This window comes from Dolichospermum heterosporum TAC447, assembly GCF_024584745.1.
GTDB lineage: Bacteria > Cyanobacteriota > Cyanobacteriia > Cyanobacteriales > Nostocaceae > Dolichospermum > Dolichospermum heterosporum.
The window spans coordinates 3,260,756-3,318,426 of record NZ_CP099464.1 but is presented as its reverse complement, the minus strand read 5'-3'; the positions used below and the strand labels follow the sequence as shown (position 1 = coordinate 3,318,426).

The window sequence follows — 57,671 nt, the reverse complement described above, 5'->3', positions numbered from 1 at the left end:
TTAATTTCTGTACCTGAAATTGAAAAATTTCCAGCGATTGATATTGAGATGAAACTTGATAAACAACACAAGGAATTGGCGGAAATTGACTTTCATCTACAGCCAAAAAAGTCTGATACAATCTCCCCTTACTAATCTGTTTAATTAAACGATAACCTTCATTAATCAACACAATTTAGCTCCTAAATTCCTCTCTGCGCCTCTGCGCCTCTGCGCCTCTGCGTGAAAATAAATTCTTTACCATTGATTACCTATTTTGTCAATTCGTAATTTCTATTATTTACAAAAATTAAGATTTTCATTACATTACTTTCCATAAGACATAAGTTCATCATAAACATTTTTAACTGATGTCTTTACAAAGACTAGTAAACACATAACTTTGGAGATTCCGACTGTGGCTTTAACTATCCAGTCTGCTCAAACTATTTTTTCTAATACTCAAGTTCCTAGTCCTATTCCCGCAACCATAGCGTTATTTGATCAACTTAACGTTGATGATCAATTAGCCTATCTTTGGTATGCTTACACCGAAATGGGTAAAACTATTACCCCCGCAGCACCTGGAGTAGCACGCTTGCAACTAGCTGAAAGTTTGCTTACCCAAATTAAGCAAATGTCTCGTGAAGAGCAAACAAAAGTAATGCGAGATTTAGCCAGCCGTGCTGATACTCCTATTAGCCGTTCCTATGGTTTTTTCAGCGTTAATACCAAACTGGCTTTCTGGTTCGAGTTAGGAGAATTGATGAAACAAGGAATCATCGCTCCTATCCCCGTTGGTTATCAAATGTCTCCCGGTGTAAAATTTGTATTAGAAGCTACACAAAAACTTGATCAAGGTCAGCAAATTACCGTATTGCGGAATACCGTAGTAGATATGGGATTTGATACTTCTGATCTTGGCCCTAGCAGTTATCCTAAAGCAGCTACAGAACCTGCTTTCCAACGGACAAGTCCAGTTATTTCCTCCGTTAAAATTGACGGTATTACAGAACCTGCGGTTTTAGGCTACATTGAAGCCATGAATGCAGATAAATTTGATGATGCGATCGCACTATTCACTACCGACGGTGCGCTACAACCACCATTCCAAAAGCCAATTATTGGCCGGGAAGCGATCGCTAAATATATGCGCGAAGAAGCACAAGGACTAAACATGATGCCACAACAAGGTATCTGCGAAGTTCAACCAGACGGTTCTAAACAACTGAAAGTCACAGGAGTAGTACAAACTCCTTGGTTTGGTGTCACAGTTGGAATGAACATTTCCTGGCGGTTTTTAATCAATCCCGATGGAAAAATCTTCTTCGTAGCCATTGATATGCTTGCATCTCCTCAAGAACTTATGAACCTACGTCGAGTGTAATCAAATCATGAGGCTGTCGAAAATCAAATTCACTTGTAATTTCCACAGCCTCGCAATAATAGAGTCAAAGCTATTGACACCGACCAAAAAATTTGTTATCATGAAACCGATGAGGAAGAACTATCTCAGTTGTATAAGCGCAACTAATCAAGTCTTAGGCTAAGTCAGCAAATAATGAAAACAGCTATTGAGATCAACAAATTATATGAGTCTAATTACTCACAATGGCTAGATGAGACAATTAAAAACCTCAAATCTCGTCAATTGGGAGATATTGACTATGATCACTTAATAGAAGAGTTAGAAGAATTGGCGAAAACCGAAAAAAGACGAGTGAGAAGTTTATTAGAACAGATTATTAGACACTTATTACTTTATCAAAATTGGCATATAGAAAAGCCCAGAAATGCTAACCATTGGGCAGCGGAAATTATTAGTTTTCGTAATCAAATTAACGAAGAATTAGCCACTAACTTACGCAATCATTTAGCGGAAAATATCAATATCATTTACAGCAATGCCTTAGATTATGTTAAAGCCAAAACCAAACTAACCAACTTACCAGAAATTTGTCCTTACACCTTAGATCAGATTTTAGATAAAAACTGGTTGCCTTCATCTTGAAATCTTACCTTTGCGCCTTTGCGCCTTTGCGTGAGATAAACTCAATTCTGCCCCAAACTAGTAGATTGTTCATAAACCCGTTTTAAAGTATTTACATCTCTGACAGAAATCAACGGCGGTTTGCGAACTTGAGAAAAATACATAGTATCAGTATTTAGAAGACTATGACCCCAAATGCCCAAAGCATGACCAAGTTCATGACGGGCTGCTGATAGTACATATTCACCAGTTTGACTAGGACTCAGCAGAATTGTAAACCGGTGAGATAAAATATTATTTTCAGTATATAAATTATAAGTAGTTAAAGCCGAACGCGATCGCAGTATCTTACCATTAGGTTCACGTTGCAAAGGTGGTGATTTTCGGGAGATTGTAATATCAGCAATAGCCGATTTTTCCACTATTTGTAAAGGTAAATAAATACTCCATTCTTGCACTGCTTGAGAAACACTATTAACCCATATTTGCGATTGCTTTTCATTAAGATCAGTTGGTGTTTCTATCTTCACTTTCACCGGAAACCGTGACCAAATTAAATAACCAACTTTCGTAGATTTAATTTGATCAAAATAATCTCCACTATTCATTTTATCTTGCCATTGTGCCAGAGTCGGTGGTAAAGGATGGGTTTTTTGGATAAATTGGGAGTTTCTTCCCTGTTCCCTCACACCAGCATTTACTTGAAAGTTAGTCAAAACAACCAGCAGTCCTGTACTTATTGCTAAAGTCAGAACTGCTGCTTGTAGTGAGCGAAGTCGAACTATTAATCTTCGCCAAAAGTTTTGATTTTGGGTGATTTTTCCCATTTTCAGTTTCAATTATTTGGGCAACCAATTAGCACTTAAAACCACAGTTAAACCCATAAAAACTACAACTAATGCCCAAGTAACTCGATTTAAAGTATTTTCGGCACTTTTGGTACTGCTAAATAATTGTGCTTGTCCACCAATAGCCCCAATGCCATCACCTTTAGGACTATGTAACAAAACGAGAATAATCAAACTGAGTGCAGAAAATGCCCAAATGCCTTGAATAATGTTAGTAATTGCCATATTAGAAATGTTGGTTATCAAAAGTTATCAATTTTGTAGCTAAATTAGCGGTTATAAACCGCGTCTACACAGGCAAAACCCACCGTCGTGGGTTTCAAAATCTTGATTTTTCTTGAGTCCGCGCAGGCGGACTTTGATTGTGTAGCCGCGACTTCTAGTCGCCAGGACTTTACGATTTTACAACCCTACTTGTACAGGAGTACGAGTTAGTTGTAAATCATATTCTGCGGCTTTAAGTAATGATCGCCCTGTCATTTCTTGTGGTTGGGATATTTGTAAAATATCCAGAATAGTCGGGGCAATATCGGCTAATTTGCCATCATTTCTTAATTCCACATTTGTTCCATATCCGGGTATTTTGGCTTTTTCGCCTTCTACCAAAATTAAAGGAACTGGGTTAGTAGTATGGGCTGTCCAAGGATGACCGCCTTCATCTAGCATATACTCAGCATTGCCATGATCAGCAGTAATAATTGCTGTACCACCTGCTTTACCAATAGCATCAATGAGACGACCTAAACATTTATCTACTGCTTCAATAGCTGTGACTGTCGCTGGAATTTGTCCTGTATGCCCTACCATGTCTGGGTTAGCATAGTTCATTACAACTAGGGAATAGATACCCTTTCTGATGGCAGCGATCGCCACATCTGTCACAGCTTGTGCTGACATCGCCGGGGTTTGATCATAAGTATCCACCATTGGACTACTGACTAATTCCCGATCTTCCCCCTTACAGGGATCTTCTAGTCCCCCATTAAAGAAATAAGTAACATGAGCGTATTTTTCAGTTTCAGCCGTTCTAAACTGTTTTAACCCGCGATTAGCGATAACTTCACCCAGAATATTACTCAGATTTTGCGGTGCGAAAGCCACAGAAACTGGCAATTCTGGATCATACTGGGTAAAAGTTACAAAAGAAAGTGGTTGAATTGGCTGTCTTTCAAAACCGTTAAAAGTTTGACTAACAAAGGCTTGAGTTAGTTCTCTAGCGCGGTCGGGGCGGAAATTGAAAAATATCACCCCATCACCAGATTCTACCGCGCCCGGTTGCAACCGGACTGGGAGAACAAACTCATCGGTTACACCTTTCGCGTAAGCTGCTTGCAATACCTCTACAGCCGTGAGTCCATTGCCCGCATTATCTGTTGTTATTACATCGTAGGCGCGTTGGACTCGATCCCAACGGTTATCACGATCCATTGCATAAAAGCGACCACTAATAGTAGTGATTCCACCGATGCCAACATGATCTATATAGTCTTCCAACTGCTGGATGACTTGGATAGCATCTGTCGGTTTGGTGTCACGACCATCAGTAATGGCGTGAATACAAACTTGTGAAAGTTGCTGTTCCTTCGCTAAATCAAGTAATCCAAATAGATGAGTAATATGGGAATGCACCCCCCCATCAGAACAAAGCCCCACTAGATGTAACTTGCCATTAGCAGAACGGACTTCCTGGCAAATTTTGACAAGGGCTGGGTTTGCGGCTAAAGAACCGTCTTCTACAGCATCTGAGATCCGTACCAATTCTTGGGGTACGACTCGACCAGCGCCAATGTTCAAATGACCAACTTCCGAGTTGCCCATTTGACCTTCTGGCAACCCTACGGCTTTTCCTGATGTGCGAATGAGGGTGTGGGGATAGACTGCCCATAAACTGTCCATAATCGGAGTTTTGGCAGCGGCAATCGCGTTTCCTCGCGTTTCCTCACAGTAGCCCCATCCATCTAGAATGACTAGCACCACAGGAGCAACAGGTGCTTTGGTCATAGTAAAATCGCCCTTTACTTTTTGTAATACTCGAATGATACCATTGCTAACCAATTATGGAGTTTAAATTCAGCAGGAAAAAATCTTAAATTCCAAATTTTGTTGACCTACTGATACCAAATATTTGAGACAACGCTTGCGAAATGCCATTTAAGTTTTATAGTTTTAGCGATCGCTTGGGGTTTTCTCCGCCTCTGAATGGATTGTGTTAATATTGACAGAGGTAGCACTGAAATTAAGCTCTGCCTTCAGTCCCTGTGGTGCAACTTCTGAGAGTCAAGTATCCCGTGCAGCGGTACAAACTATGGGATTGGGGTCTTGTGTTAGTTGTTGACGAATATCGGGGTCTTAAGAAAAGATAAAATACCTCAAATACACACAAAAAGTTTGTACTTTTATAAAGTATAATTAAGAAAAAGATAAATAAATCTAGCTAAAATAGGCTTATTTCCGCACCTATTGCGCCTAGATCCGGTTAAAGTTTCTTTCTAAACTAAAAAGTACCATTTTCTTGTGCCAACAACTAAGTTAGCATTCAGGATCAAAGCGACGATGTAAAATTCCCTGTTGAAGAGGCAAATAAAGGCGTGGGTCAGTATCAATCTGATGAATTAAAGCAGTATAATCCAGAGGCACTGCCCTGGGCGAGCGGAGCGAACGCTCGTTACTTTCGTTACCGTCCTTGGTTAGTCTGGGGACGACTACTGAGAATAATCTGGTCTTTTGCCGGATTTATATTCAGTCTCAAATGGGACGACTGGCAAGACCAGGTGGAGGAAAATCAGGGGAAACGCGCTACCCAGTTGCGAACCCTACTCACCAATCTAGGTCCGACATTTATTAAAGTCGGTCAAGCCCTCTCGACTCGTCCCGACTTAATCCGCAAGGACTTCTTAGCAGAACTAATCAAGTTACAAGACCAGTTACCACCTTTTGATAATGATCTGGCATATCAGATTATTGAAACAGAATTAAATCGCTCAATTGGCGAAATCTTTCGGGAACTTTCCCCTCAACCCGTAGCAGCAGCTAGTTTGGGTCAAGTCTACCGGGGTCGGTTACTCAGTGGCGAGGAAGTGGCAGTTAAAGTACAACGCCCTAACCTCCGCCCATTACTGATAAAAGACCTATATCTCATGCGTTGGGTTGCCAGTTGGCTTGCTCCCTGGCTACCCCTGAATCTCGGTCACGATTTAACTTTAATTGTGGACGAGTTTGGCACAAAGCTATTTGAGGAAATTGATTATATCAATGAAGGTCGCAATGCGGAAAAATTTGCCCATAACTTCCGTGATGACCCCCAGGTAAAAATTCCCTGTATTTACTGGAATTATACCAGCACTCATGTTTTAACTCTAGAATGGATCAACGGTTTTAAACTCACAGATACTGAAAAGATTCAATCTGTTGGTTTAGACCCAGGAGCCATCATTCAAATAGGTGTAACTACTGGTTTACAACAACTATTAGAGCATGGGTTTTTTCATGCCGATCCTCATCCGGGAAATTTGTTCGCTATGCCCGATGGTCGCATGGCTTACATTGATTTTGGCATGATGGATCAATTGGAGGAAACCACTAAGGAAAGTTTAGTTGATGCTTTAGTACATTTGGTAAATAAGGATTACGTCGATTTAGCGGAAGATTTTGTCAAATTAGGCTTTTTGGCACCAAATACTAATATTACCCCTATTGTTCCCGCATTAGAAGCAGTATTAGGAAATGCTATTGGTAAAAATGTCCAAGATTTCAACTTCAAAACCATTACCGATGAGTTCTCGGAATTGATGTATGAATATCCTTTCCGTGTGCCAGCAAAGTTTGCTTTGATTATTCGTTCTTTGGTGACACAAGAAGGGATTGCCCTCAGTCTTAACCCTAATTTCAAAATTGTGGAAGTGGGTTATCCCTATATCGCTCGGCGGTTATTAAATGGGGAATCTCCCGCATTACGGCGACGGCTATTGAATGTGTTGTTTAAAGATGGTAAATTTCAATGGCAAAGGTTAGAAAATCTGATTAAGATTGCTCGCACCGATAGCCATTTTGATGTTTTACCAACGGCGAAAATGGGGTTGGAATTCATCCTTTCCGAAGAGGGTAAATTTCTCCGTCGTCAGTTGGTCTTAGCTATCACTGAAGATGACCGTTTGCACACAGAAGAAGTCCAACGTCTGTGGGATTTGGTCAAGGATGATTTACCACCAAATCGTTTACTTAATGTCGCCATTAGCCTGTTGACCGAGTTCTCAAAAGAAGGTGTAGCAGCTATTTTAGCTAAATAATCTGTTACCAAATAAAAACGAATTTTAATAACAACCAGGAGTTTGAATGTACTATTACCCTCTGCAACCGCCTTACTTTTTACTATTAGTTGGTTTTTTCACGGCTTTAACTTCTGGGTTAGCTTTGTCTGGGACATTAAAGGTAATTGTCCAGCAATGGCCACAAGATAAATCTCCTAAGGAAAAGACTAATACCCGTTCTTTTTATAAACAATTGTTAGTGCCATTTATTGGTATTACTGGTGGTTCTTGCTTATTTCTTTGTTCTGGTTTCGAGATATTTGGTTTTCCTACGGGCATGGCTTTAAGTATAGGTTTACCACTGAGTCTGTTAACTTGCTTCTTTGTTTGGCGGCAGTTGGGAGGTTTACTCGATTATGTTAAGAGGGAAGGAATGCAATCTTTAGATTTAGATTCTTGGTCTTAGCCATATCATTAGGGCGCAGACCCTGCGCCCCTACATTAATTAAATATATTGTCTGAATTAGGATTAACAGGATGAAGAAATAAATTGTCTGAATCAGGATGTCCAGGATTTAATGATTAACAGGATGAAAATAGATATCTTATTACCAATTACCAATTACCAATTACCAATTACCAATCATAATTTTTATAGGGAGAAAAGCTAATGCAAATCATTCGTTTGCCGGTACTTGCTGACAATTATATATTTTTACTGCATGATCCAGTGCGGAATATTGCGGCTGTTGTTGATCCGGCGGAAGCACAACCAGTTTTAGATGAATTGAGAAAAATTAATGCTCAGTTAGTGGCAATTTTTAATACCCATCATCATGGTGATCATGTGGGTGGGAATACACAATTAATGAAAGCATTTCCTGATGTGAAAGTTTATGGAGGTGCGGAAGACAGGGGGAGGATTCCGGGACAACAGGTATTTTTACAGGAAGGCGATCGCATCCAATTTAGCGATCGCACTGCTAATATATTCTTTGTACCTGGACATACTCGCGCTCACATTGCTTACTATTTCCCCCCAGCAAGTCCAGGAGAGCCTGGAGAATTGTTCTGTGGTGATACATTGTTTGCGGGGGGTTGCGGTCGTTTATTTGAAGGTACACCGGGGCAAATGGTAGATTCTTTAAGTAAACTCCGGTCCTTACCTGATCATACTCGCGTCTGGTGCGCCCATGAATACACTTTAAGTAATTTGCGATTTGCTGTAACTGTAGATGCTGAAAATGCAGATTTACAAAAACGCTACCAAGATGTTAAAGCTCAACGGGATAAATTAGAACCGACAGTTCCATCAATTTTAGGAGTTGAAAAACTCACCAATCCTTTTTTACGTTGGGAAGAACCATCTCTACAAGCAACAGCAAAGAGTGATAATGGAATCCAAACCTTTGCCCGAATTCGCGGAATGAAGGATAATTTTTAATTATTTTGATAATTTTTGTAGGGGTGGGTTTTCCCCCATCCTCGATTGTATTATATCCAAACGATAACTATATTAAAAATTAGCGATAGAATAAAGATAATTCTTATCAATATGTTAAAAAAGTCAAGTCAGCAGTAGATAAACTTTATGAATAAGACATCAGTAAAAAATCTCTACGATCAAGATTTTTATCTTTGGGTTGAGGATACCGTTAGTAAGTTAAAAGCAAGAGACAATGAGCATTTAGATTGGGATAATTTAATTGAAGAGGTGGAATCTTTGGGTAAAAGTCAGCGCAAAACAGTGCGGAGTTTTCTGGTGCGCTTATTAGAACATTTATTAAAGCGGTGTTATGTACCAATGTCCGACTGTTATCGGGGTTGGGAAATTGAAATCAGGAATTTTCGGCAACGGTTACAAATTGAATTAGAAGATTCACCGAGTTTGAAAGGTTTTGTTTTAGAAGTTCTGGACAAAAGCTATGAAATGGCTTTAGAAAATGTGAGAGATGGTTATCCTGATGTTTATTTTTCTGATATTTCTCCATTTCCTAGTAATATAGATGCTTTGTTAAATGAGAAGTTTTGGGGGTGATTTACATTGTAATATTGTAATTGTCATTTATCAATTTTCTTATAATTTACTTAGAAAAGTAAATTTATATTCATCTTATTAAGAGGTGTAAAAACATGACTGAAACTAAATCTCATAAAGTGGTACGTCGAGGCAGATTATTTCCTGAAATTCAGTGGACAGAAGACAGAATAAATCTATATAGAAGATACAGTACAATGTAAATAGCTTTACCCATGATTTCTATGACATTAACAGAAATTTTATCCTCACTACAAAAATTATCTCACCAAGAAAAAATCAAAGCCATTCAATTTTTAGCCACAGAATTAGCTCAAGAAGTGCAAAATTTAGCAACAGAATCACTTGAGTATGGTGAGATAGATACAGAATTAAATTTTCAGCGTCTTAGTCAAAAAGACATGATTGAAGAAAGCAAATCTGCTTTAGAAACCTACCGTCGTACAGGTTCAGGAGTCAAACATGAACAAGTCCAAAAATGGGCAAATAGTTTAACAATTCATAACAATAATGTCTGAGATAGTTTGGACGGAAACTGCTACGAATGACTTAAATCGTCATTATGATTTTATAGCACTTAGTAATGCTGATGCAGCAGTCCGCGCAGTACAAGCAATTGTTTCTTCAGGGGAAGTCTACAACAAAATCCTCGTCGCGGTGGGATTGTAGATGAAATAGTAGGATTGCGAAAGCTTGTAGTTGCTTTTGGTAAGTATGGATTTATAATTCACTACGTTATTCTTGAGGATGATGTAATTATTTTACGTATATATCATGGACGAGAGAATAGACCTATTTAGTTAATTGCAAGATTGCAAGTGTTAGCTTACGCTTTCCTGTATCTGTGGAAAATATTGCTTTTTTTAAATTTCTAGCATTTAGAGTTGCGATCGCTCCCCAAATTTCGCTACAATGTCGAGGCTGTGGGTACGTTAAAAGTCGCTGAGGATCAAGCTACACTTTTATGAGCCACCCTGCGACACCCAAATAACTAAGATTTTACCAAGAAAAGCGAAAAACAATGGCGAAACGTGTGCAATTAGTTTTAACAAAAGACGTTACCAAGCTGGGAAAACTCGGCGATTTGGTAGAAGTAGCTCCCGGTTATGCTCGTAACTACCTCATTCCCCAGAGTTTAGCCGCTCGTGCTACACCTGGATTACTCAAACAAGTAGAACGCAGACGCGAGAAAGAATATCAAAGACAATTAGAACTCAAACAACAAGCAACTGAGCAAAAAACAGCTTTAGAAAATATTGCTGGTTTAAAAATTGCCAAGCAAGTTGGGGAAAATGAAGCTATTTTCGGTACTGTTACTACTCAAGATGTAGCAGATGCTATTAAAGCCGCAGCTAGTCTAGAAATAGATCGTCGTGGTATTACCATTCCCGATATCAGCCAATTGGGTACTTACAAAGCTGAAATCAAACTCCATGCTGAAGTAACAGCAGAAATTAACATTGAAGTCGTCTCTAACTAATACAATTTTGGATTTTAGATTTTAGATTTTAGATTGACTTGAGCAACTCAGCCAACAGCCTGTCAGTTTTGGATTTTAGATTTTAGATTAGCAACTAAGCCAAGACCTTGTAAATTTTGGATTTTAGACGTATCCTCAAATAAACTTGGCGGATGCGAACATTTTTGGATTTTCAATCTTTAATCCAAAATCCAAAATTTAAAATCTAAAATTCGGATGCGGACATTTTTGAATTTTCAATCTTTAATCCAAAATTTAAAATCTAAAATTCGGATATTGGTTTTGGATGATGAAATAAAAATCCAAAATCGCCAACATTTAAAATTTTATGGCTGAAGAACTAAGTTTTCAGGGTGACGGTAGTAATCGTTTACCACCTCAAAACATCGAAGCAGAAGAAGCGATTTTAGGGGGTATTCTCCTAGATCCAGAGGCAATTGGTCGAGTGAGCGATCGCCTAGTTCCCGAAGCATTTTATCTTAGCGCCCATACAACCATCTATCAAGCCGCCCTCCGTCTCCATACCCAGCAAAAACCCACAGACCTACTTTCCATCACCAGTTGGTTAACAGACAACGATCAATTAACCCAAATTGGCGGCAGAAACAAACTAGCAACATTAGTAGACCGCACAGTTTCCGCAGTCAACATTGATGCCTTAGCAGGGTTAGTCATGGAAAAATACCTGCGTCGGCAATTAATCAAAGCTGGGAATGAAATTGTCCATCTTGGTTTTGAAACAGAAACAGAATTACCAATTGTTCTGGACAATGCCGAACAAAAAGTTTTTAACGTCACCCAACAAAAAACCCAATCAGGATTAGTTCATATTGGCGACACTTTAATTAATACTTTTCAAGATATTGAAACTCGTCATCAAGGTATTGCATTACCGGGGATACCTTGTGGTTTTTATGATTTAGATGCCATGACTAGCGGTTTTCAGCGTTCTGATTTAATTATCGTCGCTGGGAGGCCGTCAATGGGAAAATGTCTCAGTTATGATTCAGAAATCGTTTTAGCAGATGGACAAATTGCCACAATTGAAGAATTATATCAGCAACGGCAAGGTTCATTATTAACATTAAATGATGATTGGAAATTTACCTTTACCCAACCATCTGCATTTGTAGATGATGGAATTAAACCAGTTTTCCGCATCACAACTCGCTTAGGTCGGGCAATTGAAACCACAATTACTCACCCATTTTTAACTATTAAAGGTTGGCAAAGATTAGAAAATTTACAAGTAGGAAATAAGATTGCCATCCCTCGTAAAATAGATGTGTTTGGAACAGAAACTATCCGCGAGTGTGAAGTCAAATTATTAGCTGATTCTCTTGAAAAGAGTGATACTAAAACCGTCCCAAACATTGTCTTTAAATTAGAAAAATTACAATTATCATTGTTTCTAAATCGTCTATTTGCCACTGATGGTTGGGCTACAGTACTTAATAGTGGTCAATCACAATTAGGTTATTGTACAGTCAGCGAAAAATTAGCAAGACAAATTCAACATCTGTTGTTAAGATTTGGTATTATTGCTGCTTTGAAAAAGCGGTCTGTGAAATATAATAATACCCGTAGACCAGCATGGCAATTAGATATTACTGATGCTTTATCTATCAAAAACTTCATTGCAGAAATTGGCATTTTTGGCAAAGAAGCAGCATTAGCAAAAGTTACAGCAGCAATATCTCAAAAAAGATATAAAACTAATCGTGACTTAATACCTGTAGAAATTTGGGAACAGATAGCAGCCGCTAAAGGTAGCGAAACTTGGAGTAGTTTAGCTAAACGGGCTGGAATTAAAAGTTATACAAATATTCATGTCGGTAAAAGGGCATTAACACGAGAAAGATTATGGATTTTGTCCACTACCTTAGACAACTTACCACTTCAGCAATTAGCCAATAGTGATGTATATTGGGATGAAATTATTTCTATTGAATCAGTTGGTAATAAACAAGTTTATGATTTGACAATACCTAAAACACACAATTTTGTTGCTAATGATATTTGTGTTCACAATACCGCCTTTTGTCTTAACCTAGCTCATAACATTGCAGCCGGTTATCAATTAGCAGTTGCAGTTTTTAGTTTAGAAATGTCCAAAGAACAACTAGTACAAAGACTATTAGCTAGTGAAGCCGGAATTGAAAGTAGTTATCTAAGAAGTGGCCGGATTAGTCAAACCCAATGGGAACCTTTAAGCCGTGCCATTGATAAACTCTCAGACACGCCAATTTTTATTGATGATACGGCAAATATTACAGTCACACAAATGCGAAGTCAAGCGCGACGATTGCAAGCCGAACAAACTAAAGACTTAGGATTAATAGTAATTGATTACTTGCAATTAATGGAAGGTAGTAGTGATAATCGTGTCCAAGAATTATCGAGAATTACCCGTTCTTTAAAAGGTTTAGCGAGAGAATTATCTGTACCCATAATTGCCTTATCACAATTAAGTCGCGGAGTAGAAGCAAGAACCAATAAACGCCCAATGTTATCTGATTTGAGAGAATCGGGTTCAATTGAACAAGATGCGGATATAGTAATGATGTTATACCGTGATGAATATTATTCACCAGATACCCCAGATAGAGGAATTGCCGAAGTAATAATCGCTAAACATCGGAACGGACCAACAGGAACAATTAAACTATTATTTGATCCACAATTTACAAAGTTTAAAAATCTAGCTAAACCAAGTTGGTAATATGTCAAAAAAGAATTATTTCAGCTTGATATTACTATTTGTTTCTATTAATATTGGTAGTATTCAAAAAATAGCTAAGGCACAAACACCAGTTCCAGAAGTTACGAATATAAAATCAATTTGTCCTGCTCAATTATCATCTGCTATTAATACTATTATCAATCATCCTCAATTTAGTCGAGTCCGTTGGGGGATTTTAATTAAACCATTATCATCAGAAAAGATTCTTTATAGTCAAGATAGCCAAAAATATTTTATTCCTGCTTCTAATATGAAGCTATTTACTACAGCAGCAGCATTACAACAATTAGGGGCAGATTTTCGGATTCGTACTTCTATTTATGATGATGGTAATGGTGTTTTGCGTGTCGTGGGAAGGGGAGATCCTAGTTTCAAAAATGCTCAATTAACAATATTATCGAAACAACTATATAAGCAGGGAATTAGGCAAATTAATCAGTTAATTGCTGATGATAGTTATTGGCAAGGTGAAGTAGTTAATCCTAGTTGGGAATGGGAAGACATTCAAGCTGATTATGGCGCACCAATTAACAGTTTTATTCTTAATGAAAATGCTACTGTATTAACTTTTTTACCACAAACTATTGGAGAACCATTAAAATTAAAATGGACAGAACCAACAGAAGCATATCGGTGGAAAATCGAAAATAATTCCGTCACTACTGAAGCCGATAAACCCAGTTTTATAGAAGTAAATCGTGACTTAAAAGGACAAATTCTGCGAATCAAAGGACAATTGGCTATAAATTCCCAGCCAGAGATTACAGGTTTAGCCGTATTTGATCCAGTTGCTAATTTTATCAGACAATTTCGCCAAAATTTATCTAGACAGGGAATCACTGTTAAAGAAACTGTCAGTAATAATCTTAGTCAAAATCAACAAGAAAAAGAAATAGCCGCAGTAGAATCTCCACCTTTATCGGAATTATTACTAGAGACAAATATGAATAGTAATAATTTATATGCTGAGGCTTTACTCAGAAGTTTAGCTATTAAGAAACCAGCAGAAAAAAATCAAAATACGGCTGATGTCGGATTACAAGTTGTCAGAGAAACTTTAACTCAATTAGAAGTTGCACCAGCAGGTTATGTCATTGTAGATGGTTCTGGTTTATCTCGGAAAAATTTAACGACTCCAGCAGCATTGGTACAACTTTTACAAGGAATTGGTAAATCACCTCAAGCAGCAGTTTTTCGGGCTTCTTTACCTATTTCTGGTGTCAAAGGTAGTCTAAAAAATCGGTTTCTTAATACTGCGGCTGCGGGAATAGTGCAAGCAAAAACAGGTTCAATGACAGGAATTTCTACTCTATCTGGATATATGAACGCACCCAATTATGAACCCTTGGTTTTTAGTATTATGGTAAATCAATCTGAACAACCGGGGAAAGTCATGAGAACAGCAATAGATGAAATTGTAGTTTTATTATCTGAATTAAAGCGGTGTTAAAATAATTGAGTTGAGTAAATGACAGGACTTACGCAAAATATCTCTCAAACCCGCATTTCTCTGTGTTCTCTGTGCCTCTGTGGTTCGTTATTCCATGACTTACTTATATCTATACTTTCGCACAAAATGACCAAAAAGATAAACTCCATTTACAACCTGAGTTTAGGCAATACTGCCGCGTTTTCTTGCTTCTTTGTTGGAAATCCCGACATTTTTGATCCCAGCTTTAATCATTTGTCGTTCTAAAAGGGCAAAGAACCGGGTTCTATCACCACCCCTGACTACAGCCTGATTATGCGCTTCGGCGATCGCCACAGGATAACCATACCCCTTATGTACCTGTGCCAACATTAGCCCTAGTGCTTGATCAAACATGATGGAATTTTCTGCAACCCAAGCAGGAACTTCAATCCGGGCAATTTCCGTCCCGACATGGACGTAACAAAAATAAATAATTTGCTCGTCATACAATTCTAAAATTCGGGCATTACTCCGCCATAATGGTCCTCTTTGTCCAGGTTGAAGTTGGGTGGTCATGATGGTTGTATCGCGCAAAGTATCAAATTTTTTGCAAGGTACGTATTCTAGTTGATTGGGACAATGGGTAATACAATCAGGGACAGGGTGAGGACAAGCTAAAAAGCGTAAAAAGTTGGTGGCTTCGGTGCTACGAGAGGCACTAAGATAGCCCATGAGGGGAATTTTAGCTTGTTGGAGTTGTTGCCAAGCTGTTAAAACAGGAGGTAAAATCATATCCCGTGCATCCATCGGTAACTGATCTAAAAACCAGTATATTAACGAACCATCTATCATTGCTAAAGTGGGAGATTCTGTCTTTACACTGCAAGCCAGTTCCGCTAATACTGTAGCCTCGGAAGCGGTACGCCGATAACCCATCCATTCATCAGTTCTAATGCCCCACTGACGCGATATATATAAATCTTCAGGGCGATAAAATACCTCCGGTAAACTATCGAGAATCGGGTGAAGATTTTGACCATAGTGCAAAACCACTCTCCCAATATTTAGTAAGTAACAATACGCAATTTCGTGATGATTTGGGGAAATTTGCGAACCATCTGTAGAAATAACAGTATGAACTTTGGGGGGAACAGGAATAGTAATGCAGGTTTCGAGAGGTTCAATGGGTGTAGCATTCGCAAAAATAATCCGATTTCGCCATTCTTCTTGACGTTTAACTAACTGTTCTTGACACTCAAAAGCTTTTTTTAAATATTGTTGTGCTAACTCCAACCGCTGATGACTTGCAGCCACCTCTGAAGTTAAATGTTGACTGAAACCTTGCATTTGTCTCGATATTTTTGTTAAATCAAGCATATTCGTTGGGTGTATTTGTGTTGATGTAAATCAATGCTATATAATTACAGCACTTCCCGATGTTATGAGGTACAAGAACCCCACCCCCAACCCCCTCCAGTATCAAAAGCTTATCCTTTTCTTCCCCCCGCTGCGGGGGGATTTAGGGGGGTGCGATGAGGGGGCTAAGATATAACTCATATAATTGGAAACTGCTGTAACAACTGTATGCTAATAATTGGGAAAATAGCGTCATGAAAAAATGGAAATTAACAATTACAACTCTCATATTAGGAACTATATTATATAGTCAAAAAGTGAGTGCTAGGAATTTAGCGAATATTTCCGATTTTAGAATAAAATCATCCCTGTTAGCACAATCTGATCTGAAAGAGGCAATAGTATATTTCCATCAGGGAATTAACCGTCATACATTTGGAGACATAAAAGGGGCTATTGAAGAATATAATAAGGCTTTACGGTTACATCCTAATTTTCCTGAAGTTTATTATAAACGAGGAATATCTCGCTATAAGTTGGGAGATTTAAAAGGGGCAATTGCAGATTATAACAAAGCAATTAGTCTTAATTCTAACTATCCTGGTATTTACAATCATCGAGGATTTACTCTTCATGATTTGGGAGATTTAAAAGGGGCAATTGCAGATTATAACAAAGCATTAAGTCTTAATCCTAATTTTCCTGAAGCTTACCAAAATCGAGGAATTTCTCGTAATAAGTTAGGTGATAAGCAGGGGGCAATTACTGATTTGAAAACAGCAGCTAATTTATTTCAACAACAAAAAAGAATTTCTAATTACCAAGAAGTAATTGATCTGATTGAGAAAATAGAAAATAGATCCCCGACTTCTCTAAGAGGATGTTTGAAAAGTTTTTAATGTATAAAGAAACCCCTCTCCAAACCTCTCCCCGAAGCGGGGAGAGGCTTTGAAACCCCCCTTCCAGCTAAAAAAAGCTTTTCTGCTTCCCTCTTTTTAGGAGAGGGCTAGGGAGAGGTAAGGAAGGGGGAAAGGGGGGTTAGGTTTCTGGAGATTATCGGTTTCATCTAATACTTTTCAAAGTAACTGTTCGCACTCCCCCCTATCTTTAACGAGAGATCAAGGGTTTCGATAATTTTAGAGGGGGGGAGTGAGTAACTGAGTAACTACCTTTCAAATACCTTCTAAGAAGTCGGGGATCTAGGTAATACATAGATTATAACCAAGTGGAAAAATCGTGATTAAAATGAGAAAGTGATATTAAATGAATACGGGAATCATTTTTCCCTGCTTCCCGTTCCGATTGAGTGTTATAACCCCAATCTGCGAGAAAAAGTTGGACATGATTTAAGTCTGATTGCTGTTGGACTAATTGTAATGTTTTTAGTCTATCTTCCACAAACCACAAACTTGCAGATTGGATATTTGCTTTCTTGATTAATTCGCGCAAGGTTTCATATTTTGGGCGTTTTATTTCTTTACCAAAAATATTTTCTGGTGGTAAATTAACTCCTTCTTGTTGTAATAATTGCTTGACAAATCGCCCTTCTTTGGTAGTGACAATATATAACTGTATTTCACTTTTAAGAGTTATTTTGAGTCTTTCTATCACACCCGGATAGAATCTATGCAGACTTAACCAACCATCTAAATCTGTCTGAATCCATTCATCTCGTAGATGATCCAATTTTGTCGAAACTGCTTTTGCTTCTAGATTGTCTGCTGCTAAGATTTGGGGAGTGATGTTTGTCCATGATTGGAGAATTTGATCATCAGAAAACCCCTCAATTAAGGCTTTAATTAAAACGGGCATTTCCCAACCTGTTTCAATTACAGGACGTAAGCGATAGAATCTCAAAGCTAAATCATCCGGTGGTGTGTCGTTAACCGGCGACCAAATTTGACAGTAGGTACGCCATGCTACCTCAAAATATTCAATTAGTCCATCGCAAACCACTCCATCAAAGTCTAAAGCCAAAATCGTCGGACTATTTGCTGTCATTGTTCTGAGGGTAAAAACTGCTTTTGTTAGCTTACCGCATCTTAATCTCTGGATATGTAGCGATTAATCTATGAAATAGGGAATAAAAAATAAAGTTTTTTTAAGGTTTTTTCGGTATTTTTATGGAAATAGGGGAAAATATTGATGTATTAATAGTATCAATTGACTCAAACCGAGTCAGACCATCAGATATTAAGGTGTAAATAGGAGCATCAAAACCATGCAAATCAAGCTGATTTCTGAAAATAAACTGACAGAGGAGCAGGAAGAACAGGTTTTTACCCTGCCGGTAGCTATCGGACGAGATATAACTCAACTTCCTGCCGTCCTCAATGGTGAAACGGTGTCTCCTGTAGTTTTATTGGACTCTAATAAGCAAATTTCTCGGTTTCATGCTCAAATTACCTTAGAAAACAATCAGCTTTATGTAGAAGACAAGAGCGCCAATGGGACTGAAGTTAACGGTGAAAAGCTACTTAAACAACGTCGGACTTTAAACAGTAGGGATAGACTGGCAATAGGTAATCATACCATTACCGTTATTCTCATTCGATCTGAGGATGAGAATGCTACCGTTGTACTGGAAAATAATTCCACAATTTTTAACCCCCAATCTGAGATTATTCCTGTATCTAGGGTGCGGAAATTACCAGATTCTCAATCATCCATCATTTTTAACCCTTATACGGATGCTTTAGAACAGCAAACTCCCGACGCTGTACTTACTCAACCTGCGGGTTTTCCCTATAATCTCAACTTTTGGAATGCAGAAAAGGTTTCCCCGGAAGCTATTCGTCGCAGTGGTATTTTAGTCAGAGAAACAGAATATGTTGCCTGTGGAGGAGGAATGGGTAGTTTTGTTTGGGTGGATATGTTGAGAATTGCGGGAGTTAAACCAGAAAATATTAAAGTTTTGAGTGTTCAAGATAAACCTTATAAACGCTATGAAAGCTTACTAAAAAATTGTCAAATTCCCCGACATAAACGAATTCGTTCGGGTTCAGATTCCTGTCCTGATAATATTTGGGGGTGGCCAGGATATGCTTTAAGAGATGCTTGGAGAGCCTTCTTTTCTGGACAAGTTGGTGCAGCTTTAGGATTTTTGTGGCAAGTTTTTGCTGAACCTGTTTATGCAGATACCTACACCCCTCGTGGCAAAGATGTATTTGAGTCAATGGACCGGGAGAGCGATCGCATTGGTTGGGGTAAAATGTTAGAATATGGCAGTATTCGTAGTCTACGACAAACAGAAGATGGGCGTTATTGTATTGCCTATTCTACTTCCAACCAAGAAGACGGAAATCACCAATTTTTATTAGCTAAATATGTCCATCTCTGCACAGGTTATCCAGCAATTAAATTACTAGAAGACCTAGAACAATATCGTCAACAATATCCTGAAGAAACAGGAAATAAGAGAACTGTAGTTCAAGGTTATGAACCCCATGATCATATTTACCAACAATTAGAAAAAAAGGGCGGTACTATTGTCCTTCGAGGGTCGGGAATTGTGGCTTCACAAATATTAGAAAGGCTGTATGAAGCCCGGAAAATGCAAGGGAATATTCAGGTAATTCATTTAAACCGAGAACCGCGCAAAGGTAATCAATTTGAGCAAGCTAAACGCTATGTAGAAAATGATTGGGAATTTCAACCTTTTAACTGGCCAAAAGGAACTTGGGGGGGTGATATGCGGACAATGTTAGAAGCTGCTGACCCGTTAAGACGAAGGGAATTATTACAGGGTTGGGGGGGAACAACCACAGCCAGTCGCAAAAAATGGCGCGACATTATTCGTCAAGGAATAGCCCAGAAATGGTATGAAATTCGTTATGGTGTAGTCACCAAACTAGAACGTAATTCCCAAGGTCAAGTTATTACTCATGTAGTCACTAACAAAGGTCAAAAAACCCTAACTGCTGATTTTGTTATTGACTGTACAGGATTGATTTCCAATCCTTTAGAAAGTCCATTTTTAAAAGACCTAATACTGCATTACGATTTAGAACTAAACCCACAAGGACGTTTTCATGTAGAAAACAACTTTGAAATCAAAAAACTGCGAAATAATCGTTCTCGCATATATGGGGCAGGAATTATCACATTAGGCGGTCCCTACGCCCCCGTAGACACATTTTTAGGACTACAATATGCTGCCCATCGTTCTATGGAAGCATTGGCGGCTGCAAAAGCTCCAGGAGTCCGCTATATTCAGGGAATTTATTCCCTTTGGCAATGGCTAAAATGGGCATTGAATCAAAAGCCTTAATTTAGAGGATGTTTTAAAAGTATTAGATGAAACCGATAATCTCCAAAAACCTAACCCCCCTGCCCCCTTCCCTACGTTAGCGCAGCGTGCCGAAGGCTGGGAAGGGGGTTTTCAAAGCCTCTCCCCGCTTCGGGGAGAGGTTTGGAGAGGGGTCTGTTTATACATTAAAAACTTTTCAAACACCCTCTTACACATATTATAGGATAATAAAATCATCATGACTCCAACTTTATTCGGACGCTGGCAAACACGAATTTTTTTGTTAGCAACGGTGGGAATGTTAGTTTCTCTGCTTTTTTATGGGGGATATTTAGGCATTGCCTCTAACTTAGTTTACTTTTGGGTCGTCTTTTATGTGGGTTTATTTGGCATTGCCTGGGATATCCTATATGATTTTCTGCAAAAATATCTCTGGGACCATGACTGGCCTGGAGTATTTCAACTTTGTGCAGGAGTTATAGAAGGGGTATTTCTAGGTTTAATAATTGCCAATATCGGTTTACCGCATATTCCTAAAAGTGAATTTGATTTCATCAGATTTACTCAACATTATGGTTTAGTTTGGTTAGCCGTTTATTTATCTGCTTGGGTAGTCATGCGGTTATTATTTCCCCGGTGGCGTTTTCGCGGTGGAGAATGGATTGGTAAATGGCCGAGAATTTCTTAGGGATTTATTCTTGCCACTTTTCCATAATTCTATTTAACATCTGTTCAAAAAATTCCCTCTTGAGGAAACCGGAATTTACCCCCCTTAGTCCCCCCTTGCAAAGGGGGGAAACCGGAATCTAGTCCTCTCACCTTGATAATGGGGGAAACTGGAATTTAGTCCCCTCCCAATACTGTTCGGTTAAGACTAAAAAACAAAAATACGTAGGTTGGGTTGAGGAACGAAACCCAACATTTTCAATGATTTTTTGGTTTTATACAATAGGTTGTTTACGTGGAAATTTTCGTTAACCGAACAGTATTGAGTCCCCTCCCCTTTGCAAGGGGAGGGTTAGGGTGGGGTAAGAACCTGATATTGTCCTAAAACAAATAAACATTTTTATGAATCACCAGAACTTTCTCGCTTTCATCACATCCTCAATATTCATAGTAGGATTAGCTTCAGGTTGTAGTGCTGATTCTACCAACGCAACCCTAACTTCCAGCCTTAAACCCGCTGCCAATGGTAATTTCGATTCAAATGCTATTCAAGGGCAAAATACCCCGGTTAATACCCCTTTAAAGCTGGCTGGTAAGGTGTTTAATGTCCAAGACTCTTTTGTTTTAAAAGGTTTTGATGCTGTAGCCTATTTTCAACAAGGAAAGGCCATTGCGGGTAATGATAATTTCACCTATAAATGGCAGAATGTAAATTGGCGATTTTCTACAGCCGAAAACCGCAACTTATTTATTAAAAATCCTGAAAAATACGCTCCTCAATATGGAGGATTTTGTGCTTGGGCTGTCAGTAGAGGATATACTGCACCTATTGACCCTAATGCGTGGAAAATTGTCAACGGTAAGTTGTACTTAAATGTTAATTTGGACACTCAAAAACGCTGGGAAAAGGACATTCCTGGAAATATTCAAAAAGCTGATCAAAATTGGCCTGGTATAGCCAAAAAAATTCGCCGTTAATGAGTACAAGTAGGTCGGGTTAAGCGACAGCGCAACCCGACGTTCATGTTGGGTTTCATGCTTCAACCCAACCATTCAGCTTTATCTATTTTTTGTAGGTCGGGTTAAGCGACAGCGTAACCCGACGTTTATCTTGGGTTTCGTACCTCAACCCAACCTTGTATCTTAGAGGTATGTTAGAAGAAGTGGTAGACCGTCCCAACCTGGGTCAGAAAAGACCGCTTTGTAGCAAGGATCACCACAACAATCTCCATGACAGAACTCGAACAGTCGCCTGGGGTAAAAACTATGAACAAAGACATAGATAATATAGCCCGTATCGTGCAAGGATGAGTGAAATCAAGGGGATGAATAAAAACAAAACAAATTAAAAAGAAGTAATTGAAATTGGAGAGTTAAAAATGGATTATATCTCCCAATGGGTAGGCATTGACGTAAGTAAAGCAACACTTGATGTTTATATCCGTCCAATGGGTAAAGCATTTCAATTTGCTAATACTGAAACAGAAATAGCTAATCTAGTTAAGCAACTTCAATCTAACGATTTAAACCTAATCGTACTGGAAGCAACAGGAGGACTAGAAACAGAATTAATCATTCAATTGCAAGCGGCTCTTTTACCAGTAGCATTAATCAATCCTCGTCAGGGAAGAGACTTTGCTAAAGCTACAGGTAAGTTAGCCAAAACCGATGCCATTGATGCACAGATTTTGGCGCATTTCGGTGAAGCAATGAAACCGGAGGTGTTAGCAATCGAAAGTGAAATGTCACGTCAATTAGGCGAATTAATTAGTCGCCGAAGACAATTAGTAGAAATGTCTACAGCGGAAAAGAATCGCCGTGACCGCGCTCGTGGTAAAGCTTTGACAGATATTGAATCCCATATTGATTATCTTGAGCAACATCTTCAACAACTCAATCAAGAAATTGAGACGTTGACCCAAAATAATCAATAATGGATTGATAAAGTCAATCTACTCAAAACTACTCCTGGCATTGGTCAAGTAATTTCTACCACTTTAGTTTCTGACTTACCAGAATTAGGTCAATTAACTGCCAAACAAATCTCTCGCTTAGTTGGTGTTGCACCAATTAATCATGATAGTGGTCAGCACAAAGGTAAGCGCATGATTAATGGTGGTCGCGCCCATGTTCGTGCCATTCTTTATATGGGTGCTGTTGTTGCCATGCGTCATAATCCTGTTATCAAAACTTTTTATGAGCGCTTGGTTGAACGTGGTAAACCCAAAAAATTGGCCATTACTGCTTGCGTTCATAAAATGTTAGTTATTTTAAATGCGATGATTCGAGATCATCTTCCTTGGTCTATTTCTCAAGACTCACAACCAATTTCTGCATAAAGTTCTACTGTCGTTTTTATACCTCCAATCTAGTTTGGTAATTTATGGCAACCTATAATTTACCTGTTTTGTTCTGTTCTGTTTTTCTCCTCTATTTTCTGACTTTTTTCCTAGACTTTAAATTTTTCCTTAACGATCGCTTGACAATCAAGACAGTCGCTACAAGCTATTAAATCCCCAAAGCCTAATAAATCGGTTGTTTATTTTTTGATAAGAAATACTTATAATCTTGTGTAACGCTTATGGGTTATAGTCTAGAGAAGAGAAAAGAGCGTCCCTCATCCTCCCCCCCCGGTACAAATAACCCATACCTAACCACCAATAACGCCGGCAGGTGTCCCGGTAGTGCATTCGTACTAAAGGTGTAACTATCGTAACTAAGCCATTCATTATTTTTTCTCCAACCAACGCGGGAGCCTAGCTTTTGAAAAGTATCCCAGTCAGGTTTTCCATCTAACTTACCACCCAACTCCAGCCAAATTTGCTTTTGTACAGAAAAGCCGAATTTGCCATTGCTATATTTTACCCATAATTGATCCATTTTTCGCAATTCCTGTCTGGGAAAATTTTTCACATCTTCAAGTCTTAACCATCCTTCCTGTTCTCGTTTAGTCAACTTTTTCATCAATTCCCAAGTTTCTAAATCTGCATCTTGCCATTTTCCTGCTTTTAACAATGATTCTAATTTCTGAAATATGACAGGTGTAGGTTTATTTGTAGGACTAGGATTATTAGGAGGGGTATTAGCTAATGTGACAGGTTTAGATTCAGTTCTAGGACTAGGATTATTACGAGGGGTATGAGCTTGGGTATTATTTTGAATATTATTTTGAATATTACTAATTAAATTGGGGAATTTTTCCGTCGGGATACCCTGAACTCCTACAATTTCAGTTCTTTGAACACCTTGAATTATAATAGACCGGGTTTCCGCCTTACCGTGAATAGCAATTAGAAGACCTTCTTCATTTAATACTGGACCTCCACTCATCCCCGGTAAAGCTGATCCATTATAGGATAATTCATACCCTTCTTGATTTTGACTCCTGCCTGTTATATCGGCTCGTATAAAACGATAATTACGCGGTTGATTTGCGGTTTCTGCCGGAAACCCTGCATAATATACCGTAGATCCTTCTTTAACTGTCCGAGAATCGGCAATTTTAGCAAGGGGATAATTTTTGGAACTGGTAAATCTGACTAAAGCTAAATCTAATTTTCCCAGAATTTGAGCTTTGTTTTCCATCGGGTATTTTTGCCCGTCATGGGTGATAATCTCATAAATGCCATATCCCGCTTTTTTCACCACATGATTGGCTGTTAGCACGGTGTAGGTATTACCATTTTTGGCAATAATTACTCCTGAACCTTTACCATCTAGTCCTCCAATCATGACGGTGATTGGTTTAGCGATATCATTAACTTGTACAGGAGTTAAGGCAGATACGGGTTGGTATTGTACTAAAGCTAGGGTTGTTGTCCCTAGAACTACGCCTAATCCCTGGGAAAATTTCATAGTCCTTTGTCTGTTATAATACTATTTTTTATAGTAGCCTTTCTTTGTACTTCACGCAAAGATGTAAGACAGACAGACAGCCAGGGAATAAATTCCCTGTCTGAAAGCTCAAGTCGGTTAAAACCGACTGGGGATTTGATTGGGTTTGCTCAATAGTAATGCACCATGATCAAGGATTATGGGTAAAATGAGGTATAAAGCGAGTCATTTATTCTTGTGCCTATATGGCTATTTAATCAATGATTCTCAGTAGGGTGTGTTAGCGACAGCGTAACGCACCATTATCAATGATTCTGTGCATTACGGATTTCATCCTAACGCACCCTACAATACTAAAACTTACAAATAGACTCTGGTTGCAGGGGACATTGTTTAGAGACAAGTGGATTTCCCTCAAGGGAAAGGATAGTCAATTTAGTCAGATTAGACAAAGGTTTGATATCGCTAATTTGATTTTCCCGAAGCCGAAGCCAAGTCAAATTAGTCAGATTAGACAAAGGTTTGATATCGCTAATTTGATTTCCCGTAAGGGAAAGGATAGTCAAATTAGTCAGATTAGTCAGATTAGACAAAGGTTTGATATCGCTAATTTGATTTCCATCAAGGGAAAGGGTAGTCAATTTAGTCAGATTAGACAAAAGATTAGACAAAGGTTTGATATCGCTAATTTGATTTTTATCAAGGTGAAGCCTAGTCAAATTAGTCAGATTAGACAAAGGTTTGATATCGCTAATTTGATTTTGCCTAAGGTAAAGGCTAGTCAATTTAGTCAGATTAGACAAAGGTTTGATATCGCTGATTTGATTTTTATCAAGGTGAAGCCTAGTCAAATTAGTCAGATTAGACAAAGGTTTGATATCGCTGATTTGATTTTTATCAAGGTGAAGCCTAGTCAAATTAGTCAGATTAGACAAAGGTTTGATATCGCTAATTTGATTTTCCACAAGGTAAAGGCTAGTCAATTTAGTCAGATTAGACAAAGGTTTGATATCGCTAATTTGATTTTTCTTAAGCCAAAGCTCAGTCAAATTAGTCAGATTAGACAAAGGTTTGATATCGCTAATTTGATTTCCCTCAAGGTAAAGCAAAGTCAAATTAGTCAGATTAGACAAAGGTTTGATATCGCTAATTTGATTTCCCTCAAGGTAAAGCAAAGTCAAATTAGTCAGATTAGACAAAAGATTAGACAAAGGTTTGATATCGCTAATTTGATTTACCGTAAGGGAAAGCAAAGTCAAATTAGTCAGATTAGACAAAGGTTTGATATCGCTAATTTGATTTTCCTCAAGGTAAAGCTCAGTCAAATTAGTCAGATTAGACAAAGGTTTGATATCGCTAATTTGATTTCCCTCAAGGGAAAGCAAAGTCAAATTAGTCAGATTAGACAAAGGTTTGATATCGCTAATTTGATTTTCCTCAAGGTAAAGCTCAGTCAAATTAGTCAGATTAGACAAAGGTTTGATATCGCTAATTTGATTTTCCTCAAGGTAAAGGCTAGTCAATTTAGTCAGCGTTTGATTAGCTTGACCACAATTTTGGGTTTTAGCAACTTGTAGTAATACTTCTACCGTTCTTCTTCTCTGTTGAGATAAATTGGCTTTTTGTTGACACCATTCTGTAAAAGTTTGAGCAATCAAATAACCTGGCCACTTTTCCGTCGGTATTCCCTGAACACCATCTCTTGCTAACGCTGATTCACTTCTGCCAAATTCAGCCTTACCATAAATACCAATTACTTCCCCCTGGTCGTTTAATATTGGTCCCCCACTCATCCCCGGTCTTGGACTCCCACTCAAAAATAAATCATATCCCAGATTTTCTCCCCTTCCTCTAGCTGTGATTTGGGATGTTAAAAAGAAGTAATTTCGCTGTTGACTATTAGAAATAGAAGGAATAGGAAATCCAGATTTATATACCGTTGCACCTTCTTTAACTGTGCGAGAATCAGCAATTTTAGCAAGGGGATAATTTTTAGAACTGGTAAATCTGACTAAGGCTAAATCTAATTTTCCCAGAATTTGAGCTTTGTTTTCCATCGGGTATTTTTGCCCGTCATGGGTGATAATCTCATAAACACCATATCCCGCTTTTTTCACCACATGATTAGCTGTTAGCACAGTGTAGGTATTACCATTTTTGTCAATAATTACTCCTGAACCCTTACCATCTAATCCTCCAATCATGACGGTGATTGGTTTAGCGATATCATTAACTTGTACAGGAGTTAAGGCAGATACGGGTTGGTATTGTACTAAAGCTAGGGTTGTTGTTCCTAGAATTACGCCTAATCCCTGGGAAAATTTCATAGTCCTTTGTCTGTTATAATACTATTTTTTATAGTAGCCTTTCTTTGTACTTCACGCAAAGATGTAAGACAGACAGACAGCCAGGGAATAAATTCCCTGTCTGAAAGCTCAAGTCGGTTAAAACCGACTGAGGATTTGATTGGGGATTTGATTGGGTTTGCTCAATAGTAATGCACCATGATCAAGGATTATGGGTAAAATGAGATTCATTTAGGTAGGGTGTGTTAGCGACAGCGTAACGCACCATTATCAATGATTATTATACATCTGAATATATCTAATAATTTATTCAAATCATTCTTCAGCAAAAAAGCACAAGTACCCTATATTCTCAATAATCTTGAGAATTTTCTCAATAAGCTAACGAAAAAAGTTAATTTCAGGGCTTGAAATTCTCAACTATTTTTTGTACAATTTTTTTAGATAAAATCTGCTTGGGCTTTTTTTTAAGAAAAGAAAAAACGTTAATTATTGTTAATGGGTTTTCAAGAAATATTATACTAGTATCCAGGACTTACGCACGCTCACTAATTTACCATGATATGAATGAAGGAAATTGCGTCGTTTTCGGCTTTGGGAATAACTTATTGAGTAGGGTGCGTCAGATAGAGGGAATCTGTTTTTTTGTCAAAATATCGTGTCTGACGCACCCTACAAGGGATAAAATTTACCTCACATATTTGGGGAATCTTGTCAATGCGTAAATCCTAGTATCTTCAAATCTGATCAAAGTTGTAGATGTAGTGGGTAATTTATGAATTACCCATAACCGATGAATTACTATTGTGCCGAAAATCTCGCTAATAACTGTCTCTACCTACGCCACTGCTCACTCCAGGCACCAGTCACCTTAAACCCACCGGGGGTAGGGGTGAATGTCAGAGAACCGTAACCGAAATTATTACAGCTTGGTCCAAAGCCATTTCCACATATATCTCCAGCGCCATACCCATTGTTTCCGCGAGTCCCCAAGTGAGAATAAGTATTCCCATTCCAATTCCCGTTCCCAAACCAGGTTGTATTTGCCTGACCAACTTTAAGCATACAGCGCAGACCTGCTCCGGGACGGCCACCACCCAAATCAGATACCCTGTATTGATCAAAATAGCCACCACAGGTTTGAGGACGGGGTAGGGGTCTATAACTAGTTGAGGAAACTGAACGCCACTCCTCATTCCAGGCACCAGTCACCTGAATCACTGTCCAGTCAGGTGTAGTTCCTCGGACTGTTAGATTACGTGGAAAATTGTTGTTGGTACACTCACCATTACCATGAAAATCCGACGCAGACCCAACCAGCATCCTACCTTCGTAAAATGCGTGTCCCAGATGGCGGTAGGTACACCCTCCCCAGGCTCCTTCCCCGTACCACGCCAGACGGGGAATACTAGCGCCGCCTGCTCCTCCTTCACTAAATTTGACGCAGCGAATCCCGGTTCCTGCCCGGTTATCTAGTGAGCGAACTACGTAAGTTTTTAGGTGGGGACCGCAAGTGAAGCTAGTAGCCTGAGTCAGATGGATAGGATTAGTATTAAATTGAGCCAGTGTAGAGGTGGTTGTTGCCAGCACACCTATAGTGCCTAAAGCAACAATCTTAACAGAGTGCATATTCATAAATTTCTCCGAAGATTTGGAAACTATTGTTTGCTTTCTATTTACGCTTTACATAGCAACGGAAAATTTTTGTCTAGTTGAACTTAGCCACCATCAGTAACCTTGGAACTTGCAAAAATTTATTATACTATACGGTATTTTTAGTCACAAATCAATGAATTATATGCCACATTCCGCACCCTGAACTGGCACAAATCAAAAAAGCCTACCAAGTCCGTAGGGTGTGTTAGCGATAGCGTAACGCACCATTATCAATGATGCGGTGCGTTACGGATTTCATCCTAACGCACCCTACAATACTACAATACTACTAGGTAGGGTGTGTTAGCGATAGCGTAACGCACTATTATCAATGATGCGGTGCGTTACGGATTTCATCCTAACGCACCCTACAATACTATATTTTTATATACAGCAGATTTGAGGTAAATGAGGTACACTATCAACAGGCAAGATGCCTGTGTTACAAGGATTTGATCATTAACATCTGTACCTCATAATCACGGAAACTGCTGTATTATATTTTTTGTTTCACCCAAAATTAGAAGCATCAAGGCTTACTTTTGGCAAACAATAATTGCTTGACTGTTTCTAAGGGAATACCCCAGCTATATTGACTTATTTGTTCTCGCTGTGCGTCCGTTGGGTAAGAACCATCTTCAAAAACATAAGGATCACCCCAAATTGGGTTAGCATGAAGTCCATTAATTCCCACTAATTCCCCCGCGCGATTCAATAGGGGTCCGCCACTCATCCCTTTTTCTACGTCATTGGTAGAGCCAATTCGGTATCCTCCCTCTAGGGCTTTATCCAATACCAATTCAATGTTACCGGGTTTAATCACAAACCCCCGATATTTGCTTTGGCTATTTTTGAGGGGAAAACCTGCGGCTATTACTCCATCTCCAATGGCGGCTTGTTGATTTGATTTGGTGGTAATCTTGTATTCTGAGTCAGCTACAAATTCTAATAAGGCTAAATCATGTCCCCTCAGTTGTTTTTTTTGCACTATAAGGTTAGCACGGTGTGTTTTTCCGTCGGGAGTTTGAATAAAATAGGGAGCTTCACCTGCTTGTAAAACATGATTATTGGTAATTACTCCATAGGTTGAGGTGAAGTGATTTTTATGATCTTTATAAAATAGTACACCAGAACCTAATGAGCGATCGCGCTTTTGTTTAGGGCTACTTAAAATCCTAACTGTGATTAAACGGGCTGCTTGTTCAAGTTGAATTTGTTCTTGGCCAGACCGCAAATTAACCATTGAAAAAGGGGGTTTTTGAACTGACGACACTGGAGTTGCCAAAGGCAAAACAGAACCAGTTAGTGCAAAAACAGCGACCATTCCTCTGCGCCAACTCATGATTTTCCCCCCATAATTTCCAATTTACCAGATCGGCTCACTCTTACTGTTAATCACTTGATTAATATCAACGCTGGCAGTGCCATCACGGTTGATTGTTGGTTTAATGTGTCCCGCTTGGTCGCCACTGAGGTAAACAGCCTCCCCACCTGCGGACACACGGGTATTCAATAGTTGTTCGAGAACCTGCTTGGGGTCACGATCCTTGGTCATGGTCAGTAAAACATTTTTGTTATTACAAGCTCCCTGATTAGTTCCTAAACCACAGATAACAGATTGACCGTTAACTGTTCCCGTTTTCAGGATTTTCAGTTCACCTTGATTGTGTAGTTTCTGGAAACGATCTGATACTTTTTGACAACGTTTTTGAGGTGTCCATGTGTCACCAATCAGACTTCCTGGTGTCCACACAATTAAGGACACACTACCTCTGGCTGGGTGACGAACTACGGTTACTGGATAGTTATCACTCAAACCACAACTAAATTGACGGCTTTGAGCTTGGCTGGGTTGATTACTGGCTAAAGTGACACTCAAGGCTAAAGCCAGGCCAGTTAAGGGTGCTGATAGGTTATTTTTCATAACTAAAGCCATAAGAAATCAGGTTATTAAGAGGGTTACAAAAAGCTTATAAGTTGAATCAATCCTACGTTAATATAACTAGTGTGCAAATGTCAACTGGCAAGGTATAAGTAGTGAGACAGAATTAATTACACAATGTCATTGCGTAAGCGAAGCGTGGCGTTAGCCATATGGAACGAAGTGAAATGAAGCAATCGCAAGGGTTGTGATTGCTTCCCTTCGCTCGCAATAACTGTAAATATTTTTGTCCAATTACTTATTACCCCGCTGGGACTTATAAAAATAAAGTAGACTGCAAACGAAAAGACTTAATCATGGTTTGTTCTACATCTTTAAGAAAGGGATCATAGAGTTTTTCTTCGGCTCGATAGGTCAGAATATAAACTTTTGAATTACTGATAGTCCAAATTTCCATGACTTTAAACCTGAAGTTACCGATTTGCTCTTGACCTCTATAAACTATTTGATATCCCTCTCGATTATCTATTTTTATTGGTTGTTGTTGGAGAATTTGTACGTCTTTAACAGATTTTTGAATTTGTTCGATAGCAGCCAGATTATACTCTGATAGAGACTGGGATTTTTCTATCAATACCACACGGATAAATAACCCTACATCTAGATTCAAACTGGAACTATTAGGAGATATTTTGGCAATAGTTCCCCCGGTTAACGGACTATATTGTTGTTTTTCAGCCTTCCAATCTTGAGGATATTTGATCTCAATTCCAAATTGTTTATCCTCAAATAGTTGACCAGGAATAGTTTGAATTTCCCCTGGGGGGACTTGATTTTGATGGCGGTAAATAGCTATTAAAACCCCAGCAGTCGTCAAAATAATTGCTGTTATCAATAAAACTTGAATAAATCGAGGTTGGGAAGGAGAGATAATTATTGTCTTTTCACCACCACCATTATTTTCATCCCTAGTAGACGGCTTTAATTCCTGTCGTTGATCATCACGTTTATTCAGAGATTCCATTACTTCCCGTGCTGACTGGAATCTATAATAAGGATCTTCTTGGAGCATACGCTTTAATATCTTACCTAAATGTTCACTAATATGGGGATATTTTTGCCAATTCCAAAGATTATTAACATCAAGGGAATTATCTGGAAATTCACCTGTTAACAATCGCACACAAGAAGCAGCTAAAGCATATAAATCACTGGAATAATCAACTTTTTCATTTTTGATTTGTTCTGGGGGAGCATAGGAAATAGTTCCAAATACTATAGATTTTTCTGTGGTGGAAATATCACCTTTAATTACTTGTTTAACTGCTCCAAAGTCAATTAAATAGAATTTATTATCTTCTGCGTTGGAGCGCACAATATTACTAGGTTTAATATCCCGGTGAATAACATTGTGATTATGGATAAAGTCCAAACCAGGTAAAATATTATTTAATAGAGTCAAAACTTTTGCTTCTGAAAAACGTCCTTGTTGTTCCAGTTCTTTACTTAGATCTTCACCTTCGATATATTGTTGAACTAAATAATTAAACTCTTGTTGAGTATTTAATTGCGGGTCAGTTACAGTTAAGGAAAAATAATCATATAAGGAGGGAATATTACCACTTTTATCCCCTAAATCTTCTAGAACCTTAGCCTCTCTTTCAAAGGCTTTTTTGATCCCTGCAACAATTTCAGGAGAATGATGACTCTCAATTCGTAATCGCTTAACAACACAACGACGTTGATTAAGTGTATTTAGGTCAATAGCGAGAAAAGTATCCCCAAAACTCCCTCCTCCTAAAGGTCTTAGAAGTTGGTATCTTCCTTTGTTTCCAGCTAAAATCGGGAGTTGTCCTTGATTCTCTGTCATTTTCTTACCCCTGGTTTACCACACTCTTGATCTAACACCTCAAGAATTATAATAGCGGTAATTGTGAACACTTTTCTAGTTTAGTCAAATAACGGCAATTAGCGATCGCTACTACACCAACAAAGTCCATTTATGTGGAATAACGTAAATATAAAGAAGCATTAAATGTAATGAAATTACCAATTTGATAATTTTATCTCCTATTCCCACTAGGAATCAAAATCCCATGTCGAGGACTAAACAATAAAGCCAAGGTAAATAAACCCGAAACCACTAATACAATAGCCAGACCAGAAGGTAAATTTATAAAAGTGGCTAAGATACATTCCGCTAATACTAGAAATTACCCCAATTACCGCCCCTAAAATCATGACTTCATGTAAACGTTTGACTAATAAATAAGCAGTTGCACCAGGAGTAATTAAAAGCGTAACGCACCATTACCAAGGATTCTGTGCGTTACGGATTTCATCCTAACGCACCCTACAATACTGAATATATCCAATAAGTTATTTAAATCATTCTTCGGCAAAAAAGGAGAAGTACCCTATATTAGCCTATATTCTCAATAATCTTGAGAATTTTCTCAATAAGCTAACGAAAAAAATTAATTTCAGGGCTTGAAATTCTCAACTATTTTTTGTAGGTCGGGTTAAGCGACAGCGCAACCCGACGCTCATGTTGGATTTTGTGCTATTGCTCCGCAACGCTCACGCGAACAACCCAACCTTGTATCTTAGAGGTATGTTAGAAGAAGTGGTAGACCGTCCCAACCTGGGTCAGAAAAGACCGCTTTGTAGCAAGGATCACCACAACAATCTCCATGACAGAACTCGAACAGTCGCCTGGGGTAAAAACTATGAACAAAGACATAGATAATATAGCCCGTATCGTGCAAGGATGAGTGAAATCAAGGGGATGAATAAAAACAAAACAAATTAAAAAGAAGTAATTGAAATTGGAGAGTTAAAAATGGATTATATCTCCCAATGGGTAGGCATTGACGTAAGTAAAGCAACACTTGATGTTTATATCCGTCCAATGGGTAAAGCATTTCAATTTGCTAATACTGAAACAGAAATAGCTAATCTAGTTAAGCAACTTCAATCTAACGATTTAAACCTAATCGTACTGGAAGCAACAGGAGGACTAGAAACAGAATTAATCATTCAATTGCAAGCGGCTCTTTTACCAGTAGCATTAATCAATCCTCGTCAGGGAAGAGACTTTGCTAAAGCTACAGGTAAGTTAGCCAAAACCGATGCCATTGATGCACAGATTTTGGCGCATTTCGGTGAAGCAATGAAACCGGAGGTGTTAGCAATCGAAAGTGAAATGTCACGTCAATTAGGCGAATTAATTAGTCGCCGAAGACAATTAGTAGAAATGTCTACAGCGGAAAAGAATCGCCGTGACCGCGCTCGTGGTAAAGCTTTGACAGATATTGAATCCCATATTGATTATCTTGAGCAACATCTTCAACAACTCAATCAAGAAATTGAGACGTTGACCCAAAATAATCAACAATGGATTGATAAAGTCAATCTACTCAAAACTACTCCTGGCATTGGTCAAGTAATTTCTACCACTTTAGTTTCTGACTTACCAGAATTAGGTCAATTAACTGCCAAACAAATCTCTCGCTTAGTTGGTGTTGCACCAATTAATCATGATAGTGGTCAGCACAAAGGTAAGCGCATGATTAATGGTGGTCGCGCCCATGTTCGTGCCATTCTTTATATGGGTGCTGTTGTTGCCATGCGTCATAATCCTGTTATCAAAACTTTTTATGAGCGCTTGGTTGAACGTGGTAAACCCAAAAAATTGGCCATTACTGCTTGCGTTCATAAAATGTTAGTTATTTTAAATGCGATGATTCGAGATCATCTTCCTTGGTCTATTTCTCAAGACTCACAACCAATTTCTGCATAAAGTTCTACTGTCGTTTTTATACCTCCAATCTAGTTTGGTAATTTATGGCAACCTATAATTTACCTGTTTTGTTCTGTTCTGTTTTTCTCCTCTATTTTCTGACTTTTTTCCTAGACTTTAAATTTTTCCTTAACGATCGCTTGACAATCAAGACAGTCGCTACAGAAAATGTACAAGGTATTGATCTAAATTCCCGCTTTTACGCTGCTAATTCTCAAAACATCAGTCATTGTTGCACAGTAATTTGGTAAATTAAAGCTGCTAGGATTAATGGCATTAGCATAGCTAAAATGACGATAATTCATACAGAATCTATCCCAGGCTGCCATTTGAATGCGGAATACAGCAATAATTACATTGGCTAAACCTAAAGATAAAGGAATGCGGAAATAAATCTTTTTACGGAAATAAGCACAAACTTCTTCAATGGCTTGATTTGCTGTTAGGGAAGATTGTCCTAACACAAATCGGCGGGGATCTCCCTGTTGTGGTGGATAATCAATTAAATATTGGATAACTGTGGCAATATCTTTACCATGAATGAAGTGAAAACTGCCATCTGCTTGTAAAAAACGAATAAAATTAATATAGTTAGTAACTTCAGGAATACCAGATGTGAGATGAGAATAGGGTTTTTTGTCATCACCACCTAATACTAAGGTAGGAAAAACCGTGGTAATTTTGGGAAAAATAGCTAACTTTTCAATTTGATGTAAACAATCATATTTAGAACGGATATAATCTGTCCCAATTTCCCCGGCTTCTTTAAGTGGTTTGTTTTCGTTATTTAAAACACTGGCTGTGGAAAAATAAATTACCTGTTCACATCTTTCGGGATTTAGCAGATTCATTAATTCTAGAGTTTTGAAGACATTAATATCAAAAATGCCCTCACCACCCCAGGAAGTGGCTGTTAATACGGCGATATCAATGGTTTTGAGTAAATTAGAGAATTTACCAATCTCTTGCATATCACCCTGAAGAATGGTGATTCCAGGACGGACTGTAGTATCTACTTGGAGTTTATTAGGGTTTCTAACCAGGAGATATAATTCGTGATTGGTGTTTTGAATTAAGGCTTCGCTGATATAGTGACCGATACAGCCACTTGCACCTGTAACTAAAATACGTTTTTTGGTCATGAAATTGGATGTTGGGGTTTTTGGGGATGGTTGAGGTCAGTGCGTAATTGTAGCATGATTTGAGAAGATAGATCCCCGATTTCTTAAAGAAATCGGGGATCTGGGTGTTAGTTAAGTTATATATTTTTTTAAATGAACCCCTCCAGACGCAGAGAAATGAGGTTTTGAGAGATTTTGCGTAAATCTTGATTAATTAGGGTAAAATTACAATGAAGCCTTGGTTGTGAGTCTATGCGTCAATGTCTTAATCCTGACTGTCTTTTTCCTAACCCTGATAATTTTTAATATTGTCAAAAGTGCGGTAATAAGTTACTTTTGCGTGAAAAGTATATACCTAAATCAATTTTAGGTCAGGGTGGTTTTGGTAGAACATTTTTAGCTATTGATGAGGATAAACCATCAAAACCCTATTGTGTAATTAAACAATTTTTACTCCAAGCACAGGGAACAGATAGTATTGAAAAAGCAATTGTTATCAATCTGTTAAAGAAGTTATTCAGGAGTTAAATATTTTAAATCAACCTGAGAGGCGATTGACAATTTCTGTATTCTAAAATTTAGAAATTATAGCCACCAAATTATATACCTTGATAATAGCACAAAAAGTCAAGAGGTCAAGAACCTAGTAAAATCGTTACCTTATTGCAATCATTCTCAACAATCTTGAGAATGAAGCAGATTTATTCTCAATAAACATAGTCTTGTGCTTTTTTTGTAAAAGTCAGATTTAAAAAACTTATAAGAAGATTGGCTTTTAACGAACAACCAACCCACCTCCCCAAAATGTGTCAAAATAAAGAATTGTAATAAAAAATATTGTTAAGGTAATTTAGTGACTTCAACTGCTCAAGCTAGTGCGAGTGCGCGTCGTGCGGTCTTTCCATTTACAGCCATCGTTGGTCAAGAAGAAATGAAACTGGCACTGCTGTTAAATGTCATTGACCCCAAAATTGGTGGTGTAATGATTATGGGCGATCGCGGCACCGGAAAATCTACAACTATCCGCGCCTTAGCGGACCTTTTACCAGAAATCCCTGTTGTCGCCAATGACCCCTTCAACAGTGACCCCAACGACACGGACTTGATGAGTGATGAAGTCCGTCAACAGGTAGCACAAGGGTTGGAAATTCCCATCACTCACAAAAAGGTACAAATGGTAGATTTACCATTGGGTGCGACAGAAGACCGAGTTTGTGGGACAATTGACATTGAAAAAGCCTTATCTGAGGGTGTCAAAGCCTTTGAACCCGGACTCCTAGCCAAAGCTAACCGGGGTATTCTTTACGTTGATGAGGTCAACTTATTAGATGACCACTTGGTAGACGTACTCCTCGATTCCGCTGCTAGTGGTTGGAACACTGTGGAACGGGAGGGGATTTCTATCCGTCACCCAGCCAAGTTTGTTCTCGTCGGTTCGGGAAACCCAGAAGAAGGGGAACTGCGTCCCCAACTCCTTGACCGTTTTGGAATGCACGCAGAAATCCGCACTGTGAAAGAACCAGCTTTGCGGGTGCAAATTGTGGAAGAACGGGGTGAATTTGACCAAAATCCGCCTGTGTATTTAGAAAAACACCAAGCTCCCCAAGTAGCATTACAAGAGAAAATTGTCAATGCCCAAAACTTATTACCACAAGTTAATTTAGACTATGACTTCCGGGTAAAAATTTCCGAAGTTTGTTCAGAATTGGATGTAGACGGGTTGCGGGGTGACATTGTGACAAACCGTGCGGCTAAAGCCTTAACCGCTTTTGAAGGTCGGACAGAAGTGACAGTTGACGATATCCGGCGGGTAATTACATTATGTCTGCGTCACCGTCTGCGGAAAGATCCTTTAGAATCCATTGATACAGGATATAAGGTAGAAAAGGTCTTTTGTCGAGTTTTTGGTGTGGAACTTCCAGAAGACTCAACTCAGAAAACTGGTGCAGGGGTAAAAGCTGGCGCTCGTTAGTTTTAATGTAGAGACGTTCCATGGAACGTCTCTACAACAGTTAATTAACAACTGACAAATTATGAGAACCTGGAATTTTTGGTTAAATAGCCTAATTTTATTTATTCAAGATCATCCACCCCGGTTTGTGGAATTATTAATGTTGACATTAGCGATCGCTCTGCTGACAGTCTCCACCATTGTCCCAGATAAACCCTACATCATACTAGGTTTAAGTTTTGTCGTGGGAGCATCAACTTCTATATTAGTCCGGGAAGCAATGTCTCCCACCGGAAACAACCACACAGTTTTAACTCAACAACGCCTTACCCAATTTACCGCACTACTGTTATTAGGAATTAGTATTTACGGTTTTGCAGATTTAATTCACACGCTATAAATTTTCAGGATCAACTCCTAATTTTTTTAACATCTCTGCTAATTTATTAGCTTTTTTCTCAGATTCTAACCATTTTCTTTCAGATTCTAAATGTTTTCTTTCAGATTCTAAATGTTTTTCCTCACTTTGTTGCATCCTTTCTTCTGGTGTTAAAAATCGTTTTCCATTTTCATCAAACCAATATAACCATTCTCTAGTTATTCCTTGATATGTTGCTTTTTCCATTCCTATTCCTAACCCTATCTCTGGTAGAAAAACAGGGTTTCCTGACAGTAATTTATATTCTCCATTGACTAATTTGTAAACCTCTAAACGTTGTTTTCTTTTACGCTGAGAATTATAAACTACATAATATAATATCCCCAATTCTTGAGCATAAAAATCTTTCTTAGTGCTATATTCTCCCCTATAGGTATGAGACACTATTTCTAACACTAAAATCGGTAATTTTTGTTCTTCCCATAATACATAACTGCGGCGTAAATCTTCATCAATTAATCTGGGAATACCAATACTTAAAAATCCATCTGGGACAATTGCAGGTTTATCTGGATCATAATATATTCCCATGTCTACGCCAAAAAACCAATCCCATCTTTGGAACCAGATTAAGGCTAACATGGCTTTTAATAAACCGGGAATTAAATCTTGTAGTTCGTTATCCACTGGTGTGTCGTCAGAGTCGGGTAATTCCTTAGATGAGGGTAAATAATTTAATTGGCTGTATTTTAGCATGATTGATATTACCAATTCTATTTTTATAATAATCCAGATCCCCGACTTCTAAGAAAAATCTATCATTTATTTACAAAATGAAAACAGAAGTCGGGGATATTTTTATCCTTTAAACTAATATATTCAGCTTTTTCATCAAGCGCAAATCTATTTTCTGGTGCAATATAGGGAACAATTATTTTAGGTAGATGATATTTGTCTTTATGCAGAGGACAAGTGTACTTAAACCATTCACAGTTTCCTCTAATATATGCTGCTCTAGATGTTAAAATATCCTTTTTTTCTTGTAAATACTTTCCAACTCCTTCATCACAGTTTAACTCATCCAAATCATTAGGATAAACTCCCGTACCAGTCAAATAACTAGAAATTTGAAAAGATGGATTTTCATTCTTGAAAATATCTCTTTTATCATTAGCAGAAACTTTACTTAATGGTCTTTCCCAATATTTAGCTTCTGCGATAACTAATACCCTACCATAAAAAGCAGTTTCATTATTTTGAAAAGAGTAAGCTGTATCTCTATCTGCTTCATTTGCAAACAACGCATAATCAGGACGTTCGGCTCTACCTTTACCACGAGTTACAACTTGAGGAATATTAGAAAACCCTAAAATAGCTAATACGGGTTTAATAAATACATCTTCAGTTTGCGCTTCATTGAGAGTCGGTAAAATCGCTTTTTTTGATAAATACAGATTTTTTAATTTTTCAAAATCTAGTTTAATATCTAATTGCCATTCTGGAGATTCTTGAAGCCGATAGTCTAAATAATGTTGAGAAAATAATGGTTTATTGATATTTTTTGCATCTGTCATAATTCCAACTCCAAAATAATATTTATAGATATACGTAGGATGTGTTAGCGACGGTGTAACGCTCCATTATCTTAAAATTTTGCAAATATCATCCATGCTCCCTAATGGTATTTAGTATAACAGCGATCGCCCTTGATCTAATAGAATTTAGTGAATACCGCTACATAACACACCATATTACACAACAGTTGCGAGTTAAATGAGGTAAGTAGTGAGACAGAATTAATTACACAATGTCATTGCGTAAGCGTTGCGTGGCTTTAGCCATATGGAACGAAGTGAAATCAAGCAATCGCCAGGGTTGTGATTGCTTCCCTTCCCTCGCAATGACTGTAAATATTTTTGTCCAACTACTTATATCATAGCCCCCTCCTCGCTTGCGGGGAGGGGGTTGGGGGTGGGGTTCATCTTGTACCTAAATCAATGCCCTTTTCTTGCAACTTTGTTAATAATTCTTGATACTGCTGAATAGCTGCTTCCTTTTCTTGACGTTCTTGTTTCGCAAGTTGATCAAATTCCACAGATGTAAGAAACTTATTACCATCAGGATAATAAATTTCTAAATTATCAGATACAAGTTGAAACCGGATACCCAATCGTGGACTTATCCAACCATTAATATCTTCAATGACGACAAAAGCATCTTGATAACGCACAAAACCAGATAATTCTATACTATCAGGATCATAAATATAATATTCCTCCACACCATAACGTTGATAAAAAAGCGATTTATTAATCATCGCCGAAGTTCGATTTCCTGGAGATAAAATTTCAAAAACTACTTGAGGAGGAATATTATTCTCCTTCCATTGTTGATATGAACCTCTATCTCCCTTTGGTCTGCCAAAAACTACTAATACATCAGGTGCTTGGCGAATTTTCGGATTTCCCTCCACAGGATACCAAAGTAAATCACCGGCAATAAATACATCTGGATTTGATGCAAATAATATTTCTAAATTTTCTTTAACTTTAACAATCCATTGATATTGTTTAGTATTATCTGCCATTGGTTGACCGTCGCTGTCAGGGTAGATGATTTCTGGTGTGGTTTCTGCTGATAATTGCTGTACCATATTGGACATATCTCCCATAGGAATAGATTCTGATATCTACTTAATTAATCATAATAGACATCCGGTGAAAAAAAATGTAGAGACCTTCCACATCGCATTTCCACTGTAAAACCAAAAAATTAGATTTCTTTAACTCTTATTCTTTGCGTCTTTGCGCCTTGGCGTGAGGCTAATTCATACATTCAATTAGCAAAGCCAAAAAATCTCATAATTTTCACCTAATATATAAAATTAGAGCGAAAGACAAATCTAAACAAACAGACTCCATGCGTATTTCTCTAACCTGGTTAAAAGAACTTGTAGAAATCAAACTCACCCCAGAAGAACTGGCGGAAACCTTGACAATGGCAGGGTTTGAAGTAGAAGATATAGAAGACCGCCGCACTTGGGCAAATGGTGTAGTTGTGGGAAAAGTGCTAGAACGTCAACCCCACCCCAATGCAGATAAATTGAGCGTTTGTACCGTAGATATTGGGGCTGCTGAGACTGTAAATATCGTTTGCGGTGCTGCGAACGTCCGCGCAGATATCTATGTCCCTGTCGCCACCACAGGAACTTATTTACCCAATATTGATTTAAAAATCAAACCCGCAAAACTGCGTGGTGTTCCCTCCAATGGGATGATATGCTCTTTAAAAGAACTGGGTTTACCCACTGATATTGACGGTATTCATATATTCCCTGAAGAAAACATGGTGGTGGGTAGTGATGTTCGTCCCCTGTTGGGTTTGGAAGATGTGATTTTAGATGTCACCGCTACTGCTAACCGGGCTGACGCTTTATCTATGGTGGGTATTGCCCGGGAAGTAGCAGCTTTAACTGGCGGAAAACTATCAATTCCCCCAGTTGCAGATGTAGAAAATACCAAGACTGGGAAAAGCATCACTTTAAAAATTTCTGAAATCCAAGCTTGTCCTGCCTATATTGGTACAGTTGTCGAAAACATCAAAATTGCGGCTTCTCCTGAATGGCTGCAACAACGTTTACGCGCTGCTGGAGTTAGACCAATTAATAATGTAGTTGATATCACTAACTACGTTTTATTGGAAAGAGGACAACCTCTTCACGCTTTCGATAAAGAGCGTTTACAATCTGTAGGTGGCGGCGAAAATTTAATCATTGGTGTGCGGTTTGCGGAAACTGGGGAAACTTTAAAAACCTTAGATGGAAATATTCGTAATTTATCAACCCAAAATTTATTAATTACTGCTAATAATCAAGCGGTGGCTTTAGCAGGTGTTATGGGTGGTGCAGAAACAGAAGTTCATGAAGGTACACAAAGTTTAGTTTTAGAAGCAGCGTTATTTGATTCTGTGGCTATTCGCCGTTCTTCTCGCAGTGCGGGGTTAAGAAGTGAGGCTTCTGGTAGATACGAAAGGGGCGTAAATCGTGCCGAATTAGAAATAGCTTGTCACCGCGCTTTATCCTTAATTAGTGAATTAGCCGCAGGGGTGATTGTTCAGCAAGAAATTTCCGATTATCGTCCAGATATTTCTACTTGGTCACATTCTATTAACCTGCGTTTAGATAAAGTTAATGAAGTGCTAGGTCCGATTGAATTAGGACTCGAAACAGGAGAATTACAAGGGTCAGATGTCGAAAAAATTCTCACGGCTTTAGGATGTAAATTAGCCAAAATTGATGACCGAAATTGGACAGTTACCGTACCTCCCTATCGTTACCGCGATTTAGAACGGGAAATTGATTTAATTGAAGAAATTGCCCGGTTATATGGTTATGATAAGTTCTGTGATACTCTACCAGAAAAATCCGAAGCTGGTTATCTATCTTTAGAACAAGAATTAATTCGCAGGTTACGCGCTTATCTCCGCGCTGAAGGTTTAACAGAATTAATTCATTATTCTTTGGTGAAACCAGGTGAAGATAAACAGATCATTTTAAGTAACCCTTTGTTTGCTGAATATTCGGCTTTACGCACTGATTTGATTTCCGGTTTAATTACCGCTTTTCAATATAATATAGAGCAAGGAAATGGGGCATTAAACGGTTTTGAAATCGGTCGGATTTTCTGGCGCGAAGAAGAGGGTTTACAAGAAGCGGAAATCCTGGCTGGAATTATTGGTGGTGATATCACTGTCGGTAAATGGTCAAGAGGTGGTAAGGAAGAAGCGATTACTTGGTTTGAAGCCAAAGGCATTTTAGAAAGTGTCTTTAAACAACTAAAATTAGTGGTAGAATTTCAACCCGAAAATCGAGATTCTCGCTTACATCCTGGACGCACAGCTTCATTGTGGGTAAAGGGTAGTAGATTGGGAACATTCGGACAGGTTCACCCCCAATTACGTCGAGAGAAGGATTTGCCAGAAGCCGTTTATGTGTTTCAATTGGATTTAGATGCTCTGTTGGATGCCTGGGATCATGATGATTTGCTAGTTCCCAAATTCAGTTCCTATTCTACCTATCCAGCTAGTGACAGAGATTTGGCGTTTTTTGCCCCTGTGAAAGTGACGGTTTCCGAATTGGAAAAAGTTATTAATAAAGCTGGGAAAGGGTTGTTAAATTCTGTGGAATTGTTTGATGAATATCGGGGTGAAAATGTCCCCACAGGACAACGCAGTTTAGCCTTTCGTTTAGTATATCGTGCCAGCGATCGCACCCTCACTGAAAATGAAATTGAACCAGTTCATAATCAGGTGCGGACAGCTTTAGTTGAAAAATTTGGTGTGAATTTGAGAAGTTAATCGAAACAGTCGGTTTTAACCGACTTTTGCTATGAGACAGGGAATTTATTCCCTGGCTTTATCTTTATCAATTATCACTAAACCGTCAAAAACTTTTGAATCACATCTTGACTAAGTTCCTGAGTTAGACCGGAAGCAACAATCCCCCCTTTTTGCATGGCATAATAGTAATCTGCCTGACGGACAAAATGCAAGTGCTGTTCTACCAATAAGACGGAAACTCCTGTGGTTTCAATAATCTGACGGACTGCGGCTTCAATTTCCAAAATGATTGAGGGTTGAATACCTTCCGTCGGTTCGTCTAATACGAGTAGTTGTGGTTTTCCCATTAAAGCACGAGCGATCGCTAATTGTTGCTGTTGTCCACCACTTAGATCTCCACCCATACGAGAAAGCATAGTTTTTAGTACTGGAAATAGGCTAAAAATTTCTGGGGGAATTTCTGGTTTTTTGACTGGTTTTTGTCTAGCCTCTAATCCCAAAAGCAGATTTTCTTTAACTGTTAATCGCGGTATAATTTCCCTTCCTTGACTCACATAACCAATACCCATTTTCGCCCTTTCATAAGTTGGTTTACCGTTAATTATCTCCCCTGCAAAATTAATAATTCCGCTGCTGGGTTTAAGTAAGCCAATAATTGTTTTTAGCATGGTTGTTTTCCCCACCCCATTGCGGCCAATTAAACATACCATCTGTCCTGGTAATACAGTCAAATCTACATTTCTGATAATATGACTTTCACCATAATGAACGTTAAGATTAGAAATTTTTAGCATTATAAAATTAACCTGATTAACTATTTTTTTCCTAACCCTCCCTTTACAAAGGGGAGGGAAGTAATTTTTCCGGTTTCCCCCATTTCCAAGGGGGGATTAAGGGGGGTAATTTGACTTGTGTGTACACGCCTTATAACCGGGAGGGGACAGAGTTCTTGTTTCCCAGCTTCACAAGGGGGGATTAAGGGGGGGTATGATTCTCTTCCTGTTTTCCTAAATATACTTCAATAACGCGGGGATCATTTCTGACTTTCTCAAAATCACCTTCACACAATACTGAACCTTCATGCAATACTGTCACCTTCTTAGCAATTTGTCGCACAAATTCCATATCATGTTCAATAACTAAAATTGAATGACTCGTGGCTAATGTTGATAATAAATTACCGATATTATAGGTTTCTTCATCTGTTAAACCAGCCACTGGTTCATCAACAAGTAATAAATCAGGAGATTGTGCTACTAACATTCCAATCTCCAAACGTTGCTTTTCTCCGTGGGATAATAAAGCCGCTGGAATATTTGCTTTTGCAGTTAAACCAATTGTTTCTAATAAGCCTTTAAGACTATTTTTCTCCGCAGAATTGATAGAACGAAACAAGGTTGAGAAGACATTTTTCTGACGATTACTAGTGATTTCTAAATTCTCGAAAGGTGTTAAATTAAGATATATTCGTGGAGTTTGAAATTTGCGCCCAATTCCCAGCCGTGCAATTTGATGTTCGGCTAAGGAACGTAAATTTTTACCCTTAAATAATACTTTCCCTATAGTTGGTTGAACCTTACCTGTAATTACATCCAAAAAAGTGGTTTTTCCTGCCCCATTCGGACCAATTACTACGCGCAATTCACCAACATTCATACTAAAATTTAGGCGATTTAATGCTTTAAAACCGTCAAAACTAACGGTTACATTTTCAGTTTCCAAGATTTTGGCGTTCATGTTTCACTTCTATGTCTTCTTCTAAACTAGGATAGGTATCAGAAATTTTTAATTGCTGACGTTTCCCGAAAGGAATATTTTGTTGATTTAACCATCCCATTATGCCATCAGGAAGCAGAATGACGATAATTAATAATAGTATACCCTGAAAAAATAGCCATATTTCCGCGAATTGTTCACTTAAAAAAGTCCGGGCATAATTAACTAATAAAGTGCCAATAACTGCCCCGATTAATGTCCCTCTTCCCCCCACAGCCACCCAAATCACCATTTCAATAGAAAAGCCAATATCCATGGATCTAGGGGATACAGAACCACTTTGAACGGTGTAAAATGCCCCAGCTATACCAGCAATTGCTCCCGAAACAGCAAATACTAAGACTTTAAAATCTGTGGGGTCGTAACCAGAAAATCTCACCCGACTTTCATCATCACGAATAGCTATTAATAATCTACCAAAACGTCCACTAGTTAACCAGCGACAAAGCCCATAAGTAGCCGCCAAAAATACCACCGTCAAGACGTAAAAAACAAATTGAGTTTTGCTATCACTAACTATAGCACCACTGCCATTAACTCCCCAAGATAAAGGCGGAAAAGTGGTAAAATCTATCAACCCATTTGTGCCATTAAAAAATTGTTGTTGTCCATTAAAAAAATTGAAAAATACAATAATTGCAGCTTGAGTCAAAATCGAAAAATAAACGCCCTTAATGCGGTTACGAAATACTAAATATCCCAGTAATCCTGCTAACAAACCCGGAATCATCACCACAGCAGCCATAGACAGGGGAAAAGAAGAAAAAGGCCGCCAAAATCCAGGAAGTTCCATAACACCATAAAGGGACATAAAATCTGGTAACTCCCCCGTGGGGACTTGCAATTTTAGGTACATAGCGATCGCATATCCACCCAAACCGAAGAAAATCCCATGTCCCAAACTCAATAAACCAGCATAACCCCAAATTAAATCAATTCCCAAAGCCACAATAGCCAGAGACAAAAATCGTCCCAATAAATTCAGACGAAAATCTGAAAGTAAAACCGGCATAATCAAAATCAAAATTAAAGCGATCGCACAAACGACCCCAACTTCAACTAATATTAAATTTCGCCCCTTTTTAATTTTCATCATTTCTAACTTATCCATTTTCTAAAATCCGCGTTTATCTGCGTTTATCTGCGTTTAATTTCCCATAATTTAAACATCAACATGACGACCCTTTTGGGGAAAAATTCCGCCAGGTTTCCACTGTAAAAACACAATAATTAACGCAAAAACCATCACCTTAGCCATACTTGTAGTTGCAAAAAAACTAAATAAATCAGCCAAAGGCTTAACCGCACCCAACAACAAAGCCAAAGTTCCCGAACCAATCAAATAATTAATTGTCCCAATTCCCAAAGCTGCCAAAATCGTACCAGCTAAATTACCCACACCACCGACAACCACCACCATAAAGGTGTCAATAATGTAATTTTGTCCAGTATTTGGTCCGACAGAACCGAGTAAACTAATTGCACATCCAGCTACACCAGCTAACCCTGAACCCAGTGCAAAAGTAATTGCATCAACTTTTTGAGTGGGAATACCCAAACAAGCGCTCATACTGCGATTTTGAGTAACAGCCCTAATTCTTAATCCCCAATGAGAACGTTGCAAAAATAGATAAATTCCTCCCACACAAATAATCGTCAAAACAATAATAAATAACCGGGCATAAGGTAATTGTACACCAGCTAAAGATACACCAGATTGTAACCAACTAGGGGCTGTAACATCCACATTTTGAGCGCCGAACCAAGGTAAAGTTACCGCTTGCTGATAGGTTTTACTCAATAAATTACAAATTGTGATTGTCAATCCTAGTGACAAAAATAGTAAAACTCCCACAACCCAGTTACGAATTTTCTGTAAATTATTCCGAGAATTTAAAATCCATAAACCCCCAAAAAACAAAACAGAAAACAAAACCATCCCCATGACTAATAATAAATTGACACTGCGAACAAACTGCTGAAAAATTAAACTTACGCCCCAAGTTGCTAACAGAGTTTCTAAAGGTCGTCCATAGAGATAACGAATTACACTTTTTTCCAGAACTAATCCCACACCAGCAGTGAAAACAAAAGCAATAATCAAAGCCAGAAATATATAAACTTCAAACCAAACCCCACCCAATTGCTTACAAACATTTTGCACGACAAAAGTTGTATAAGCGCCAAACATCATTAGCTCACCATGTGCCATATTAATGACACCCATTAAGCCAAATATGATCGCTAATCCTAACGCAGCAATTAATAAAACAGCGCCAATACTAACACCATTAAATACAGCTTCCAAGAACCCTGTTAACATTTTATCCCTGCAATTATCAATTTATTCCTAATAGTCAGTTGTCAGTTGTTTTTTAGTTATTTTCACCTCACAGCAAATTGCCACTAAACGAAGTACAAATATGAATAAGTAGGTGAACACAATAAAACCAAACAAACGTAAAATCGCTGAAAACTTCTTTACTCTCGCCTCTTTAAGTAATTGGACAAAAATATTTACAGTCATTGCGAGCGAAGGGAAACAATCACAGCCCTGGTGATTGCTTCATTTCACTTCGTTCCATACAGCTAACGCAACGCTTAGGCAATAACATTGTGTAATTAATTCTGTCTCACTACTTATCTTTTAGCTTTTAGTAATTAAGGATATTACCATGAAAAAATGACAAACTATATCGTAAGTGATTAGACGGACATGATACAATTCCATTGTGATATTTTAACGAAATTTAAGCAAGCAAAAAATCAAGGAGATTCTTATGACTACCATTTACAAAATGATGTTTGGAACTTATAACGCTGACACCTTAATCGGTACAGATGGTCCAGATACCCTGATTGGACTTGCCGGCAACGATACTTATACCGTTAATCATATAGGTGACATTGTTACCGAAGCTCTCAACGCAGGAACTGATTTAGTCAACGCATCTATTTCCTACACCTTACCTAATAATGTGGAAAACCTGACCTTGACAGGAAGCAGCAATATTAATGGTACGGGTAACAGTCTGCATAACACTATCACAGGCAATAGTGGCAATAACACCCTCAACGGTGGTAATGGTATTGATACCTTGATTGGTGGTTTAGGTAATGATGTTTATGTGGTAGATACTACTACTGACACCATCATAGAAAAAGCCAATGAGGGAACAGATACAGTTAAATCATCTGTCACTTATACCTTGGGAGATAATCTAGAAAACCTCACCCTCACAGGAGTAGCCGCAATTAACGGCACAGGGAACGCAGGTAATAACACTCTCATTGGTAATAGTGGCAATAACACCCTCAACGGTGGTTTAGGTGCAGACACCCTCACAGGTGGAACAGGAAGCGATACCTTTGTTTTCCAATTTGGACAATCCCCAGTATTAGGAGCAGACAGAATTACCGACTTTGCCATCGGCACTGACAAAATTGACCTGTTGACCTCCTTGGGTGTAGCTATGAAGGCTCCCACTGCCTTCACTCGTGCTGCTGATAGTACAGCTACTACCTTAATAAATATGGCCAATAGTGTATTTATTGATGCTAACGGAGGATTATCTGATAATCAGGCTTTAGGTGTAAATAGTGCAGCTTTAGTCAGTGTCACCACTTCCGGTATTGCCGGAACTTATTTGGTCATTAATGATGGTGTGGCTGGTTTCCAATTAGGCAATGACCTATTGGTGAATATCACAGGATATAGTGGTATATTACCAGCTTTGGGTACTATTGCTGTTAGTAGCTTCTTTATCTAAGTGCCTAAGCTCTCTTTCTGTGATTGGGGGGCTATTTTCACCTAAATCACTTTCCTTAACCCTCTCCTCTTAGGAGAGGGTTAAGGAATAATATTTAATACTAGAGAGGCTTGTTATTTGTATGATAAAAAAGTCCAGTTTCTAGCCGTTTTGAGTATTACTAACCCCTGACAACTGACCACCAAATTAACCATTCTTGTATTTACCACCTTTTGCAGGATCTGACCAATCACAAGCAAATCCCTTGGTCTCTTTCACAAATTGATTCCAAGGAACTGGTTCAACTGGTGCGGGAGTAGCATAAACAATGTCAAATAGTCCATCCTTTCTGACTTGACCAATCCGCACAATTTTTGATATGTGATGATTGGCATTAACAGTCACTTTTCCTTCAGGTGCATCTATAGTTTGACCATAGGCCGCAGCCCGGACTTTTGCTAAGTCAGTTGTAGTTGCTTTTTCTACCGCTTGCTTCCATAAATACACGGCGATGTATGCCGCTTCCATTGGGTCATTTGTTACCCTGTCTTCACCGTATTCTTTCTTAAAAGCCGCCACAAATTTCTTGTTCGCAGGTGTGTCTACTGTTTGAAAATAGTTCCAAGCAGCATAATGTCCTTCTAGATACTCCACACCAATGGCTTTAACTTCCTCTTCCGCAATACTCACAGACATGGAAGGATACTTATCTGGTGTCAATCCCGCTCCTTTCAACTGTTTGAAGAAAGCAACATTACTATCACCATTAAGGGTATTATAAATTACACCACCTTTGGGTAAAACTTGCTTAATTTTAGTGATAATAGCTGTTACTTCCGTATTACCCAAAGGTAAGTAATCTTCTCCCACAGTTTTCCCACCTAAAGCCTCTAATTGAGCCTTAATAATGTTATTAGCAGTGCGGGGGAAAACATAGTCAGAACCTACTAAAAAGAACTCTTTACCTTTATTCTTCAACAACCAATCAACAGAAGGTTCAATTTGTTGATTTGGGGCTGCACCAGTGTAAAAAATATTTTTAGAACATTCTTGACCTTCATACTGCACAGGATACCAGAGCATATGATCCTTGCTCTCGAAAACTGGCTTGACATTTTTGCGACTAGCAGAAGTCCAACAACCAAAAACTACAGCTACTTGATCCTGGTCAATCAATTTAGTAGCTTTTTCTCTAAAGGTGTCCCAATTAGAAGCGCCATCTTCAACAACTGCTTCAATTTGCTTACCTAAAATACCCCCAGCAGCGTTAATTTCCTTAATTGCTAATTTTTCCGCATCTACCACACTTTTCTCACTGATAGCCATTGTCCCACTGAGAGAATGTAAAATACCTATCTTGATGGTTTTACCAGTAGTACCAGCTACAGGAGATGTACTGGTGGATGCTGCTGGACTATTCGCAGTATTTGGAGAGTTATTAGCACAAGCTTTTAAAAAAATGCTACTACCAATACCTACAGTGCTGTAAAGCAGAAACTTACGTCGGTTAAATTGCTTAGACATATTTTTGATTAATTCTCTTTTAAACTGAGATATTAGTTCTATTTTTAACTATTAAACTGTGATTTGTTATACAAAATCGTAATTTATTTTAATAAAAATATGTCTCAAGATAGATGATAAATATAGTTTCTTCCTGATTGGGACTGGTGTAATAACAACACACCTAACCTCCTCCCTGCAAGCAATGAGCAAGTTAGGATCTACCTCATGTAATTATAAATATCTGTATATATTTTAGCATTATAATGAGTATTATTAAGTATAAGTAGGTGAACAGAAAAATTTAAAGGTATGTGAAGAAAAGTAAAATCACTCAAAACTCTCTTCCTGTTCCCTGTTCCCTGTTCCCTTGCCCCAACGACAATTTTTAACGCCAACCTACTTTAGTGAAATTAAAAACTTGATCATCAATCTCTATCTTAAAAAACCTCATGTTGCTATATTTTTTAATTAGTATCAATAATCAAATCAGAAATTATGACAAAATACATCTTATGGGGAAGCTATTGTGAAGACGTTCTTACCAAACGCGAACCCTATCGTCAAGACCATTTAGCCGGATTAGCACAACAGAAAGAATCTGGAATTTTAATTACCATTGGTCCAACAAAAGATGTAACTCAAGTTTTTGCTATTTACGAAGCTGAAGACGAAAACACCGTTCGTCAATTAGTGGAATCAGATCCCTATTGGCAAAACGGCATTTGGACAGAGTATTTTGTTAAAGAATGGATTCAGGCTTTTTAGCCCCTTGACACAATTTTTAACGAAAATAATTAATTCGTAATGGGTAATTACGAATTAATTATCCCTTCAGTGCCTTTTGAAAATTGCGACGATAGGATGAATTAACTAAAAACAAAGCAGGCCATAGCAAAGCCAAACCGATCCGATTAGGTAAAGTTTGATTAAAATTAGTCCTACCAAATCCAGTCCAAAATTTCCACACGCCACCGATATAAACTACAATTATTGCAAACACAAGTAAATTCATGATTACCGTCAACTCCCTTAATAACTGACATCATCTTATAAGAAGATAAGCTAAAAACCCCGGAATTAATCCCTAAAAATCCCCAAAATTTTTAGAGATCAATGTCTCGTAAGCCGGGGATGAAAGCTGCAAGAGGGGATTTATCCCTCAGTGATAAGTTAATTATATTTGATGTTATAATCTCAATTGACAGTAAAGGTAATCAACCTGTATAAAAACCTAACTGCCTAACGGTAAGCTGTACCTTGACAATTAAATCTATGGGGTTCTACTGCATTGTTTTAGTTTTCTCCTATCAGTAGGTAAAAGATTTATAGGTGCTAGACGAATCAGAATTTTGAAACGATAAGGAATAGGGAACAGGGAACAGGGGAGGAACTATTGGTGTCAACTTAAGCTACAGATGGCTTATTTGTTTGGCTCACAGACCCGCCCAGAAATGAATTAGAGTAAGCCACAAAATAAATGATCCTGTTTTGTCATGCTGAGTGTAGCGAAACGAAGCGAAACGAAGCATCTCAATAGATTCTTCACTACACTTCGTTTCGTAATCCCTCTGACACGCTGCGCGAACAGAATGACATTGGGCATTTCTTTTTGTGGAGTTCTCTAAAGTAAACTCAACAATTTCAAAAATTTTCTAGTTATTGAGTCGTCTTGAGACGACTTTTGCTATGAGACTGGGAATTCATTCCCAGTCGGACTATGGATTTTACGTTAAGTTGACACCAATGGGGAGAAACTTCTTTCTTCCTCCTGATAGCGTTCACGTAGTGTGCCGAAGGCATAGCCTGGCGTTAGCCATAGTCCTGATAGCGTAGCGTTAGCCATACTCCTGACTCCTGACTCAGTGAATCCTTTCAGAGATGTTTCTTATGGAAGGTTCTGAAATTTCAATAACTATAAGAGACTAGAAAAAGAAAAATATCATGGTTTTAGTCAAGTTTAGGAGTATTTATGCGTGCAGTCTTAATGGCAGGTGGTTCAGGAACACGGTTGCGTCCTTTGACTTGCGATTTACCCAAACCAATGGTTCCGATCTTAAATCGTCCCATTGCTGAACATATCATTAATCTCCTCAAACGGCACCAGATTTATGAAGTAATTGCCACATTGCATTATTTACCAGATGTTCTCCGTGATTATTTTCAAGATGGCAGTGATTTTGGCGTACAAATGACCTATGCTATCGAAGAAGATCAACCATTAGGTACGGCAGGTTGTGTAAAAAATATTACTGAACTTTTAGATGAAACTTTTTTAGTCATTAGCGGTGATAGTATCACAGATTTTGATTTGAATGCTGCCATTGAATTTCATCAACAAAAACAATCAAAAGCTACTTTAATTTTAACCCGTGTGCCTAATCCCATTGAATTTGGTGTGGTAATTACGGATACAGAAGGGCGCATTAACCGATTTTTGGAAAAGCCTTCCACTAGCGAAATCTTTTCTGATACTGTCAACACTGGCACTTATATTTTAGAACCAGAAGTCTTAGACTATTTACCAGAACATACTGAATGCGATTTTTCCAAAGATTTATTTCCCCTCTTGCTAGCCAAAAACGAGCCGATTTACGGTTATGTTGCTGATGGTTACTGGTGTGATGTGGGTCATTTAGATGCCTATAGAGAGGCCCAGTATGATGCTTTACAAAGGAAAGTTAACTTAAAAGTGGCTTATCCAGAAATTGCTCCCGGTTTGTGGGTAGGACAAAATACTTATATTGATCCTACAGCCAAAATTGAAACCCCAGCCGTAATTGGTAATAATTGCCGCATTGGCGCGAGGGTGAAAATTGAGGATGGGACAGTAATTGGTGATAATGTGACAATTGGAGCTGATGCTCATTTAAAAAGACCAATTATTTGGAATGGGGCAATTGTTGGCGATGAAGCCCAGTTATCGGCTTGCGTAATTGGTCGCGGTACTCGTGTAGATAGACGCGCTCATGTCTTAGAAGCGGCTGTGGTAGGTTCGCTGTCTACGGTGGGAGAAGAGGCGCAAATTAGCCCTGGGGTGAGGGTATGGCCAAGTAAAAAGATTGAGTCTGGTGCAGTTTTAAATATTAATCTGATTTGGGGAAATACTGCCCAACGCAATTTATTTGGACAGCGCGGGGTACAGGGATTAGCCAATATTGATATTACTCCAGAGTTTGCTGTGAAGTTGGGGGCTGCCTATGGTTCGACTTTGAAGCCTGGTTCAATGGTGACAGTCTCCCGTGACCAACGCAATGTTTCCCGGATGGTAACACGGTCTTTAATTGCGGGTTTAATGTCTGTAGGTGTGGATGTTCAGAATCTCGATACTACGGCTATTCCTATCGCTAGGACAGTGATTCCTACTATGCACGTAGCGGGGGGTATTCATGTCCGAGTTCACCCAGAACGCCGTGATTATATCTTGATTGAATTTATGGATGTTAAGGGCATTAACATTTCTAAAGCCCAAGAAAAGAAAATTGAGGGGGCGTATTTTAAGGAAGATATGCGCCGTTCCCAAAGTCATGAAATTGGTGATGTGGTATATTCTAGTCAATTAATGGACTGCTATGGCAAGGCTTTTGAAAAGTTATTAAATTTGGATACTTTGCGTAATAGTCGGGCAAAAGTGGTAATTGACTATGTTTACGCTGTGTCTGGGGCTATTTTGCCGCAAATGTTAGATAAATTCGGGGCTGATGCGGTGGTGTTAAATGCTAGTTTGAATAAAACGGCAATTTCCAATGCTGATAGAGAATTACTATTGACTCAATTAGGTCACGTTGTGGAGGCGGTGAACGCTAATTTTGGCGTGCAGGTATCAGCTAATGGGGAACAACTGATTTTAGTTGATGAATCGGGTTTTCCCATTCGTGGAGAAATGCTTACGGCTTTGATGGTGGATATGATGTTAAATGCTAACCCTAGAAGTTCGGTAGTTGTACCAGTTCATGCTTCTAGCGCGGTGGAATTAGTTGCCCATCGTCATGATGGTAATGTAATTAGGACTAAAGCAAATCCGACGGCTTTAATGGAAGCTTGTCAGAAGAACCCCAATGTGGTTCTAGGTGGGAGTGGGGAAACTGGGTTTATTTTTCCGCAATTACATCCAGGGTTTGATTCGATGTTCTGTATTGCCAAGCTGATTGAAATGTTAACCATTCAAGAGCGATCGCTGGCAACGGTGCGTTCCGAATTACCCCGTGTCATTAATAGAACTTACACAGTCCGCTGTCCTTGGACTGCTAAGGGGGCGTTAATGCGTTATTTGGTGGAAACTCACCCCGCCCAGAATCTGGAGCTAATTGACGGCGTGAAAATCCGCCAGCCCTATGATGACGATTGGCTATTGGTTTTACCTGATGCTAGTGAACCCCTAGTCCATCTCTATGTTAACAGTAGCGATCGGGATTGGGTTGATGAAACTCTCAGAGATTACCGCGCCCGTGTCCAGTATTTTGTGGAACGCGAACAGGAAAATTACCGTTTGGATATGTAGGGCTGGCTGATAGCGTAGCGTGGCGTTAGCCATATAAAACTGAAACCTTTTTATTAATAAGGGTTTCGCTGATTTTTATCACAAGAAAGTGCAAGGTTTTGGCTGATGGTGTCTCAAAATTGGTGCATTTTCCTGGGTCGGATTTGGAAAATTGAGGATATCCAGACAGTTAAAACTGTTCCCAGTTAAGAGTTAAGGTAACACCAAAAAATAAATTACCCAATTTTGTGGGATGGGCATTCTTGCCCGTCCTTGATGATTAGCGGGCAAGATGCCCGCACTACAAGAAATTTTTGGGTATTTTTCTAATTGGAAATCCCTAAGAGTTCCCTGCCCTCACAGACAACTTATTCAGCAAACCCTATATATTTTCCTCTATATCTTCGTCCATATCCTTCAGATATATTAGCACCGAATAGATACAGCACTTCTTCTAACTTGTTGAACCATACCATATAACTCATCCTTGGGAAAAAGTTTAGTGAGGAAATAGCATCTTTGAGCAATATCCATCCCTTTTTGCCAAATTATTAAGTCTTTAAAGTCATTAATATCTGACATTCCTTCTGTTAAGAGTTCCCAGTTAAGGGTTGCCTCTAGTTTAGCATATTAACTCCGGTAGAGCCTGAAAATTTAACTTTTGCCAATTCAATAATCAATAATGAAATACAATTAGTTCTGATAGGATTTCGCATATCTATGACAATATTTTGAAAATAATATATGCTTCTAAAATAGAGTCAACTGTTCCGAACCATCCAAGCCAATTTTGCGAGGCATCCTTTTTTGGTCATCTTTCAGTCCACCTAGGTTTTTGATGTTTTCTAAAATTGTAGGAATGCAATATTCAGTCATTTCTTCTCGGATCTTTTTGGAATTGAAACGAATAGTGCGCCAACCAACAGTCTCAAGATCGTTATCCCTGAGATTATCCTCAGCAATACGGTCTTTGGCTGAATGCCAAGTATCGCCATCTGTCTCTGCATCTATTTTTCCTTTTTCACAGTAAATGGCAAAGTCAAGGAGATAGGTTTTATCTTTAATTTTCTCTTCCTGTTGACGCTCGGCATCTATAGAATAACGCTTGAATTCAGCCCAAAGCTTATCTTCTAATGGGCTTTCGTCCCATAGATCGTTAATTTCGGCTGCATTTATTAGCTTTTCCCAAGTTGTAGGAATGAACAATATACGTCTGAGCCTACGGCTATAGATTGGCTGCGGTAGTTTTTCCATAGGGTGTATGTCTATTTTGTAATAACGTTTCTGACTTTTGGAGTTTGGTGATTCATCAGGAAAAAGCTCATGTCTGAAAGTCTGACTAATAGACTTTATAGAAGCATAGTAATTGACGGCAAATGCCTCATCACGAAAAACTTTTGGCTGATAAAAGGCTAACCATTTTGGTTCCCAAACATTACGTTGTTTAAGACGTTCCACTTGATCAGCAGGAATCCGATACCAGTTTTGCTCACAGGCAATTTTCATGTCCGATTTTGCTGGCATAATTGCTATAAGTACTTCGCCACGCCTTGCCATTTTTAACCTATTCCTAATAACCTCGAAAGTATTCTAGCTATTTAGTTGTCTATTTATCCCGACCTGTGGCAAGAACTATCGCTTATACTTTGACGCAGTTGTCTGTCTTTACCTTTGGTGATTAATCGCTAATCATCAAGGACGGGCAGGACTTGTGCTGAGCTTGTCGTTCGCGTAGCGTGGCGTTAGCCATAGTATGCCCATCCCACAAAATTGGGTAATTTATTCTTTGGCGTTCCCTAAGAGTAAGCCACAAAATAAATGATCCTGTTTTGTCATGCTGAGTGTAGCGAAGAATCTCAAAAGATTCTTCACTACACTTCATTTCGTAATGCCTCTGGCACGCTGCGCGAACAGAATGACATTGGGCTAAATTAAAAATATTAGAAAGCGTCACCGTCAACAATAACCTTAAAACGGCACAGGACGAAGCTAAACGGCGGCAGATAATATTTTCACTAGATTATCACAAAGAGTACATAACGCCTTGTGAAATATATCCAAACAAAATCCAAATCCCCACAAAAATCCTGAAAATCCCTAAATCCTGGACATCCTGATTCAGACACAATCCAAATCTCCAAACAAATCCTGAAAATCCTGAAATCCTAGAAATCCTGATATGGCTTGCGCCACGCTACGCTATCAGACAGAAAAACGTAGTCAACCTAGTTATATTACGAAATGTAACAAAATTGCAGTTAAAACGCTTTACCATCTTGACAACTGAGAAAAGAGCCGATAAGGTGGTATACATACCCGGGTAAGACCACCAGAAAGTTGTATGCAAACTAAGCAAAAGGTTACGTTATATTTATCACCGGAACTGCACAGAAAACTTAAAATTCGTTCTGCCGTTGACTCAGAACCGATGTCAGACCTGGCAGAAAGGGCGCTCAGTTTCTACCTGACCAACTCAGAAGTAGTAGAAGAGATAGAAGCGTCTTCTCATGGACGAACTCACCGGATTTATTCCTGTCCCACCTGTGAAACTTCCCTGGTACTGCGTGATGGTGAACTCGTGAACTTGGGCAACCAACCAGGAATCATCGGACAAGATCATCTATCTATTGATGGTAGAGAAAAAGAAGAAACCCATCCCAAGGGTGAGGAAGAATTAGTTCCTTGTTAGATAGGAATTAATAATGATTAATAGTCTGGCTTAACGCCATGCGATCGCTGATCGGTACTGTCTCTATAAGGTCTCAAGTAGGTCGATAGTATGAAAGAAGAGCTCAATATTTTAATTCAAGCTCAATACCCTTTAATCTACCTTGTGACCTCCGAGGAAGAGCGGGCAGAGCAGTCAATTTTTAAAGTTTCCCAAGACT

Annotated in this window: 49 protein-coding genes and 3 pseudogenes (2 of these 52 running past the window's edge); 27 read left to right on the top strand and 25 right to left on the bottom strand. The window is 38.6% G+C overall.

Translation table 11 applies throughout. From position 1 onward, the window contains the following. Positions 1-172: the 5' end (the start) of a WD40 repeat domain-containing serine/threonine-protein kinase gene (locus NG743_RS14945; protein WP_257120343.1), read on the bottom strand. Its footprint begins 1,547 nt before the window's first position; only the first 172 of its 1,719 coding nucleotides appear in the window; its start codon is at positions 170-172; its stop codon lies beyond the left edge, outside the window. 225 nt (positions 173-397) lie between these two features. On the opposite strand from NG743_RS14945, the gene NG743_RS14940 reads away from it, so the two are divergent. Together NG743_RS14940 and NG743_RS14935 are read left to right on the top strand one after the other, a co-directional pair. Continuing rightward, positions 398-1,366 carry an orange carotenoid protein N-terminal domain-containing protein gene (locus tag NG743_RS14940; RefSeq protein WP_027403521.1) on the top strand — a complete coding sequence of 323 codons (969 nt, stop codon included), beginning with the start codon at positions 398-400 and terminating at the stop codon, positions 1,364-1,366. 174 nt (positions 1,367-1,540) lie between these two features. Then, positions 1,541-1,990, top strand: a complete 450-nt coding sequence (locus tag NG743_RS14935; RefSeq protein ID WP_193962262.1) for a DUF29 domain-containing protein — start codon at positions 1,541-1,543, stop codon at positions 1,988-1,990. A 41-nt stretch (positions 1,991-2,031) separates the two neighbouring features. Here NG743_RS14935 and NG743_RS14930 read toward each other — a convergent pair whose 3' ends face one another. The 3 genes from NG743_RS14930 to gpmI form a co-directional block, all read right to left on the bottom strand. Beyond that, positions 2,032-2,796, bottom strand: coding sequence for a peptidase (locus NG743_RS14930; RefSeq protein WP_257120342.1), 765 nt, complete (start codon positions 2,794-2,796; stop codon positions 2,032-2,034). Positions 2,797-2,808: 12 nt separating this feature from the next. Then, positions 2,809-3,042: a preprotein translocase subunit SecG gene (gene secG, locus NG743_RS14925; protein WP_027403518.1), complete on the bottom strand. Its 234-nt coding sequence runs from the start codon at positions 3,040-3,042 to the stop codon at positions 2,809-2,811. Positions 3,043-3,219: 177 nt separating this feature from the next. After that, entirely contained in the window at positions 3,220-4,818 is a 1,599-nt protein-coding gene (gene gpmI, locus NG743_RS14920; protein ID WP_027403517.1) for a 2,3-bisphosphoglycerate-independent phosphoglycerate mutase, read from the bottom strand. Positions 4,819-5,405: 587 nt separating this feature from the next. On the opposite strand from gpmI, the gene NG743_RS14915 reads away from it, so the two are divergent. From NG743_RS14915 to dacB, 10 genes are all read left to right on the top strand, one after another. Further along, positions 5,406-7,103, top strand: coding sequence for an ABC1 kinase family protein (locus NG743_RS14915; protein ID WP_027403516.1), 1,698 nt, complete (start codon positions 5,406-5,408; stop codon positions 7,101-7,103). A 46-nt stretch (positions 7,104-7,149) separates the two neighbouring features. Beyond that, positions 7,150-7,530 (top strand): hypothetical protein, encoded by a 381-nt coding sequence (locus NG743_RS14910; RefSeq protein ID WP_027403515.1) that lies wholly within the window; start codon positions 7,150-7,152, stop codon positions 7,528-7,530. A gap of 204 nt (positions 7,531-7,734) precedes the next feature. Beyond that, entirely contained in the window at positions 7,735-8,508 is a 774-nt protein-coding gene (gene gloB, locus NG743_RS14905; RefSeq protein ID WP_027403514.1) for a hydroxyacylglutathione hydrolase, read from the top strand. 147 nt (positions 8,509-8,655) lie between these two features. After that, on the top strand, positions 8,656-9,102 hold the full coding sequence (locus NG743_RS14900; RefSeq protein WP_027403513.1) for a DUF29 domain-containing protein: 447 nt from the start codon (positions 8,656-8,658) through the stop codon (positions 9,100-9,102). A 224-nt stretch (positions 9,103-9,326) separates the two neighbouring features. Beyond that, on the top strand, positions 9,327-9,620 hold the full coding sequence (locus tag NG743_RS14895; RefSeq protein WP_193962267.1) for a hypothetical protein: 294 nt from the start codon (positions 9,327-9,329) through the stop codon (positions 9,618-9,620). Continuing rightward, a complete protein-coding gene (locus NG743_RS14890) occupies positions 9,613-9,771 on the top strand; it encodes a type II toxin-antitoxin system RelE/ParE family toxin (protein WP_228043694.1) in 159 nt (52 codons plus the stop codon). The genes NG743_RS14895 and NG743_RS14890 overlap by 8 nt, the downstream gene beginning before the upstream one ends. A gap of 14 nt (positions 9,772-9,785) precedes the next feature. Continuing rightward, entirely contained in the window at positions 9,786-9,902 is a 117-nt protein-coding gene (locus NG743_RS14885; RefSeq protein ID WP_228043695.1) for a hypothetical protein, read from the top strand. Between the two features lie 221 nt (positions 9,903-10,123). Beyond that, positions 10,124-10,582, top strand: coding sequence for a 50S ribosomal protein L9 (gene rplI / locus NG743_RS14880; protein WP_027403509.1), 459 nt, complete (start codon positions 10,124-10,126; stop codon positions 10,580-10,582). Between the two features lie 328 nt (positions 10,583-10,910). Then, positions 10,911-13,304 (top strand): replicative DNA helicase, encoded by a 2,394-nt coding sequence (gene dnaB, locus NG743_RS14875; protein ID WP_193964786.1) that lies wholly within the window; start codon positions 10,911-10,913, stop codon positions 13,302-13,304. 1 nt (position 13,305) lies between these two features. Beyond that, the gene (dacB, locus tag NG743_RS14870; protein WP_257120341.1) at positions 13,306-14,775 is read left to right on the top strand and encodes a D-alanyl-D-alanine carboxypeptidase/D-alanyl-D-alanine endopeptidase; all 1,470 of its coding nucleotides are present in this window, start codon (positions 13,306-13,308) and stop codon (positions 14,773-14,775) included. Positions 14,776-14,937: 162 nt separating this feature from the next. On the opposite strand, the gene NG743_RS14865 is transcribed toward dacB, so the two are convergent. Next, positions 14,938-16,113, bottom strand: coding sequence for a DNA double-strand break repair nuclease NurA (locus NG743_RS14865; protein ID WP_257120340.1), 1,176 nt, complete (start codon positions 16,111-16,113; stop codon positions 14,938-14,940). A 233-nt stretch (positions 16,114-16,346) separates the two neighbouring features. Between NG743_RS14865 and NG743_RS14860 the strand changes: the two genes are divergently transcribed. Then, positions 16,347-16,991 carry a tetratricopeptide repeat protein gene (locus tag NG743_RS14860; RefSeq protein ID WP_257120339.1) on the top strand — a complete coding sequence of 215 codons (645 nt, stop codon included), beginning with the start codon at positions 16,347-16,349 and terminating at the stop codon, positions 16,989-16,991. A gap of 316 nt (positions 16,992-17,307) precedes the next feature. Here NG743_RS14860 and NG743_RS14855 read toward each other — a convergent pair whose 3' ends face one another. Beyond that, on the bottom strand, positions 17,308-18,093 hold the full coding sequence (locus NG743_RS14855) for an HAD family hydrolase (RefSeq protein WP_257120338.1): 786 nt from the start codon (positions 18,091-18,093) through the stop codon (positions 17,308-17,310). 220 nt (positions 18,094-18,313) lie between these two features. Here NG743_RS14855 and NG743_RS14850 point away from each other — a divergent pair, with 220 nt between their 5' ends. From NG743_RS14850 to NG743_RS14835, 4 genes and pseudogenes are all read left to right on the top strand, one after another. Next, positions 18,314-20,362, top strand: a complete 2,049-nt coding sequence (locus NG743_RS14850; protein WP_257120336.1) for an FHA domain-containing protein — start codon at positions 18,314-18,316, stop codon at positions 20,360-20,362. Positions 20,363-20,579: 217 nt separating this feature from the next. Beyond that, positions 20,580-21,029 (top strand): hypothetical protein, encoded by a 450-nt coding sequence (locus tag NG743_RS14845; RefSeq protein ID WP_168466577.1) that lies wholly within the window; start codon positions 20,580-20,582, stop codon positions 21,027-21,029. A 380-nt stretch (positions 21,030-21,409) separates the two neighbouring features. Then, positions 21,410-21,985 (top strand): YHS domain-containing (seleno)protein, encoded by a 576-nt coding sequence (locus NG743_RS14840; RefSeq protein ID WP_257120335.1) that lies wholly within the window; start codon positions 21,410-21,412, stop codon positions 21,983-21,985. A 401-nt stretch (positions 21,986-22,386) separates the two neighbouring features. Continuing rightward, a pseudogene (locus tag NG743_RS14835) lies at positions 22,387-23,346 on the top strand (IS110 family RNA-guided transposase). Positions 23,347-23,593: 247 nt separating this feature from the next. Here the strand turns inward: NG743_RS14835 and NG743_RS14830 are convergent. The 7 genes and pseudogenes from NG743_RS14830 to NG743_RS14800 all read right to left on the bottom strand — a co-directional run. Beyond that, a complete protein-coding gene (locus NG743_RS14830) occupies positions 23,594-24,862 on the bottom strand; it encodes a GUN4 domain-containing protein (protein ID WP_257120334.1) in 1,269 nt (422 codons plus the stop codon). A 332-nt stretch (positions 24,863-25,194) separates the two neighbouring features. Beyond that, the gene (locus tag NG743_RS14825; protein WP_257120332.1) at positions 25,195-27,168 is read right to left on the bottom strand and encodes a leucine-rich repeat domain-containing protein; all 1,974 of its coding nucleotides are present in this window, start codon (positions 27,166-27,168) and stop codon (positions 25,195-25,197) included. 813 nt (positions 27,169-27,981) lie between these two features. Then, a complete protein-coding gene (locus tag NG743_RS14820) occupies positions 27,982-28,782 on the bottom strand; it encodes a hypothetical protein (protein WP_257120331.1) in 801 nt (266 codons plus the stop codon). 550 nt (positions 28,783-29,332) lie between these two features. Continuing rightward, positions 29,333-30,145, bottom strand: coding sequence for a S1 family peptidase (locus NG743_RS14815; RefSeq protein ID WP_257120330.1), 813 nt, complete (start codon positions 30,143-30,145; stop codon positions 29,333-29,335). Between the two features lie 24 nt (positions 30,146-30,169). After that, positions 30,170-30,739 carry a COP23 domain-containing protein gene (locus tag NG743_RS14810; protein WP_236630613.1) on the bottom strand — a complete coding sequence of 190 codons (570 nt, stop codon included), beginning with the start codon at positions 30,737-30,739 and terminating at the stop codon, positions 30,170-30,172. 262 nt (positions 30,740-31,001) lie between these two features. Next, positions 31,002-32,555 (bottom strand): serine/threonine-protein kinase, encoded by a 1,554-nt coding sequence (locus NG743_RS14805; protein ID WP_257120329.1) that lies wholly within the window; start codon positions 32,553-32,555, stop codon positions 31,002-31,004. A 193-nt stretch (positions 32,556-32,748) separates the two neighbouring features. Then, positions 32,749-32,989: pseudogene (locus NG743_RS14800) on the bottom strand (metal ABC transporter permease); the annotation flags it as partial. 538 nt (positions 32,990-33,527) lie between these two features. Here NG743_RS14800 and NG743_RS14795 point away from each other — a divergent pair. Further along, a complete protein-coding gene (locus tag NG743_RS14795; protein WP_027404406.1) occupies positions 33,528-34,487 on the top strand; it encodes an IS110 family RNA-guided transposase in 960 nt (319 codons plus the stop codon). Positions 34,488-34,672: 185 nt separating this feature from the next. On the opposite strand, the gene NG743_RS14790 is transcribed toward NG743_RS14795, so the two are convergent. Then, on the bottom strand, positions 34,673-35,629 hold the full coding sequence (locus NG743_RS14790; protein ID WP_027403497.1) for an NAD-dependent epimerase/dehydratase family protein: 957 nt from the start codon (positions 35,627-35,629) through the stop codon (positions 34,673-34,675). Positions 35,630-35,860: 231 nt separating this feature from the next. On the opposite strand from NG743_RS14790, the pseudogene NG743_RS14785 reads away from it, so the two are divergent. The 3 genes and pseudogenes from NG743_RS14785 to NG743_RS14775 all read left to right on the top strand — a co-directional run. Beyond that, positions 35,861-36,100 (top strand): annotated as a pseudogene (locus NG743_RS14785) (4-Cys prefix domain-containing protein); the annotation flags it as partial. Positions 36,101-36,461: 361 nt separating this feature from the next. Then, positions 36,462-37,580 carry a magnesium chelatase ATPase subunit I gene (bchI, locus tag NG743_RS14780; protein WP_027403495.1) on the top strand — a complete coding sequence of 373 codons (1,119 nt, stop codon included), beginning with the start codon at positions 36,462-36,464 and terminating at the stop codon, positions 37,578-37,580. A gap of 61 nt (positions 37,581-37,641) precedes the next feature. Beyond that, entirely contained in the window at positions 37,642-37,959 is a 318-nt protein-coding gene (locus NG743_RS14775) for a hypothetical protein (RefSeq protein ID WP_027403494.1), read from the top strand. Here the strand turns inward: NG743_RS14775 and NG743_RS14770 are convergent. From NG743_RS14770 to NG743_RS14760, 3 genes are all read right to left on the bottom strand, one after another. Continuing rightward, positions 37,954-38,694: a Uma2 family endonuclease gene (locus tag NG743_RS14770; protein WP_027403493.1), complete on the bottom strand. Its 741-nt coding sequence runs from the start codon at positions 38,692-38,694 to the stop codon at positions 37,954-37,956. The genes NG743_RS14775 and NG743_RS14770 overlap by 6 nt on opposite strands. A 62-nt stretch (positions 38,695-38,756) precedes the next feature. Beyond that, complete coding sequence (locus NG743_RS14765) at positions 38,757-39,512, bottom strand: hypothetical protein (protein WP_257120328.1); 756 nt, start codon at positions 39,510-39,512, stop codon at positions 38,757-38,759. 404 nt (positions 39,513-39,916) lie between these two features. Beyond that, positions 39,917-40,591 carry a Uma2 family endonuclease gene (locus tag NG743_RS14760; RefSeq protein ID WP_027403491.1) on the bottom strand — a complete coding sequence of 225 codons (675 nt, stop codon included), beginning with the start codon at positions 40,589-40,591 and terminating at the stop codon, positions 39,917-39,919. A 266-nt stretch (positions 40,592-40,857) separates the two neighbouring features. On the opposite strand from NG743_RS14760, the gene pheT reads away from it, so the two are divergent. Continuing rightward, positions 40,858-43,293 carry a phenylalanine--tRNA ligase subunit beta gene (gene pheT / locus NG743_RS14755; protein ID WP_193962990.1) on the top strand — a complete coding sequence of 812 codons (2,436 nt, stop codon included), beginning with the start codon at positions 40,858-40,860 and terminating at the stop codon, positions 43,291-43,293. 77 nt (positions 43,294-43,370) lie between these two features. Here the strand turns inward: pheT and urtE are convergent, their stop codons facing one another. The 4 genes from urtE to NG743_RS14735 form a co-directional block, all read right to left on the bottom strand. Beyond that, positions 43,371-44,069, bottom strand: a complete 699-nt coding sequence (gene urtE / locus NG743_RS14750; RefSeq protein ID WP_027403489.1) for an urea ABC transporter ATP-binding subunit UrtE — start codon at positions 44,067-44,069, stop codon at positions 43,371-43,373. A gap of 181 nt (positions 44,070-44,250) precedes the next feature. Then, the gene (gene urtD, locus NG743_RS14745) at positions 44,251-45,012 is read right to left on the bottom strand and encodes an urea ABC transporter ATP-binding protein UrtD (protein ID WP_027403488.1); all 762 of its coding nucleotides are present in this window, start codon (positions 45,010-45,012) and stop codon (positions 44,251-44,253) included. Beyond that, entirely contained in the window at positions 44,987-46,162 is a 1,176-nt protein-coding gene (gene urtC / locus NG743_RS14740) for an urea ABC transporter permease subunit UrtC (RefSeq protein ID WP_228043849.1), read from the bottom strand. The genes urtD and urtC overlap by 26 nt, the downstream gene beginning before the upstream one ends. Before the next feature lie 51 nt (positions 46,163-46,213). Further along, positions 46,214-47,374 (bottom strand): ABC transporter permease subunit, encoded by a 1,161-nt coding sequence (locus tag NG743_RS14735; protein ID WP_027403486.1) that lies wholly within the window; start codon positions 47,372-47,374, stop codon positions 46,214-46,216. 457 nt (positions 47,375-47,831) lie between these two features. Here NG743_RS14735 and NG743_RS14730 point away from each other — a divergent pair, with 457 nt between their 5' ends. After that, positions 47,832-48,821 carry a calcium-binding protein gene (locus NG743_RS14730; RefSeq protein ID WP_257120327.1) on the top strand — a complete coding sequence of 330 codons (990 nt, stop codon included), beginning with the start codon at positions 47,832-47,834 and terminating at the stop codon, positions 48,819-48,821. A gap of 186 nt (positions 48,822-49,007) precedes the next feature. Here NG743_RS14730 and urtA read toward each other — a convergent pair whose 3' ends face one another. Next, on the bottom strand, positions 49,008-50,324 hold the full coding sequence (gene urtA / locus NG743_RS14725; RefSeq protein ID WP_027403484.1) for an urea ABC transporter substrate-binding protein: 1,317 nt from the start codon (positions 50,322-50,324) through the stop codon (positions 49,008-49,010). Positions 50,325-50,801: 477 nt separating this feature from the next. Between urtA and NG743_RS14720 the strand changes: the two genes are divergently transcribed. Then, positions 50,802-51,071, top strand: coding sequence for a YciI family protein (locus NG743_RS14720; protein ID WP_027403483.1), 270 nt, complete (start codon positions 50,802-50,804; stop codon positions 51,069-51,071). Positions 51,072-51,129: 58 nt separating this feature from the next. Here the strand turns inward: NG743_RS14720 and NG743_RS14715 are convergent, their stop codons facing one another. Continuing rightward, positions 51,130-51,318 carry a hypothetical protein gene (locus NG743_RS14715; protein WP_173401716.1) on the bottom strand — a complete coding sequence of 63 codons (189 nt, stop codon included), beginning with the start codon at positions 51,316-51,318 and terminating at the stop codon, positions 51,130-51,132. Between the two features lie 957 nt (positions 51,319-52,275). Between NG743_RS14715 and NG743_RS14710 the strand changes: the two genes are divergently transcribed. Continuing rightward, positions 52,276-54,804, top strand: a complete 2,529-nt coding sequence (locus NG743_RS14710) for a mannose-1-phosphate guanyltransferase (RefSeq protein ID WP_257120326.1) — start codon at positions 52,276-52,278, stop codon at positions 54,802-54,804. A 405-nt stretch (positions 54,805-55,209) separates the two neighbouring features. Here the strand turns inward: NG743_RS14710 and NG743_RS14705 are convergent, their stop codons facing one another. Beyond that, the gene (locus NG743_RS14705) at positions 55,210-55,365 is read right to left on the bottom strand and encodes a four helix bundle protein (RefSeq protein WP_228043979.1); all 156 of its coding nucleotides are present in this window, start codon (positions 55,363-55,365) and stop codon (positions 55,210-55,212) included. Positions 55,366-55,533: 168 nt separating this feature from the next. Continuing rightward, positions 55,534-56,340: an endonuclease domain-containing protein gene (locus tag NG743_RS14700; protein WP_193964040.1), complete on the bottom strand. Its 807-nt coding sequence runs from the start codon at positions 56,338-56,340 to the stop codon at positions 55,534-55,536. 784 nt (positions 56,341-57,124) lie between these two features. Between NG743_RS14700 and NG743_RS14695 the strand changes: the two genes are divergently transcribed. Together NG743_RS14695 and ycf46 are read left to right on the top strand one after the other, a co-directional pair. Beyond that, entirely contained in the window at positions 57,125-57,472 is a 348-nt protein-coding gene (locus NG743_RS14695) for a slr0373 family blue light stress response protein (RefSeq protein WP_053537560.1), read from the top strand. 90 nt (positions 57,473-57,562) lie between these two features. Further along, positions 57,563-57,671 carry the start of a stress-responsive protein Ycf46 gene (ycf46, locus tag NG743_RS14690; RefSeq protein WP_027403478.1) on the top strand. Its footprint extends 1,403 nt past the window's final position, so the window shows 109 of its 1,512 coding nt (coding positions 1-109); the start codon lies at positions 57,563-57,565; the stop codon falls past the right edge of the window.

Bases quoted from the DNA above. Each gene is read 5' to 3' on its own strand.
- NG743_RS14935 (WP_193962262.1), top strand. From the start codon at position 1,541: ATGAAAACAGCTATTGAGATCAACAAATTATATGAGTCTAATTACTCA.
- NG743_RS14930 (WP_257120342.1), bottom strand. From the start codon at position 2,796: ATGGGAAAAATCACCCAAAATCAAAACTTTTGGCGAAGATTAATAGTT.
- secG (WP_027403518.1), bottom strand. From the start codon at position 3,042: ATGGCAATTACTAACATTATTCAAGGCATTTGGGCATTTTCTGCACTC.
- gpmI (WP_027403517.1), bottom strand. From the start codon at position 4,818: ATGACCAAAGCACCTGTTGCTCCTGTGGTGCTAGTCATTCTAGATGGA.
- NG743_RS14910 (WP_027403515.1), top strand. From the start codon at position 7,150: ATGTACTATTACCCTCTGCAACCGCCTTACTTTTTACTATTAGTTGGT.
- gloB (WP_027403514.1), top strand. From the start codon at position 7,735: ATGCAAATCATTCGTTTGCCGGTACTTGCTGACAATTATATATTTTTA.
- NG743_RS14900 (WP_027403513.1), top strand. From the start codon at position 8,656: ATGAATAAGACATCAGTAAAAAATCTCTACGATCAAGATTTTTATCTT.
- NG743_RS14895 (WP_193962267.1), top strand. From the start codon at position 9,327: ATGACATTAACAGAAATTTTATCCTCACTACAAAAATTATCTCACCAA.
- NG743_RS14890 (WP_228043694.1), top strand. From the start codon at position 9,613: ATGTCTGAGATAGTTTGGACGGAAACTGCTACGAATGACTTAAATCGT.
- rplI (WP_027403509.1), top strand. From the start codon at position 10,124: ATGGCGAAACGTGTGCAATTAGTTTTAACAAAAGACGTTACCAAGCTG.
- dnaB (WP_193964786.1), top strand. From the start codon at position 10,911: ATGGCTGAAGAACTAAGTTTTCAGGGTGACGGTAGTAATCGTTTACCA.
- dacB (WP_257120341.1), top strand. From the start codon at position 13,306: ATGTCAAAAAAGAATTATTTCAGCTTGATATTACTATTTGTTTCTATT.
- NG743_RS14865 (WP_257120340.1), bottom strand. From the start codon at position 16,113: ATGCTTGATTTAACAAAAATATCGAGACAAATGCAAGGTTTCAGTCAA.
- NG743_RS14860 (WP_257120339.1), top strand. From the start codon at position 16,347: ATGAAAAAATGGAAATTAACAATTACAACTCTCATATTAGGAACTATA.
- NG743_RS14855 (WP_257120338.1), bottom strand. From the start codon at position 18,093: ATGACAGCAAATAGTCCGACGATTTTGGCTTTAGACTTTGATGGAGTG.
- NG743_RS14850 (WP_257120336.1), top strand. From the start codon at position 18,314: ATGCAAATCAAGCTGATTTCTGAAAATAAACTGACAGAGGAGCAGGAA.
- NG743_RS14845 (WP_168466577.1), top strand. From the start codon at position 20,580: ATGACTCCAACTTTATTCGGACGCTGGCAAACACGAATTTTTTTGTTA.
- NG743_RS14840 (WP_257120335.1), top strand. From the start codon at position 21,410: ATGAATCACCAGAACTTTCTCGCTTTCATCACATCCTCAATATTCATA.
- NG743_RS14830 (WP_257120334.1), bottom strand. From the start codon at position 24,862: ATGAAATTTTCCCAGGGATTAGGCGTAGTTCTAGGGACAACAACCCTA.
- NG743_RS14825 (WP_257120332.1), bottom strand. From the start codon at position 27,168: ATGAAATTTTCCCAGGGATTAGGCGTAATTCTAGGAACAACAACCCTA.
- NG743_RS14820 (WP_257120331.1), bottom strand. From the start codon at position 28,782: ATGAATATGCACTCTGTTAAGATTGTTGCTTTAGGCACTATAGGTGTG.
- NG743_RS14815 (WP_257120330.1), bottom strand. From the start codon at position 30,145: ATGAGTTGGCGCAGAGGAATGGTCGCTGTTTTTGCACTAACTGGTTCT.
- NG743_RS14810 (WP_236630613.1), bottom strand. From the start codon at position 30,739: ATGGCTTTAGTTATGAAAAATAACCTATCAGCACCCTTAACTGGCCTG.
- NG743_RS14805 (WP_257120329.1), bottom strand. From the start codon at position 32,555: ATGACAGAGAATCAAGGACAACTCCCGATTTTAGCTGGAAACAAAGGA.
- NG743_RS14795 (WP_027404406.1), top strand. From the start codon at position 33,528: ATGGATTATATCTCCCAATGGGTAGGCATTGACGTAAGTAAAGCAACA.
- NG743_RS14790 (WP_027403497.1), bottom strand. From the start codon at position 35,629: ATGACCAAAAAACGTATTTTAGTTACAGGTGCAAGTGGCTGTATCGGT.
- NG743_RS14775 (WP_027403494.1), top strand. From the start codon at position 37,642: ATGAGAACCTGGAATTTTTGGTTAAATAGCCTAATTTTATTTATTCAA.
- NG743_RS14770 (WP_027403493.1), bottom strand. From the start codon at position 38,694: ATGCTAAAATACAGCCAATTAAATTATTTACCCTCATCTAAGGAATTA.
- NG743_RS14765 (WP_257120328.1), bottom strand. From the start codon at position 39,512: ATGACAGATGCAAAAAATATCAATAAACCATTATTTTCTCAACATTAT.
- NG743_RS14760 (WP_027403491.1), bottom strand. From the start codon at position 40,591: ATGGTACAGCAATTATCAGCAGAAACCACACCAGAAATCATCTACCCT.
- pheT (WP_193962990.1), top strand. From the start codon at position 40,858: ATGCGTATTTCTCTAACCTGGTTAAAAGAACTTGTAGAAATCAAACTC.
- urtE (WP_027403489.1), bottom strand. From the start codon at position 44,069: ATGCTAAAAATTTCTAATCTTAACGTTCATTATGGTGAAAGTCATATT.
- urtD (WP_027403488.1), bottom strand. From the start codon at position 45,012: ATGAACGCCAAAATCTTGGAAACTGAAAATGTAACCGTTAGTTTTGAC.
- urtC (WP_228043849.1), bottom strand. From the start codon at position 46,162: ATGGATAAGTTAGAAATGATGAAAATTAAAAAGGGGCGAAATTTAATA.
- NG743_RS14735 (WP_027403486.1), bottom strand. From the start codon at position 47,374: ATGTTAACAGGGTTCTTGGAAGCTGTATTTAATGGTGTTAGTATTGGC.
- NG743_RS14730 (WP_257120327.1), top strand. From the start codon at position 47,832: ATGACTACCATTTACAAAATGATGTTTGGAACTTATAACGCTGACACC.
- urtA (WP_027403484.1), bottom strand. From the start codon at position 50,324: ATGTCTAAGCAATTTAACCGACGTAAGTTTCTGCTTTACAGCACTGTA.
- NG743_RS14720 (WP_027403483.1), top strand. From the start codon at position 50,802: ATGACAAAATACATCTTATGGGGAAGCTATTGTGAAGACGTTCTTACC.
- NG743_RS14715 (WP_173401716.1), bottom strand. From the start codon at position 51,318: ATGAATTTACTTGTGTTTGCAATAATTGTAGTTTATATCGGTGGCGTG.
- NG743_RS14710 (WP_257120326.1), top strand. From the start codon at position 52,276: ATGCGTGCAGTCTTAATGGCAGGTGGTTCAGGAACACGGTTGCGTCCT.
- NG743_RS14705 (WP_228043979.1), bottom strand. From the start codon at position 55,365: ATGTCAGATATTAATGACTTTAAAGACTTAATAATTTGGCAAAAAGGG.
- NG743_RS14700 (WP_193964040.1), bottom strand. From the start codon at position 56,340: ATGGCAAGGCGTGGCGAAGTACTTATAGCAATTATGCCAGCAAAATCG.
- NG743_RS14695 (WP_053537560.1), top strand. From the start codon at position 57,125: ATGCAAACTAAGCAAAAGGTTACGTTATATTTATCACCGGAACTGCAC.